The sequence below is a fragment of the Bacteroidota bacterium genome (assembly GCA_005882315.1).
Taxonomy (GTDB): domain Bacteria; phylum Bacteroidota; class Bacteroidia; order Chitinophagales; family Chitinophagaceae; genus VBAR01.
Genome location: VBAR01000008.1, coordinates 1 through 43,850 on the forward strand (window position 1 = coordinate 1; position 43,850 = coordinate 43,850).

Here is a 43,850-nt window from a genome sequence, read left to right on the forward strand (position 1 = left end):
ACACTGTGCTATCTATCCTAATGCAGGCTTTCAGTGAAGCTTGTTGAACTGTTCAGCATCGGGTAAGAAAAAGAGCGGGGACTATCATGTTGTAATGGCTTTTAGCCAATGCGGTTTTACGGTCTTATTCCGCTCTTTGTTCTTTCTGAATCCGTTCTTATATCTGTAACTAAATTTATTGAATTGTAAACATAGGATTGGGTTTGCTGCTATGGTGGCTGACAAATACAGCCTCATCTTTTTGTTCTTTATCAGCAGCGATTCGGCTGACCGAATTCTATTGAGCTTTTGTTCTTAACTTAATCATCAGTAATTTTAGAGACGCTCAAATGAACAAAATAAAAATATCGACAGCTCAGTTTGAAAACAGAAGTGGTGACAAACCCTATAACCTCTCTGTTATTGAAAGACTTTCTCAAAAAGCATCAAGCGAGGGTTCAAACATAATTGCTTTTCATGAATGTTCTATTACTGGTTATACTTTTGCCAGGAATCTTTCAAAAGAACAAATGCTTGATCTGGCAGAATTTATTCCTCATGGAGAAAGTGTTTTAAAGTTAATAGGAATAGCAGGAAAATATAATATTGCAATATTAGCAGGGCTTTTTGAAAAAGACGAAAATGATAATTTATTCAAAGCCTACGTTTGCGTAGATAAAAATGGATTAGTTGCAAAATATAGAAAACTACATCCTTTCATAAATCCATACCTGACACCAGGAAATAATTATTGTGTTTTTGAACTTGATGGATGGAAATGTGGAATTTTAATTTGTTATGACAACAACATTATTGAAAATGTAAGAGCAACAACTCTGTTGGGAGCGGATATTATTTTTATGCCTCACGTAACGATGTGCACGCCTTCAACCCGACCCGGGGCAGGTTTTGTAAATCCTAAACTTTGGACAAATCGTGAAGCTGATCCTACTTCATTACGATTGGAATTTGACGGCATGAAAGGACGAGATTGGTTGATGAAGTGGCTACCCTCAAGAGCCTACGACAATGCCGTTTATGTTATTTTTTCAAATCCAATAGGGATGGATGATGATCAATTAAAAAATGGTTGCTCTATGATCATTGATCCTTTTGGAGACATACTTGCAGAGTGCCGGACATTTGACGACAGTTTTGTAACAGCAACAATTACTCCTGAAAAACTTATTCAAGCTGGTGGACATAGATATATAAAAGCAAGACGACCTGAGTTGTATAGTGACATTATTGGGAAAGCTCATGAATCAGAGCAGAAAGTGGTATGGCTTCATACAGACGAAAAGAAATAAAAACTGCCACCAATATGGGTTTCTGCTATGCTTGCTTCAGAACATAACATCAACTGCATTAACTTTACTCAGCTTCGGTTCGGGCTGACGAATCACGGAATATCAGCACAGTGGAAAGCCCTGAACGTTAGCTGCTATATTATTGACACTTCACAAAATCATATTACCTCTTTTGCTGACTGCCCAAACAGTTTATTGCTGGACTACTTTTTATAAAGCACAGTTCTTACAGTATGACGACAACTACGGGCTTCTTATTCACAGTTTTGTTATTGCATTAGCAACATTAATAATTTTGACAGTCATATGGTTTCGTAAGCGACAATTCATTAAGGACAACAAAGTGCTAACCATCATCTGGACAATAATTGGGTCACCTCTTACATTTATAGTTGCGGCATTCTTTTATGACAAAATTTTCGGGACAACACTTGCATTTTGACAGATACTATGGAAAAAAAACGCAAGACATCATATTTAATAATCAGAATACTGCTAACTCCAACTGTAGTTTCATTATTTATTTTCGGCGTATTGTGTTTGGCTTCTTATCTGGTGACAAAAGAGGGACAACATAATTTTACTGTTGGATTTCCCTATAAATTCTATGAGCAGTTCAGAGTTAGCGGAAGCCACACAAATAATTGGGGCTGGCTTCCTATGAACTTTACTACTGACGTACTACTTATTTGGACACTTTCTGTTGCTGGATATCTTTATTGGTTAAAGAATTTTTACAAACCAAAAGACAAATAGAAGTACAGCAGGTAACAAGGGATTTTGTGCTATGTTGGCTGCAGAAAGCCCGACCGTTATAGGCTACCTGACGAACATTGCGTAACTTACAAGTATTACTGATGACAAAATGAAATTTTCAGCAATAATATTATTCCTAAACTTATTTTTTTCTTGTACGCAAAAGCGGGAAGAAATTCAGGGGAATGAACAGGCACCACTTGACAAACTGAAAGCGGGAAATGAAAAGTTTGTAACTGGCCATCCAATACATCCTCATGAAACATTAGATAGGATCAGGGAGTTAAAAAAAGGGCAAACCCCTTTTGTCGTTATTGTTAGTTGCTCTGATTCACGGGTACCGCCGGAATTAGTATTTGACCAGGGATTTGGTGATGTTTTTTCAATACGAACAGCAGGGAACATAATTGGAGACTATGAATTAGGTAGTATTGAGTATGCAATTGAGCATCTTCATTGCAAATTAATAGTTGTATTGGGTCATGAAAACTGTGGCGCTATCCAGGCATATGCATCGTCTGGAAACGAAGAGCATAACGGTGACCATATTCAAAATTTAGTAAACTATATAGCTTCCGAAGAAGAGGAAAAAAATGTTCCGGATAGCCTAAGATCGAATATTGACATTTTAGTTAAAGCCAATATTGCACATGGGGTTAATTTTTTAAGATCGTCTACTCCTGTTTTAAAACCCCTTGTTGACAAGAACGAGATAACAATTATCGGAGCATATTACGACCTTGATAGTGGAAAGGTTTTATTTGAGAAATGAAAAAAGGATACCAATTTCTCATCGATCCAACGCGAAGACATCAACTAATGAAATTATTAAAAAATAAATGGGCTAAAATACTTTTGGTTAGTGCATGCTTTGCAGCATCTATTATTGGATTTATGATAAAACTACCATCAAGCTTTAGGCAGTTTGACAAAGAATTACATTCCTTATTTTATTTTTTGGCAGCAGCATTTTTAAATATATTATTTACGACCAAAAAAATCGCTGGACACATATTCATATTTGGTAGCCTATACTTGTTTGGGATAGCCATTGAGTATGCACAAGCGTATTCCAATAAGTTATCCCATGTAAGAATGCACGGTCGTTATGACCCAGAGGATGTTCAATCTAATCTGAAAGGTTTAATTGCATTTTCAATTCTCTGGATAGTATGTGTAGCTTTTCTATTTGTTTATAATAAAGTAACATCTAAAGAAGTCGTAAATAAAGGAGAATAGTCATACTCAAGAAAGGGCATCTGTTAACATTGCATTGTTTTGGAATATAACCTCAGCATTATATCTTTACTCAGCAACAGTTCGGGCTGAAGAAACACAGAATATCAGCACAACAGAAAGCCCTGGACGTTAGCTGCAATGTGTTAGGCATAATTTTGCACCAAATTGAACTTTGTGTTGACCTCTCCGGAACAAATAGAATTTCAAAAGATAAGCAGAATCGCAGCGATCTATAATATGATCCCAAATCTGTTCTGGACAGCTTTGTTTCTAATACCAATAACAATATTCTGCTATACTTTCATGACCCCAAAAACTACATACATTCTGTTAGGACTTAGCCTTATTCCAATCTTTCTTCCAAATTCGTTCTTTGACAGGATTCAACTTAGTAGAAGCTCTCATTTTTACAAAAAAATTGGTGTCAGGTATATAAATATTTTCGCCCAAAACGGAAGTATCCTCAATAAATTCTTAAAAAAGAAGTATCCCAATTTTAAAGTGGTTTCCAAGTCAAAGAACTCTATCAAGAAGCAATACTATCAGACTTATTTCTTTGAGAAGTTCCATTTTTCACTGTTCGTATTTTTTACAATTATGACAATATATGCAGGAATCCAGGGTCATTTCTATTGGGTATTAACTTTGATCATATCCAACCTGCTTTATAATGTATATCCAAACCTTTTACAACAATACGTTCGAGTGAAGTTAAAATCTGCCGTGACAGACAATAAGCTTTCGTGAATTTAATATCGGCAAACCAAAATCTGCACTTTTCATTTTTATTTTTATCCTAACTTTCCCCAATGGATAATTATGCAATAGCAGACAAGTTCTCCCTCCTTTCCAAACTGATGGATATTCACGGGGATAATTCTTTTAAGGCCAGGATATATGGCGCCGCCGCATTTAATATTGAAAAACTACCGATGCAACTGGCGGATACGCCCCGTGAAAAAATTTCAGCGATAAAAGGAATTGGAGATAGTACAGCAAAAAAAATTGCTGAAATGCTCGAAACAGGAGAATTGAGTGTGTTGAACGAAATGATCTTGAAAACTCCGCCGGGTGTTATTGAAATGCTGAACATAAAAGGAATTGGTCCAAAAAAAATTCAAACCATCTGGAAAGAGATGGGCATTGAATCGATCGGTGAATTGTTGTATGCATGCAATGAAAATCGTTTAACATTATACAAAGGTTTTGGCGGTAAGACACAACAGAACGTACAGGAAGCAATTGAATTTTATCAAAGCCAGCAGGGACATTTCTTATATGCTGAGGCGGAAGTATTATTTCCCCAGATAAATGGATACCTGCAAAAATTATTTTCTCCCGAAACTGTTCATGTAACCGGGGCATATAGAAGACAGTCCCTGACAATTGAAGAAATGGATTTTGTAGTCCTTCATAATAATGATGAGATCAAACCAAAATTTCAGTCAGCACAACCACCGGAACTACTGGAAGAGAAAGAAGATATCATTTTATACAAACTAAAGAATGGATTAAAGCTGCGCCTGCATACCGGTAAAGGCAAAATGGATGAACGTTTATTTAATACTTCTGCATCAGAAGAGTTCCTTGTTAGTTTTAAAAGATCTTTCCCTGTAATAAAATTCACCGGAAAAGAAACCGGTGATGATGCTGTTTTTACACAAGCTAAAATTCCCGTGATTCCGGCCTTTATGCGGGAAACAGCATCTGTGATTGAAAAAGCAAAAACAAATAAGTTACCGAAGCTGATCCAACCGGAAGATGTAAGATCAATTATTCACAGCCATAGTAAGTGGAGTGATGGAACAAATACGCTGGAAGAAATGGCTGAAGAATGTATCAAACGGGGAATGGAATACCTCGTTATATCCGATCACTCAAAAGCAGCAGCCTATGCAAATGGTTTGACAGAAGAAAGAATAAGAGAACAACATCGGCAGATCGATCAATTGAATGAACAGTATAAGCCATTTAAAATTTTTAAAAGCATTGAGTGTGATATTCTCGGGGATGGTTCAATGGATTATACCAATAATATACTTTCTACTTTTGACCTGGTGATAGCTTCTGTTCACAGCAATCTTAAGATGAATGAAGAAAAAGCGATGATGCGGCTGACGAGAGCAATTGAAAATCCTTACACAACTATTCTCGGGCATATGACAGGAAGATTATTGCTAAGCCGTAACGGCTACCCTGTTGATCACAAAAAGATCATTGACCTCTGTTTAGCTAATCATGTGGTGGTGGAACTGAATGCCCACCCAAGAAGATTAGATATTGACTGGAAGCATATTGATTATGCAATTGAAAAAGGAGTATTGATCTCTATTGACCCGGATGCTCATGCACTGGATGGCTATGATGATATACGCTATGGCGTACTGGCTGCACAAAAAGCAGGGTTGACGAAAGAGCAGAACCTAAGCAGTTTTACTTTAAAGCAGTTTGAAAATTTTCTTGCTGAGAGAAAGAAGAAGAAAAAGATCTAGTCGACAATGGGCAACTCAACATGAAAGGTCGTTCCCTTCCCTACTTCTGTATCAAACCAGATCTTTCCTTTGGCCTGCTCGGCTATTCCTTTACACATAGCAAGCCCCAGCCCTGTGCCTGATGTTTTAGTAGTAAAGTTGGGAACAAATATTTTTGATTGCATTTCTTGCGGTATCCCATCACCATTATCTGAAATGCTGATCCTTACCATCCCGTAATGTCTCATTTCATCTACATTTATTTTACATTCTGATCTTCCCTCGCAGGCTTCTACTGCGTTTGCAAGCAGGTTAGTAAACAAGCGGTTCATTTGCGTACGGTCAGCATATACAATTACTTTTTCTTCCAATGAATTCCAATTAAAAGTTACCTGTGGATTCGATTGATACAGATCTTTCAATGAATTAAGTACTTCATGCAGGTCAAAATTTTCCTCATTAGTATTGCCAATGTTGGCAAATTGGGAAAAGTCAAATGCGATCTTTGAAAGATGATCGATCTGTTCAACCAGTGTTTTAGCCACATTTGTCGAAAGCTCTTTTACATTTGGTTGGTTGCTGTCAATAGCTTTCTGCAGGTACTGAATGCTGAGCTTCATCGGTGTTAGCGGATTTTTAATTTCATGCGCCACCTGTCTTGCCATTTCCCGCCAGGCTCCTTCCCTTTCGCTTTTTGCCAATGCTGTTGCACTTTCGTCGAGTTTACCCACCATCTTATTATATTCTTTCACCAGCTCGCCAATCTCATCATTACGGTTCCAGGGTATTTCTTCATTCTTACCACCCAAACTTACTTCTTTTATCTTATCGCTGATAAGCGCAAATGAACCCGTGATGCGATTGGTAATGAATAATGCAATTACACCTGCAATTAAAAAGATAAATGCATTGAGGTTGATGATCGTAACTAAAAAATTAGAGATATCCTGTTCCAGTTCCGGCTCCAATGCGAAATACGGAATATTAAGGTAAGCATACACTTTCCCATCTTCATCCCGTACCGGCGCATAAATACTCAGGTAGGTCAAATTGCCTATTTTTTCCTCCTGTACATAATGTACCAACCGCATTTTACCTAATTGATAATAAGCAAGCGGATTCATTTTTTTGCTTAACACACCTTTTGAATACACACTTGCTTCAGATGATACCTGGAGATTTCCATCAAGGTTATACACATTCACTTCTATGTCGTGTATATCCGCAACCTCATTCACAAGATCCTGCAACTTATTTAATGAAACGGAATCATGAACTTTGATCACATCATCAAACACACTCTGGTCAGCTTGTTTCTTTTGCATTTCATTTACCATGATTCGCATGGTGCGGCTAAGTTTATCGCTGTTATTGCGCAGGTATCTTTCTTTAAAAAATGAAATAGTTGCAAAACCAATGATCACAAAAGAAAGCAGGCTCACAAATATGACCGTACTATGTATCTGTGAACGTATATTGAACTGGAACTGTTGTTTTATCTTTCCCCATCTTAATCCTGTTTTTACAATAAATGAAATGGCCTGCACTAGCAATACTAAAAACAGGAAGGCACAAAACATATATGAGAATAAAGAAATAGCTTCTATCCATGATTCCTTTTTACGGGCCATTATCACCACTTTATTATTTACAGAACGATGCCACAATTCCTCATAATCCCCATTTGTTTTTTTACTGAACTCAGTTTTGGGGGTTTGCTCTTCTGTAATTGAAATAGGGAACTGGTACTTGCTGGAGGGTGATATCAACCGGCCGTTACTGTAAATAGCAGAAGCATAGATAGGTGAACTCAGCGGATCATATTTTTTATTTTCCTTAAACAGTTCAGGAAATAAAGCATCGCTGCTGAATTTTTTGGGATCTGAAATGATAAACAAATACCCCGCTAACTGGCCGTCTGAATCCTGTATTGTCTTTTTGGTTATATATTTAAACTTGTCGAAGGATGTTTCAAAATATTTTAAATGGAGGGTAGTGGTGGCAACCGCTTGCTGCGTATAAATAAAATCCAGCGATTCATAATCTGTTGCATCAGCATTATAAACAGGTTTTTCTTTTGCATCAAATACATACAAACGGGTGTCGAACCGGTTGAGATAGCCCTTGTAGTTCTCATTTAATATACTATCTCTTATTTTTTTCCCTTTTTCCTCATCCGCAAAACGTTGAAAATTATTTGTCAAAAAATCATCATCAAGATATTGCAATGAGATCCGCATCAGTCTTTCACTGGATGGGTCGGCCTGTAATGCGATCTTTTCAGCATACGATTTTCTTCTTTCCCATTCTACTTTGCTATTCTCACTCAGCATTATAAGTGATACGGATAAAGAGAAAACAAAGATCCAGAACATGATACCTGCAATATTTATCCTGAAACGGGAAAGTAATAAACCCTGTTTTTGTACGATCCATGTATAAGCGAGCAACCAGCCTAGTACCGGCAGGTAAAAAAGCACAGAGGGGCTGCCAAAATTGACGGAGAGATAAACTAAACCGGCGATCGCAATAGCAAAATAAATGATAAGCGTCTGTTGGTTACGAAATAAATGGAAAAGGATACGAAAAAGGATCTGTGTGAGATAATAGTATCCCAGCGATAAACTTGCCAGTACAACAAAACCGATCGCAGAATAAATATCAAGACTGAAAAAATTAGTAACATCAAAGGATATCCTTGAATCAGCAACCATGCTCCTTATAATGGAGGAAATAAAAAAAGTAGAAAATATTAATAATAATAAGGCTGCTATACCGGTAATATTCCTGGCTAATTCCGATTTAAAATAAACAAGATTTTCAACAGTCCTGGTTTTGCTCCATACAAAAACTATAACCCAGCAAAACAACAATGCATTTAGTAATAGATCTCCCAGTGATTTTTGCAATTCAGTAGAGCTATAAATTGCAGGATCGAATAATTCAAATTGCCTGAGATGATAAATACCCGGCGCCATGTACATTACCAGCCTGATGATAATAAACGCCGTTGCTAAAACAGCAATGCCTGCCCATATCCCTTTGTTGTTTGATATCCGCTCAGCTAAAAAATGAAAAAATAATAACAGGAAAAACAAACCCAATATCCTTAAAGCAACAGTAAACCAACTGGTATACGGGATAGCATTGAATGCTTTCTGCGCAATGTAAAAAAGAGGATTCCCTGAAGCAGACTTAACCGGATGTTCGGTTTGTGTTTCGGCAATAACAACTCTTTTTGAGGCTCCTGAGCTATAATAAAATTTGGCGGGTAAATAATCGTTTTCAATAAAGTATTTTGAAGCAATTGCGATCAATGAATACGCAAAAACCTTTCCTCTAAATCCCGGTAAGTGAACCTGCTTTTTTATCTGAATGTAATAGCCATTGAGTAAAAAATAAAAACTCTCATCTTCCGTCTTTGAAAGATCTATGAGTTTTGGAAATGCCAGCTGGTTATTCCAGAATTTTGATTCGTAGTTCCCATATTCGTCTTCATAAAAAAGGTAGATACCCAATTTATCATCGGACAGCTTTTCAATTTCTTTTTTGCTTACATCATACGTCAGCAATCCTCTTACAAGTTGTGTATCTTTTACAAAATCATCAAACTTGTTTCGGTACTTGTCCACATAATCCTGTAACAAACTTGTCTCCCGGCTGAGTGAAGTTTTTTCAGTATATATCTTATTGAAAATAAAAGAAAGGGAAAAGAATAGAAAAGCTGTTAACAGCAACCCGTTAACTGAATAGAGTTTATTTAAAAAGGTATTCTTCACGATGGCTTTTGTAGCTTCATGGCATTCCAGATGGCATCCATTTCCTCCAGCGTCATATCATGTAAATTTTTATTCTGCTTCATGGCTTCTTCTTCCATCTGTGTAAACCTGCTGATAAATTTTTTATTGGTCCGTTCCAGTGCATTTTCGGCGTCTAATTGCAAAAACCGTGCATAATTTATGAGGGAAAATATTACATCCCCAAACTCATCTTCAATTTGTTCCTGTTCACCCGTGTTCATTGCATTCTTTAATTCACCGATCTCCTCCTCTACCTTATCCCAAACCTGGTCTTTATTCTCCCATTCAAAACCCACTTGTTTTGCTTTTTCCTGCAGCCGCATGGCTTTTACCATTGCGGGCAACGATTTGGGTACACCGCCTAACACCGATTTTTTACCTTCCTTTAGCTTTAGCTTTTCCCAGTTTCTTTTAACGTCAGCCTCGTTCTCTACTTTAACATCGCCATAAATATGCGGATGCCGGGAAATGAGTTTGTCACAGATGCCATTGATCACTTCATCCAGTTCAAACTGTTTTTCCTCCTTCCCGATCTTTGCATAGAATACAATATGTAATAGCATGTCGCCTAATTCCTCCTTAATACCTTTCCAGTCATTTTCGGTGATAGCGTCAGCCAGTTCATAAGTTTCCTCGATCGTTAAATGCCGGAGGGATTGTATCGTTTGTTTTTTATCCCAGGGGCATTGTTCCCTGAGTTCATCCATGATTTTTACTAACCGGAGAAATGCATCGCTTATTTGTGGCATATAAATTTTTTATACCTGGTAAAATGACAACAGTAAAAAGCCCAGGAAAAGAATTAGTACGGCTACCAGGCAAAGTATATTAAAGATGATAAATTTCAGAATTGTTTTTCCCCAGCCTTGTTCATAAAAAAATTTCATGGCCCGTATCGTATACACCATCCCTGTCAGCATCAAAATCCCCTGGATAATTCCCAACCATCTCCATTCTGTAAAATCCTTGATCTTATCAATGAAAAAATAAAGAAGCAGAAAAATAAAAGTAAACACATAAAGATGGATGAGAAATACACCATGGTCTGCATAAAAAAATCGTTTTCTCCGGGTATAAAGTAATTTAAGAAATAAAGCATACAAAGGCAGTGAAACAAACAGCAGGTAAGGGAAACTATGCATGAACTTATCCCACAAAGTCAAACCGATCTTTGACTGGTCGCCTTTATACTTGACATTTATTGCAACAGACCTTCTTGTAAGCATACGTTCAAACCAGTTATCTTTCTTTTCTTCCGGCAAGGTCTTTTGTATTGAATCATACTGCTGCACTGAAGTATAGTCGTTGACATCGTTGCCAAAACTAAAATTGACTCCCTCTCCATCGTATCCTTTCGTTTTTACTCTTATTGTGTCTTTTATTTTTGTTTTCTGTGTATTATTTAGTCCTACTAAAGCAAATGCTTCATTTACTTTAACAGAATCCTCTTTTGTTTTAGCGTTGGCCAATGCTTCCTCTTTTGATTTCAACATCGCATCAGTGAAGCCCGGTGTATCAGAAAGTGTATCATCAATATCCTTTGCACTAAAAAGAGAATAGAAGACAAGGAAGAAAACGGCAGAAGTGAAAACGTACATTCTAACCGGGTGCAAGTAGGTTTTTCTCCTACCCTTCATATATTCCTTTGTAAGAAAGCCGGGTTTGAAAAGCAGATCTTTTAACGTCACAAAAAAACTTCCGTCAAAATGGGTAATGTCGTAAAAAAAATGGGTGACCATATGCCAGAAGGTTTCCTTCGGCTCAATATTCTCCTGGCCGCAATGCTGGCAATAATGCCCCTGCACAATGGTGCCGCAGTTCAAACAATCCTTTTCCTTTCGCTGGGGTGAGTGACTCACAATAAAATTTTCTTAAAAATACTTACAAAAATCACAATTCAATGGCTTTGTCCACTGATGGGAATAATATCATTGCTTCTGAACCGTTATGAGTACCCGGGCTTCCGATCAAATACCATATTTTTGTGCTTATAATTTAATTTGTCCAATGAAAAATCTCCTTCTCCTTCCAATACTTTTATTATTTCAATCCGCTTTTTCACAGTTTTATTATAACGATATTATCAGTACAGCCGACGTCACAAAACGATTTAATGATTATGTAGTGAATAAGGTTTCAACCGTAACCGCCACTGCAACCGATGCGTACGGGACGAAGAATAATTTGTTTTACGAGTTACATGAAGTAAAGGAAGATGGTAAGGTTGTAAAAATTTCCAGGCTTGATGAAGCCGGAAAAAAGACCACCGTTTATCGTTTTGGTAATAATGGCCAGTTACTGATGCAGATAGATTCTGCCAGTGGTGTAAAAGATCTAACTATTTACAAGTATGATGCAAATAACAGGATCGTATCCGTAATGAATACAGCCTCTGATGCTGAAAATGAATTCAGCCAGGTAGAAGAACATGTCTGGTTGTATGACGAAACCGGTTCTCCCAAAAAAATGTGGAAGATCATCAATAATAAAGACAGCATTGGTTATGAGTTTGCCCTTGATGAAAAGAAGAAAGTAGCCGATGAACACCTTGTAAGAAACAGAGTATCCTATGACCCTTTATATTACTATTATTATGATGAACTCGGCAGACTTTCAGATATTGCCCGATACAATAAGATAGCAGACCGGATCCTTCCTGATTTTATTTTTACTTATGATGAAAAGAACAGGCTTATACAAAAGCTCGCAACAGTTCCGGGTGCAGTAACCGGGTATGTTACTATCCGTTATGGCTTTAATGAACAAGGTCTGAAAACTAAAGAAGTCTTGTTTAACCGGCTGAAAGAAAAAACCGGGGCTATTGATTTCACTTACACATTCAGTAATTAAGCAACTGTTTTTTTATCTGTCAACATTTTATTCAGTATCAAACTGAAAATAATTACTCCGAAAGCACCGATCGGGTTTAGCCAGAGAAAACCGAGGCTGATCAGTTTTAATTTAGCCGGAATATAAATCGCAAAGATCATAAACTGTGTGATCAATGCTCCGTAAAAAACAGCCGTACCATTTTTTATTCCCTTTAAAAAGAAAGCAACTAAAAATACGCCGAGCACCGGCCCATAAAATATTGAGCCGAGTTCATTTACTGTTTCAATCAAACTATTACCTACATTATAAGAATACATGGCAACCACAATACAGAATATACCCCATGCCAGTGTGTACCATTTAGACATCCGGTAATCCTGTTCATTTGTTGAACCATTCTTTGCAAACCGCTTATGAAAATCCACCATAGTACATGAAGCCAGCGAGTTGATAGCTGCTGCAATACTTCCCCACGATGCAAGAAAGATTATTGCAATTAATAAGCCCACCATTCCCACCGGAAGATTATCAACTACAAAACGCAGAAAAATATAATTGGTATCATTATCATCGCCTCCAACTTCCTTGCTGCTCATCCATGATTTTACTTTTTTACGAATGCTGTCTGATTGCTGCTGCATCCGGTTCAGGTCAACAACCAGTTTATCGGATTCAGGCCTGGAATCAGTGTTTGCAAATAAAACAACAGTCGATTTTTTTTGTAGAGCCAGATCATCATAAGCCTGCTGTGCTTTAATTAAGGAGTCTTTGTAAGATGAGTTTTCCAGTTTTTTTAATTGAGGTTCATTGAAAAATAACGGCGCACTATTAAACTGGTAAAATGTAAATACTAATGCACCTATCAGCAGGATAGCAAACTGCATCGGCACTTTTACAAGACCATTCATCAATAATCCCATACGGCTTTGTGTAAGAGATTTAGCTGTTAAATATCTGCCTACCTGGCTTTGGTCAGTGCCAAAATAAGCGAGGGCAAGAAAGAATCCTCCAATGACGCCGCTCCATATATTGTATTTGTCCCCCCAATCAAATCCATTTCCTTTTTCAAAACCAGTTGTTATCACATTCAGCCTTCCCATTTTTCCACTCACTTCTAATGCATCCGTAAAACCTACTCCTTTTGGTAACATATGGACTACCATATAGGCCGCAAGGAACATTCCGGCAAAAATAATTATGAGCTGCAATTGTTGTGTGTAAGCAACTGCCTTTGCCCCACCGCTAAGTGTATAGATGATGAGCAAGCCTCCCATAAACAAGTTGGTCCAATAAATATTCCATCCGAATAAAGACGAAAGAATGATTGAAGGAGCAAATACACTTATGCCCGTAGATACGCCTCGTTGCAATAAAAATAAAAGTGATGATAATGTTCGTGTTTTCCCATCAAACCGGTTTTCCAAATACTCGTATGCAGTATAAACTTTTAAACGACTGAAGATGGGTACGAAAAATATACAAATGACCACCATCGCCAGCGGGAGGCCAAAATAATATTGAACGAACCGCATTCCATCTGTATAAGCCTGCCCGGGTGCTGCCAAAAATGTAATGGCACTTGCCTGTGTGCCCATTATGCTTAATAATACCAACCCCCAGGGAAGGCTGCGATTGGAAAGAAAATAACCATCGAGATTACGTGATGTACGGCTTTTATATAAACCATAGCCGATAATGACCAGCAGCGTTACAACCAATACGATCCAATCGAGCTGCTTCATGCAAAATATTTTGTGAAGAAATAAAATAGAATAACAAGCACGATAAGAACGCCGATAACAAAAACATACCATTGGCCCCAACTCTTAAATAAAGGGATCTTATCGTTTTCGTCTTGCATTAATTTCTTTTTTGAGCTCGTAACCAGCCCAGAAAAACAATCGCTCCGCCTAATATCACGCCGAGTAAAATACCCAATCTTACTCTTTTTATAAGTGTGCCGAGTATCAGACCTAAAACTACAGCAAAGAGTAAGGTCATCTCCGCCCTTTTTGCCTGTGATTTTTTATCCATAATATCTTTAAATAAATAGCCTCTTTGCAAGTCTCCCCTTCAGGGGAGATTTAGAGGGGCTAAAACGCTTTTTTTCTATTGAGTGCAATCAGGTTTGCGAGCAGCCTGTATGCACCCGGTACACCGGCAGGCAGTTCCCTGAAAAATACAATTCCTGTATAAGTAAAAAATCCTTTGCCATATTTTGTTACCAATAAACTTCCATCATCAGGATTTTCACCGGGATCATTCATTGTAATGAGCTTTTCATATTTACCGCTTGTATCAGTAGCATGATAGATACTACGTTCCTGTTTCCATCCTTTGAAGTCCTCTTCATTTATAAGATTAGGGAATGTAAATGCCGGATGATTTTTATTTATCAATGTTACAGGTGCATTCTCATCGGTTACCCTGTTACGGTTGATAGTAAAAGGATAGGGTCCGATCTTAGCACTTACACTGCTAATGAAATTGCTTGTATTGTATTGTACGATCATATTACCCCCTTGCTCTACATACCTCATCAACTTATCATAATACTTAGCTATCCAGTCATTGGTATTATAGGCTCTTATCCCCGTTATGATCGCATCGAACTTATCCAGGCTATTCTTTGAAATTTCTTTCTCTGTTAGCATATTCACTTCATAACCCATCTGTTCAAGTGCTTCAGGAATTTTATCCCCCGCACCGGGGATATAACCAATTTTTTTGCCGTAAGTTTTTAAAGAAAGATTTACCACATTGATCGCATCTGGATAGAAATATTTTATAGAAGGTATATGATCGTAGTTGATCGAACGGATACCAAGATAATAATCACTGGAATCCCCTTCATGTACAAAACCATAATAAGTAGACTTTTTATCCGGAGGCCAACGGTCAGTAATATCCCCCGTTTTTAAATCAGGATTTTTCAGCTTTGCAACTTTTATCATTGAATCCAGTCTTTGACGGGATTCTTTTGAGTCCTTTGCTTCTTGCACCCGCTTAAAATTATTTACTATAAATGAATATGATTTTGTCTGGTATTTGTTGTATGAAGCCAGGTCATTTTGAAAAAGTATTGTATCTGCCGCATTTAATTCCACCTTCAGTTTTTTATTAATTGCCCTGTTGGCATTGGCCTGGATAGTTATTTCCTTTTCTTCTTTTTGTTCGTCTTTAAATAAAACAAGACCGGGTGAAGTGAGTACAGTCATAGCTGGAATTACAAATACAGGTTGATATAATTCGCCGCGTACAGGATCTGTGAATTTATATTTTACTGATTTTTCATAAACAAACTCTTTTCCATCGATCAATAAACCGAAACGAACTTTATACGCATCATCGGGATTGGCCTGACCGATCTTCATTTGGTTACTTACATTAAAATAACCTTCACTCATTGTTTCTTTCAACCAGTATGGACTTGTAAGTTCTTTGCTATTAGATACAGGAAAAGTTTTTGCAAAACTGAAATTCTTATTCTTATCAAGTGGCTTAGCCATTAATGAATCAAATTTTTCAAACGAAATACTTTTCAACATTACATCAGCACCTAATCGATTATTAAGAAAGAAATTTACCCTGACCGAATCTCCTTGTACAGCAAACTGGTTAGCAGTAGTTGCATCAACAAATAAACCACTGCTTTGTTCTATCAACACTTTTATCTCTTCCATTTTTTTATTGCGCCAATAGCTATCCGTCATTGCATTCAAAGCTGAATATAAATTCACCAAGGCTTTCACCGATTTTTCAGGATGTAAAAAATCAAAAGAAGATGAAATATCGTTTACCATTTTTTCAATAGCCTCTCCACCATTTACTCTTTTCCAGCTTACATCCACATCATCAAATAAATCATTAACTGGAGGCAGGCCGCCTGTTGTCCTGAAAAATTCCAGTGCTTCTCCCCTGTTGGCTGCAGCGCCAAATCCCTGGCTTTTATGATTACTCCTGCTTTCGGCAGCTATTTCACCATAACTTTTACCGAGCAATGGATTATAACCACCCACATCAAATTTGAATTGATCATTACTTGTAAGATTAGTTCCGCCAAAATTGAATGAGTTCCATAAAATTCTTTTGGCCTGCCATGGCTTTACACCATTTTTTAATTGCTCAGGAAAACGATTGGGATCGGCTGCTGCTGCAAAAGCATCATTAGCTAAAATCGCTGATGCAGTATGATGTCCATGTCCACCTTCGCCTGTTGTAGGAAACCGGCATACGATCACATCGGGTTGAAATTTGCGTATCACCCAAACTACATCGCTTAATATTTTTTCTTTATCCCATTTAGCAAAAGTTTCAGCCGGGCCTTTTGAAAAACCGAAATCATATGCACGGGTAAAGAATTGTTCACCCCCATCCATTCTTCGTGCAGACAATAGTTCTTGTGTTCTTATCAAGCCTAATTCAATACCTTGTTCGTCGCCGATAAGATTTTGTCCGCCATCACCTCTTGTCATGGATAAATAACCGGTTCGGTATAATTTGTCTTTTGATAAATAAGCGATCAATCTTGTATTCTCATCATCGGGGTGAGCAGCAACATACAATACACTGCCCAGTACATTTAGTTTTTTTATACCCTGATAGATATCAGCCGAGGTCCATGATTGGGGGCCCTGGGCTATGAGATTATAAGAAATAAGAAGCAAAAGAGTTGTGTGCAGTCGTTTCATTACTAAAATTTAGCAGCTAAAATAATAGAACTCTGTTTCAATTGTCAGCCGTTTAAACAATTTAAAACAGTTTAACTTTCCAGCCAATACTTTTACTGACCTACAAAGAAAACAGCATTACATAACATCAGCTTACCATTTTCCCAGAAACTACGAAATAACACATCATCAGTCATAAAAGTAATAACACCATTGTCCATATCCTTTACGCCAAACAATACCCCATCCTGTATTTTACTTTTCAATCTTGAACCTACATATCCTGCTACCGGGATATCTTTTTTGATAACCCCTACATTCCATCCAGCCGTTTTTAGAAATTCAAACATTATGTCATCCTGTTTTAGGGTATAATAAACTTTAGGATACCCAAATGCCAGCGGATGCGTATTATCCAGTTCTACTTTATAAATAGAGCCAGGCATAGATCCAGAAAGAGCATCCTGGTTGCGTTGCTCATAACTGTTCAGTGCATCATAGGTATCTTTTTTGTCAATAGTATCATCAGATTTCTTTTCCTTTATGCCCCAGTCAAGTTTCGCCAACTGACCTACAGCACCTTCTATTGCAACAAGGTTTCCTCCATTGCTTATCCAATCTTTCAATGGTTCTGCAGTAGCTTTATCACTCAGGAACCGATAATTCCCCGATGTTAATATTATAACCTGGTAATCTGAAAGTTTTATTCTTCCGAAATCATTTGCATTCATCAATGTCAGCGGATAATCCAATCCCTGTTCAAAAAAATGCCATATCTCCCCGGCTGAATTGGAACTTACACCTTCACCGGTAAGCAATGCAACCTTAGGTGCATTCATAAAATGGATATTACTACTACCAAGATCAAATCCTTTATCTACAAAACCGGTAGTGATCGTATTGACTTTAATATTATTTGCATTGCATATCTCGTTTACCAAAGCAGGTAATGTTTTTGCAAGATGCTCATTCCCTTTTTTAATAATAATAAGTGAGCCCCTTTCGAACTGCATACCATTTACTTCAAAAGGCGTTTCGCTATATCTTACCTTAACTCCTTTTTGAAATAACTGGCCCAATGCTTTTGCACTTTGCACACCCTGCCAGCGAATAACATAACCATAAGCATCCGTTACATTGTTCGTAACAGGAGCAGGTTTAGCACCAGCAGAAAAATTCAATTTTGATTTCATCGCATAGGCCGGTAAACCGTAAACATATGGCAACGACCAAGCAGTAATATCATAGGTAGCTGAATCAACCAATTTGCTTTTTGGTTCAAATAATACTTTTACCAATGCACTGCGTGGTTGTTGTACATGTACAACCAGGTCATAATTATCAATTGATGCCGTTTCATCTTTATCGGTAGCATAATTGTAACCGGTCATTGTTCCTTTCGAAGAACCATTGGCTATTTCATACTGAATACCGTTTTTATCAAGCAACTCCATCAGCAAATTCATTCGTTCCCGGTTTGGTTCGGAATATTTAACGAGAAAAGACTTATACTCGCCAACACCTGATGAAACTGCATCATTAAAATATTTTCTGAATTCTTTCACCAGCTTTGCAGCATTGATCGATGAAATTTCAATCGTACTTAATGATGTTGTATGATGATGTGTTGCCCTGTCAAGTAGAGTAAGTGTATCGCCATCGGCTGTAAATGCAGTGGCTCCGCCACCAGGGCCACCAGCCTGTTCGTAAGTCATACCAATGGCACCGTTAAACGTGGGATAAGTATCGCCATAGCTTGGATAAAAAAGATCAAACACTTCTTTTGTAAAATATAACCAGCCATTAGCATCAAAATATTTAGCGTGGTTCTTTCCGAGAGTTACCTGGAAATCCCGTTGCCATTGAGTAATTACTTCATGAAAAGGTTGTGCTGCCGGCGCAAAATAATAGGGATTGTTGATGCCCTGCTCATGAAAATCAACATGCACATAAGGCATCCATTGATTATACACTTTTATGCGGTGCTGACTTTCTACCTGTGTTTGCCATGCCCAATCACGGTTAAGATCAAAATTATAATGATTGGTTCTGCCGCCCGGCCATGGCTCACGATGTTCCCTTGAAGCTAATGCTGGATTTGCGTTTTTACCAACGACAGAGTTAAACCAGTTAACATACCTGTCTCTTCCATCGGGATTGACGCAGGGATCAATTATCACAACTGTATTTTTCAACCATTCCTTGGTTTTAGAATTAGAAGGATCAACTAATGACCATAAAGTCATCATTGCTGCTTCTGACGATGATGTTTCATTTCCATGTACATTATAGCTTAACCATACTATCGCAGGTGCCCCATCTTCTACGGGTGCTGTTTTGTCTTTTGCAAGATTAGCCAGTCTCATATTATTCATTCTTATCTGCTCAAGCCGGCTCATATTTTCTGCTGAAGAAATAAATGTGAGTAGTAAAGGACGCCCTTCATTTGTGGCTCCGTATTGTTCGAGTTTTACATTAGCTGTAGCATTCGCAGCCACCGATTGAAAATAACTTACAATTTTCCAATGCGGTGTGTAACGGGTACCAATTTTATACCCCAAATAATCATCCGGTGATTTTAATTGTGCATTAACTGACACGATCGTAAATACAAAAAACAGAACAAAGCCCAGGCGTTTTCTCATATATAAAATTTACAGGCGGCAATATAAACATTCCGTTCCTTTCATCCATTTCCGGTTGTAAAGAATACTGTTAAACCCGGATTTATGTAACTTGCCCGAAACCCTTTGTTGAATGAGAAAAATTTTATTGCTTTCGATCGCATTTCTTTTTGTATTCGTATCCTGTAACAACAGTAAGAATGTACGATCTTCTTTAGGCAAGATCGATCCCTATAACTATTCAGGCCAGAAAAAAGTTGAATGTGAGAACGGTGCTGTAGCCTCTGCACATCCGCTGGCAAGTAAAGTTGGAATAGAGATTATGAAGCAAGGCGGCAATGCGGTAGACGGAGCTATTGCTACCCAGCTAGCCCTGGCAGTTGTTTATCCCAATGCAGGTAATCTTGGCGGCGGTGGTTTTACAGTTGCAAAATTGAGTGACGGTAAAGAGATCGCTATTGATTATCGTGAAATGGCACCCGGCAAAGGTGGTCGTGACATGTATCTCGATTCTACCGGTAATGCCGATACTAAAAAAAGTATGTATGGACATTTGGCAAGCGGGGTGCCGGGCTCCATTGCAGGCATATTTGAATCGCATAAATATGCAAAACTTTCTTTTGATAAACTAATTGCCCCGGCAATTGAATTGGCCGAAAAAGGATTTGTAATTTCTGAACGTGAAGCAAGATCATTAAACAACCTGCAGAATGATTTGAAACAGCATAATACCGTGATGCCGGTTTTTGTAAAATCAATTCCCTGGAAAGCAGGTGATACTTTAGTTCAAAAAGATTTAGCCAATACATTAAAAAGAATAAGTGAAAAAGGACAGGCAGGTTTTTATGAGGGAGAAACAGCAAAGCTGATCGTTGAAGAAATGAAACGTGGCGGAGGTATTATTTCGCTGGATGATTTAAAAAATTATAAAGCAAAAAGCCGTGAACCGCATGTGTTCAATTATAAAGGTTATAAAATAATCGGTATGCCCATGCCGAGCAGTGGCGGTTTATTACTACACCAGATGATGAAGATGATCGAAGATAAAAATATTGACACGATGGGGTTTCTATCCCTGAATGCTGTTCACCTGATGACTGAAGTGGAACGTCGTGCATTTGCCGATCGTGGACGTTTTATGGGTGATGCGGATTTTTATAAAGTACCTGTGGAACAACTCTCATCAGACAGTTACCTGAAAGAAAGAATGAAAACTTTTAATGACCAAAAAGCAAGTGTAAGCCAGGAGATACAACATGGCATGGTGGCGGGATATGAGAGTGAAGAAACAACACATTTAAGTGTTGCCGATAAAGAAGGTAATGTTGTAGCTATCACTACGACACTTAATAATTCTTACGGAAGCAGAACTGTTGTTGGTGGTGCCGGTTTTTTTATGAATGATGAAATGGATGATTTCAGTGTAAAGCCCGGCGTGCCCAATATGTATGGCGCTATTGGTGGTATTGCAAACTCCATTGAGCCCGGCAAAAGAATGCTCAGTTCCATGACACCGACACTTGTTTTAAAAGATGACAAACCTTATCTCGTTGTGGGTACTCCCGGTGGTACAACAATACCTACTTCTGTTTTTCAAACACTGGTAAATATTCTTGAATTCAATCTTAGCACTGATGACGCAGTGAACAAACCAAAATTTCATCACCAGTGGTTACCGGATACATTGAACCTTGAAAAAGGTTTTCCGGAAGATGTAAAAATGAAATTGCGATCAATGGGACATTACGTTAAAGAACGTGGAGGTATTGGCAGAACAGAAGTGATAAAATTGACTTATACAAATGGTAAAATGAAAATAGAAGCCGTAGCCGATAACAGAGGAGATGATAGTGCAGAAGGCTTCTGATGACAGATACTGGATGCTGGTTACTGGATATTAGCAACTGTATTGGTTTATTCTTGTTTTAATTTAAAATTTAAAAAATGGCAAATGAATTTATAAACGCCTCCGCCAAGCGGATGAGATATTATAAAGAACTGGGAGAAAAAACCTTTGAGCAACTGAACGATGCTGATTTTCATTTTCAACCTTCATCCGAATCAAATAGTATTGCTGTAATGATCCAGCATATGGTTGGCAATATGCTTAGCCGTTTCACTAATTTTTTAACTGAAGATGGAGAAAAAAACTGGCGCAACCGGGATGATGAATTTGAGGTGCATAATTACAGCAAACAGCAATTAATTGATTTATGGAATAAAGGATGGAAATGTTTCCTGGATGTTTTAGAATCGCTGAAGGAGGAGGATTTGATGAAGACAATTACAATCCGCAAAGAACAGCTTAATGTTACAGATGCTATTATCCGCCAACTGGCGCATTATCCTTATCATATCGGGCAAATTGTATACGTCGGTCGCCTCATAAAAAATGAAAGCTGGAAAAATTTATCAATCCCAAAAGGCAATTCACAGGCTTATAATCAATCTTCCGACATAAAAGACCCTGCAAAGAAATACTAAGCCGCTATTTGCTTGCATATATAGAACGCAGTTATTACTTTTGACCCCCTCCTGTCAAAAGCCTCCATTTAAACATTTTTACATGAAAAAATTGATTTTATCTGCCTCCCTATTAATAACTGCTCAAGCCTTTTCACAACAGGTTCAAACATTCATTTTTGGCGGGGTACAGGGCAATACTGCCAAATACCATATTAATGGATACAAACAAAACACATCTTTCAAGATCGGAGGCCAAGCCGGTATTGGTATGAAATTACCAGTCGAAGGAAGACTGAGTTTTGTTCCCCTATTTTTCTACAGTTTGAAAGGATATAAAGTTGAGTTTGATCAAACATCACCTTTCCCGGATTCAACTGCAATAAACAATTCTACAACTATTCATTGTGTAGAGTTATCTGCATTATTACAGCATGATTTTAATACAAGTCCAGATCATTTCTTTTTCCGCCTGGGCCCTTCCCTGGATTTTCAATTAGCCGGTCACGAAGTAATGGAAACAAACAAGAATACCGTTATTGACCGCCCCATGACTTTCGGATTTACTGATTATGGCATCTACTCAGCTAATATGCTTGCTCATTTTGGATATGAAAAAGGGAATAACTTCTTTATTTATGCCCAATACACATTGGGGCTTGCAAGCATCAACAATTTTGACGAAGGTCCACATATCCATCATCGTAATATCGGGCTGTCTGCGGGGTTCTACCTGAAGAAGAAAAAATAATGTTAACATTTTTTTCTTACTGTAAGGGAAGAATACGATTTGACTTTAATAGCATGCCTTCTACCTGAAAAGCATCTTTTGTCCTTCCTATTTTCCATTTATCCCGGGTATTCAAGAGATAACTCCTTTTAGGGTCTTTATTCAGACCAAAAGTTTGTTTTGCCTGACTGATGATTGAACATTGCTTTGGTATCTTATTTGCCTAACCACCACGATTCTCTATTTTTACAAACTAATACCCATTCCTGAAAAAGCTGAGAAAGATACTGTTATGGTTTTTTGGCGTGCTGCTGTTCTTGCTGCTCGCCGTCTGGATTTTTGTCAATACCCAATACGGCCAGAACTATATTGTTGGCAGAGTCACTAAAAAGCTTTCAAAAGAACTAAGTACAGAGGTAAGTATTAAGCATGTTGACTTTTCGCTTTTCAACAGCATGAATCTTCAAGGCGTTATAGTCAGGGACCAAAAAAAGGACACATTGTTGTATGCAGGTACAGCTAACCTAAGAATTACCGATTGGTTCTTTTTTAGAGACAAAATAGAATTGAAATATATCGGGCTTGAAGATGCCATTATCAATTTCAATCGTACTGATTCCGTTTGGAACAGCCAGTTCCTATTTGATTATTTTTCATCCCCGTCATCCGCAAAAAAGAGCAGTGACAGTAACGTCATAGAACTGCAACTGAAAAAAATTGATCTGAAAAACATCAGGTTTGTACAAACTGATAAATGGGTTGGGCATGACCAGACAATTCAATTAAGCAAATTAAGCCTTGATGCAAGAAATATCAATTTCAAAACTAAAAATGTTGATGTCGCTTTATTGGAAATCGAAGATCCCTATTTCAGCCTTTCCGATTATCAAGGACTAAAACCTGCGGGACCTAAAAAAGTAAAAACTGAAACAGTACCGGATTCATCATTAAAATGGAATGCTACCGGATGGGTAGTAAACCTTGATAAACTTATTTTAAAGAACGGTACGTTTAAAAATGATAAGCAAACAGAAAGTCCTCCTCTCTCTTATTTCGATGGCAAGCATATTTTATTCAGTGAAATAAATGGAACACTGACCAATGTAAAATGGAATAAAGACACGATAACCACCACGCTTGACCTGAAAACAAAAGAACGCAGCGGGTTGGAAGTAAAACAAATGATCGCTGATGTAAAATTCACGCCTCAATTAATGGAGTTTGCTAATCTTGATCTGCAGACCAATCGTAGCCGTATCCGCAATTATTACTCCATGCAGTTTAATGATATTGATGATATGGGTTATTTTCTGAGCCGGGTAAAACTTACCGGGGATTTTAATAACACAGAAATTGATTCGGATGATATTGCTTATTTCGCACCGACCATGAGTAGCTGGAAGAAAAATATTTTTTTGACAGGAAAAATAAAAGGTACGATAGAAGACCTGAACGGTAAAAATCTTTTCATCAAAGCAGGCAATAACACATTGCTTAATGGCGATATCATGCTTTCCGGCCTGCCAGATATCAACAAAACTTTTATTGATTTCAATAGTAAAGAATTTAAAACAACTTATGCTGATGCCGTAAAGTTAATTCCTGAAATAAGAAATGTGACCACACCCCGTCTTAGTTCAATTCAGTATATAAATTTTAAAGGGAACTTTACCGGTTTCATAAGAGATTTTGTAACCTATGGTACTACGCAAACAAATCTGGGGACAATTGTTTCCGATATCAATATGAAATTACCGGAAGGTAAACCCCCGATCTATTCCGGCACTATTTCTACAAGTGGTTTTAACCTCGGACAATTTCTCGGGCAAAAAGATATTGGGGTCATTTCAATGAAAGCTGCTATTAAAGGCTCCGGCTTTGATAAAAACATTAATGCAGATATTGATGGCAAGATCTATTCACTTGTTTACAATGGTTACCATTATGAGAAAATTGATGTAAAAGGCAACCTGAATAAACAACTCTTTGAAGGCACGATCAGTTCTAAAGATTCCAATGCAGTATTTAATGCAACGGGTATTATTGATCTTAACAGTAAAAATCCATTCTTCCAACTGGATGCGGAGATAGAGGATATACAGTTTCAAAAATTGCGGATCGCAAACGAGGATTATACTTTTTCCGGTCGTTTAAAATTCGATTTTAAAGGAGATAACATTGACGATTTCCTTGGTACAGCAACAATTACCCATGGTGCTATTTATAAAAATGGCAATAAACTGGCTTTTGATTCTTTTACTTTGAAATCGGAGATCATTAACGGAGAGAAACGACTTTCTATCAACACGGATGAACTTGAAGGGTATGTTTCCGGAAAATTTAATATTAACAGTCTCCCGAATGCGATCACTTTATTCCTGAATAAATATTACCCCGCATTTATTAAACCACCGAGGACTACACCTATCAATCAACGCTTCACATTCGATATTAAAACACACAATGCAAATTCATTGCTGCAAATGTTCATCCCCTCAATAACTGGGTTTAATGAAAGTCATTTTACCGGGCAGTTAAATATGGATGAAAACCTGATCAAGTTGGATGCAGACATCCCATCGTTTACCGCAGGCGGTCTTGTATTCAACAATTCTAAACTCTCTGGTACCGGCGACCGTGAAAAACTTTTTCTGAATGGCAGTGCCGCTTCTATAAAGATCAATGACAGCATCAGCCTGAGAGCAAGCACATTCAGTATTGAAGCAGCAAACGATATTTCTAAAGTTAAAATCGTTACGGAATCAAATAAACAGATCAAAAGCGCAAATATTAATGCAGTTGTTTCCACTTTCGATGATGGGTTCAAAGTTCGTTTTGATTCAACCTATTTTGACGTAAATAAAAAATCCTGGACCATTGAAAGGGATGGCGAACTTGAATTCAGAAGTAATATTGTAACCAATAGTGAGCTGACATTAAGAGAAGGCGAACAAATAATCAAACTCAGTACAGAACCATCATCAGAGGGAACTCACAATGACCTGAAAGTCGTTTTAAAAAATCTAAACCTTGGCGATCTTGCACCTTTTATTTTACCTAAAAACCAGTTATCCGGACTTGCATCGGGTACTATCATAGTAGAAGACCCTGCAAAAAAATTCAATATAACCTCTGATGTCAATTTCGATAAGCTTTGGTTTGACAAAGACTCGATCGGGAACATCGGCACTAATTTTACCTATAATAATAAAACAGGTGAGTTGATAGGTAAAGGAAAGAACGATGATGATATAAGCAAGATCGATTTTGATATGCAATGGCACCTGAACAAAGCCGACAGCATGAAAGAGAATTATGTTTTATTAGGTACGGAAAATTACCCGATAAAGATTCTCGAACGGTTTCTCGGAACATTGTTTACAGATCTGCAAGGCTTTGCTACAGGTAAAATAAAAATAGCTGGCAAAGGAAATAAGATGAACTATACAGGTAAAGCAAAACTGCATGATGCCGGGTTGAAAGTAATTTTTACCCAATGTTTTTACAAGATAGAAGATACAGAGATAGAATTGCGTGAAAATGATATTAATCTCGATGGTATAATATTAAATGACCCGGTAACAGGCAACCCGATTTACCTGAATGGAAATATCAGCCACTCGTATTTCAGGGATATGTTTTTTGATATACGGGTACAAACCCGCAAACCATTTACAGGAACCAAATTAGATAACCGCCCTGTGTTATTGCTCAACACAAACTATGTTGACAACAAACAATTTTATGGTAAAGCGTTTGGCACAGGCTCATTGCAACTTTCCGGTCCGCAAGACGATATGTTCATGCAGATAAGTGCCATTGCATCTGATAAAGACAGCAGTCATGTAACAATTCCACCTTCACGCAGCCGTGAGTCAGGTGAATCAGATTTTTTAGTAGAAAGACAATATGGCCGGGAAATGAGTGATATCGACAATCAAAGTTCATCTTCCAATATGATTTTCGATGCCGATATTACCGCCAATCCTTTTGTAACGATCAAAGTACAGATAGACGATCTTACCAAGGATGAGATCATCGGTCGTGGTGAGGGAACACTGAATATCCGATCAGGTACCTCCGAACCAATGACGATCCGCGGAAGATATAATATCATTGATGGAAAATATGATTACACCTTACAATCTGTTTTCAAAAAACCTTTTGAAATAAAAAAAGGAGTTGGTATCAACAACTTTATCGAGTGGAGCGGCGACCCGTATAAAGCCAGGATCAATTTTGAAGCAACTTATACTGCAGAAAGAGTAAGCTTTGCTCCGTTGGTAACCGGATACGATGTTAATTCTGATCTTAGCTCGTTGCGGGAAGATGTGATCGTTTCCGCAAGGATGTATAATGAACTGTTTGATCCGCGGTTTGATTTCAGTATCGAATTTCCAGACAATAGCCAGGCTAAAAGAGACGCATCATTACTTTTCAATATTTCACAAATAGAAAAAAATCCGAATGAACTGAACCGGCAGGTTACTTTCCTGATCGTATTCAACAGTTTCGCACCGCCGGAAACAGCACAGAGAACAGGTTTGTCAGGAGCAATAAATGAATTGGTCTATAACAGCATTTCAGGATTATTATTTAATGAAGTAAATAATATCATTAACCAGGCCCTTTATAAAATTTTTAAATCGGATAAAGTAAAATTGAATGTAAGTGGCGGGTTGTACAACAGAAATATCCTTGGGCAAACTGGTGGCTCTTCTACGAGTGTAAACCAGGGAAACATAGATGTTAATCTTCCCGTTTCGCTTTTCAAAGACAGGTTGATCGTAAATGCTGGTTTTTCTTCGGATTTTGCTTTTCAATCAAGTGCAACTATTGAAAGCAAAGTGCAGTTACTACCGAATATTTCAATGGACCTTTTAATTAACCCAAGCGGTTCGCTGCGTGCAACAATTTTTTACAGAGAGAACCCGGATTTTCTTTTACAAAATTCAAGAGCAAGAAGACAAGGCGTAGGTCTAACTTATAAACGTGAAGCAAACCGCTTCTGGGATTTGTTTCTTCCTGTTAATAGAAATAAAAAGAAACAACAGCCAGATCCAATAACTATTCCAGCCGCAACAGATGCTGAAAAAAAAGATGATGGGAATTGATGACAACTCTGATGATTGCGGGCTAATTACTATTCTCCTTCCATAATTTCATGTCCAAGTTTATCTCTCTTTGTAGATAAATATTTTTCGTTATGAGGATTGGAATTTATTTCAATTGGAATATTTTCTACAATTTCTAATCCATAACCAATCAAACCAACTCTCTTCTTTGGATTATTACTGATAAGACGGAGTTTGTGAATGCCCAGGTGACGAAGTATTTGTGCACCTACACCATAGTCCCGCTGATCCATTCCAAAACCTAAATGAATATTTGCTTCCACTGTATCCATACCTTGTTCCTGCAGACGGTAAGCTTTTAATTTATTCAGCAAACCAATTCCACGGCCTTCCTGGTTCATGTATAATATCACACCCTTTTCTTCTTTGTCCACCATCTGCATTGCTTTGTGTAATTGTTCACCGCAATCGCAGCGCAACGAACCCAGGATATCGCCGGTAAAGCAACTGCTGTGCACCCGTACCATTATAGGCTCATTTTTTTCCCACTCTCCTTTTATCAATGCTAAATGTTCGTTGGTTGAATTTTTCTCTTTGAAGGCAATGAGTTTAAAATCTCCATATTTCGTTGGCATTTCTACACTAACAATCTCTTCGATCAATGAATCTCTTTTAATTCGGTATTCGATCAGGTCTTTTATACTGATGATCTTAAAATCAAAATGCTTAGCCACTTCTTCCAACTGAGGTAATCTTGCCATACTTCCATCTTCATTCATAATTTCTACCAATACACCAGATGGCTCTAAGCCGGCCAACCGTGCAAGGTCAACCGCAGCTTCTGTATGACCTGCTCTTCTTAACACACCACCTTTTTTTGCCCGAAGTGGAAAAATATGGCCTGGTTTGCCTAAGTCATTAGGATCAGTTTTGGGATCAATAAGTGCTTGTATTGTCTTTGCTCTGTCCTGTGCAGAAATTCCTGTGCCACATCCATGACCTAATAGATCAACAGATACTGTAAATGCAGTCTCATGCAACGCAGTATTATTATTCACCATAAGCTCAAGACCGAGTGCATCGCATCTTTCTTCAAGCAATGAAATGCATATTAAACCGCGACCATGTTTACTCATAAAATTTATTACTTCCGGCGTAGCATGTGATGATGCAACGATAAAGTCACCTTCATTTTCACGGTCTTCATCATCTACAACAATAACGATACGTCCTTGCTTAATATCCTCCAATGCACTTTCGATAGTATGTAACATAACAATAGAATTAAAATGCAAAAATAGCCATTTCAAAAGGTGTATAAGCTGTGAAAAAAAAGTACCCCGGCGGGGCAACTTTTGGGATGTGGATTTTTTTTATGTAATGCCTTATTTTTCAGTCTATATTTGCCAAGAATCCCTATATTTATTCCGGGAATAACTATTTCTTTGCAACAGAAAACTAAACTAACTATGCTTAAGCGAATTACCCAATTCATTACTATTCTGCTGCTTGCTCCATTCTTTCTTGCAGCACAGGAAACAAACAGTGGTATCGGTGGTATTGTAAAAGATGCATCTAATAATGCATTAGTAGGTGCAACTATTACAGCTACACATAACCCGACAGGAACTGTTTACCGTGTTGTATCAAGGGCTGGTGGACGATATGACATCAGTAACATGCAGCCCGGCGGTCCTTACACCATTACTTTCACTTTTGTTGGTTTTTCCGATGAAAAAAGAGACGAAGTTTTTTTGAATCTCGGTGAAAAAAGCCGCTTCGATGTGGCGCTACCTGATAAAACCGGGACATTGACTGAAGTGGTTCTTTCAACACGTCGTTCTGCTACTGGCGGTAAAGGCGGTACAGAAACAGCTATTGGAAGAGATCGTGTTGCAAATATTCCAACCATTAACAGAAGCCTTAATGATTTCTTACGTTTTACTCCGCAGGCAAAAATTACCGGCGATGGTGCAGGTATTTCTTTTGCAGGACAAAACAACCGTTTGAATTCTTTCTTTATCGACGGCGCAATCAATAACGATGTATTTGGTCTGGCAGCATCTGGTACAAATGGTGGCCAGGCAAATATCAGCCCCATATCTCTTGACGCAATCGATCAGTTCCAGGTTGTGCTGGCACCTTATGATGCATCTGTTGGTGGATTTGTTGGAGGCGGTTCAAATGCTGTTACTAAATCGGGTACTAATACTTTAAAAGGAACAGCCTGGTTTTATTATCGTGATGAGACATTGGCAGGTCGTACGCCGGGCAATGTTTTAAAGGCAAACCGTACTAAGCTTACTGACCTGAGCAATAAAACTTATGGCATTAGTTTAGGCGGTGCTTTAGTAAAAAATAAATTATTCTTCTTTGTCATCGGTGAAAGACAACAAGACACCAGGCCACAACCCTTTGAGTTCAGCAGCTACCGGGGCAATACTAACCAGGCAGGAATTGATGGTCTTGTATCTTTCGTACAAGGTACTCACAAGTATGATGTAGGCCCCTATCTGGATATTCCTGAAAGTGTAAGAAGAAATTTTGTACAGATGAAGTTAGACTGGAATATGAATTCAAATAATAAATTCACTTTCAGCTATCGTTTTAACCAGGGTGAAAGATATAATACAACGGCCAGCAACACAACCAACATCAACTTCTACAACAATGGTTATATTTTCCCTAACAAAGCACATACTGTAACCGGGGAGTTAAGAAGCAGCTTCAAAAAAGGAGCTACCAACCGATTGCTTATTACCTACACAAATGTTGCGGATGACAGGAAGCCAATAGGTGATCCCTTTCCAAGGGTAATCATCCGTGATGGTTCAGGTACCATCACTTTTGGAACAGAGAATTTCTCAACAGGTAACTATCTGCTTCAGAAGAACTGGACATTAAATGACTCATATAAGTTTTATGCAGGTAAACATTTAATTTCTATTGGTACGGATAATTTATACAGCGATGCCAATAACCTTTTTATTCGTGATCTTTACGGAACCTATACTTATAACTCATTAAGTGATTTTACCAATAATGCCAAGCCTGCTCGTTACCAGCGTTCCTTCTCGCTGCTGGAGAACAAAACAGATGAGAAAAATTCTCCTTCTGCAGCCGCATTTAAATTTCTGAACCTTGCCTTCTTTGTAAATGACGAGGTAAAAGCGAATGATAAGATGACGATCAATTTTGGTGTAAGATTGGATAAAACAATTTTCCCTACAGATCCATTAGAAGATCCTTTCTTTAATGATACCGCTTTGGTTGCAATATCACAATACTATAATATGTATGGTGCCACTTCAGGTAAGAGAGTACAGGTCCCCTGGTCTGTGTCTCCCCGCTTTGGATTTGTTTACAAAGTTCCTGAAGAAAATTTTACCCTTCGCGGTGGTATAGGCCTTTTTACCGGTCGTATGGGTCTTGTATGGCCAGGCGGTGCATATAATAATACTGGTGCCAGCATAGGCGGTATGGATCCTACTGTTGCTCAAATCAATGCCAGGCCTGATCCTTTTTTCCGTAATGATCCGTTTAACCAGTATAAGCCTGAAGATTTTGGCATAAGCCTGGCCAATTCAAAAGGACAGGTTGATATTATGTCTTCGAAATTTAAACTTCCAAGAATTGTAAGGACAACGTTAGCCGCTGACAAACGTCTGGGTAATGGCTGGACACTTACTGGTGAGATCATGTTTACCAAAAACATTAATGAGATCAATTACCAGAACGTTAATATCCTTCCTCCGACCCTTACTTCGGTTGGCGCAGGACCAAGAACTGTTTATTCTTCAGCCGGCACCGCAGGTCCCAGCGGTACACCGCTTAATATTCCGATGCGCTCAAATGGTGTAAATCCGTATACAGGTGTTTATCTTATTTACAATAATCCTTCAACAAAAAAGGGATTTTCTTATAATACAGCAGTTACTATTGACAAAGCTTTCAAAAATGGATGGGCATTTAACTTCAGCTGGGCATACGGCAATTCAATTGTATATAATGAGCTGACCAGTTCACAGAACAACTCACAATGGCTTTTTATGGAAACTGTGAATGGTAAAAACTATGTTCAACGTTCTATTTCAGATTTCGACCAGGGACATCGTTTTGTAGGTTATGTGAGCAAGAAGTTCAGTTATCTCAATAAGAAAATGGCGACTACTATTACATTTACTTACAACGGCCAGCAAGGAAATGCATTCAGCTATGTATATAATGCCAGCATTGTCGGCGATGCCGGCAGAACAAGTACAAACGACCTGATCTACATTCCTACCCAGGCAGACCTTGCACAAATGACATTTACGGTTAATACTGTAAATGGTGTTGCTTATAGTATTGCGCAGCAAAAAGAATTACTGGAGCAATACATCGTGGGTAACAAATACCTGCGCAAACGTCGTGGTCAGTTTGCTGAAAGAAATGGAGATCGTCAACCATTTGCACATGTTGTTGACATGAGTATCCGCCAGGATTTCAACCTGAAAATGGGTAAGAAAATGTACCTGATCCAGTTTACTTATGATGTTTACAACTTTACCAATATGTTGAGTCATAATTGGGGTCAGACCTATTTCTTATCAAATGATCAGTATGCTTTGATCCGCTTTACAGGATTTACATCTGCTACAAATCTTACTCCTCAATACCAGTTTAGCCCACAAACGGGCAAGCCTTGGGGTGTTAGTACAAGCAATGCTGCCGGTATCAGTGCAAGATTTATCAGCCAGGTTGGCCTTCGCTTAAGTTTCTAAATTTAGATTCATAGTATAAAAAAATAATCCCGCTTTTCAGCGGGATTATTTTTTGTCAGAAGTGACAGTTATTTTTATTTTACTCTATTTGCCCCACCCCCATCTCAGGAAATAAGGAAAAGCTTTTCCCCATGTCATCACATCGTGTCGGCCATCAGGCATTTCCATATAAACAATATCATCCTTAGTGTAACCTTTATTCAAAAGCTCTTTGATGATATCAAGTGTATCATCTACTGAATCAATAACACCATTATTATTTCTGTCTCTTGTTTCATCCATATTCCCGCATTGAAAAAAGAAATCGAGATGGGGCTGATAATTTCCTTTCCTGATCACCTGGTGCATAATGCGATGCTTATTATCATCATACTTCGGATTATCCTGGTCAAGACTGCGCCACCAGAACGAACCACTAAAAACACCTACAAGGGAAAACTCGCCGGGATATTTCCAGGTTATATCCATTGCACTGAGTCCGCCTAAAGAAAACCCAGCAAAAGATTTGCTTGAATATCCATCAGAATTGTATCGCTTTTCTGCCAGAGGCAAGAATTCTTCTAAAATGAAACTCGCATAATTATTTGCCTTTGCACCCCTGCCTAAAAAATCAGTATGATCAATAATTCCGTATTCCATTTTTCTGTCGGCACTACAGTGAATGCCGGCACATATCAGCGGTTTAATTTCATTCTGCAATTCACCAAGGATCAGGTCAAAATCCATCTTTTCGAGATCTTGTCCGTCATTAATGATTAGTAATGATGGTTTCTCTGAAGATTCACTAATGTAGCTGGGTATATAAAAATCAATCTTTACATCCCGGTCTAAGTATTCAGAAAATATTTCCAGGTGTTCTTTTCTTACTGAAAACACTTTAGTTCCTGTCATAGCGACAAAATTACGCAATCAGGTGTTTCGTTCAGGAATAAAATCTACAAACTATTCTTACTGTTTCTTGTTTTTTACACCCCGAAAAAATACATTTGAATAGGGTAAGTTTAACTAATCAAAAATACAATCATGAAAAAAATCGGAATCCTCTTTGGAAAGGAACGTTCTTTCCCAATGGCTTTTGTAGACAGGATAAACAGTAAAAATATTGCTGGTATAAAAGCAGAACCTGTGAGCATTGACAAAGCTATGCAGGGAGAGTTCAGCGGGTACACTGTTATCATTGATCGTATTTCACAGGATGTACCCTTTTACCGAACCTGGTTAAAGAATGCTGCACTAACAGGTACGGCTGTCATTAATAATCCTTTCTGGTGGAGTGCTGATGATAAATACTTCAACAACTGTTTAATGACAAAACTCGATGTGCCTATTCCTAAAACAGCGATCATTCCATCAAGAGAATTACCTACTGATACATCCGATGAATCGTTCAGCAATCTTGCTTACCCGCTTGATTGGGATACTATATTTAAATACACAGGCTTTCCTGCCTACATGAAACCTTTTGCCGGCGGTGGATGGAAAAGTGTTTACAGATTAGACAGCAAGGAAGATTTTTTTGAGAAACATGCGGAGACAGGTCAGTTAGTAATGCTATTACAAGAGGAAATTGTTTTTGAAGAATACTATCGTTGTTATTGTATCGGAAGAAAGCATGTTCGCATCATGCCATATGAACCACGCAATCCACATCATCTTCGTTATGTGGCAGGCTTCTCTCCCAGCCCTGAACGCTACAAGCAAATGGAGCAAATTGTTTTACGCATCTGCAATTATCTCGGCTATGATTTTAATACAGTAGAGCTGGCAGTAAGAGATGGAGTGCCTTATGCAATTGATTTTTGCAACCCTGCACCTGATGCAGAAGTAAAAAGTGTAGGTGAAGAAAATTTTGCATGGGTAGTAGAAACAGCATCTAACTATGCTATCGAAAAAGCATTAGAGAATAAAGAAGGCGGCGATAATCTTACCTGGGGTGAGTATGTAATACGTTCAGCTAATAAAACAAATCTTATTTAATAAATCTAAAATGTAAAATATTAAACGATAAATGTAAAATGAAGTGAGCAAGTGATTTGATTTTCATTTTACATTTCAGATTTTACATTCAGAGTTTTACATTTTATTATGGCTACATTAAACTATAAAACCTTTACCCTTGGTGTTGAAGAAGAATACATGGTGATTGATCCGGTAACAAGAGAACTGAAAAGCCATGAACAGCAGATCGTACAGGAGGGGCAAAAAGTAATTAAGGATAAAGTAAAAGCAGAAATGCACCAGGCGGTAGTAGAAGTAGGTACAGATATATGCGCCGATGCAGACGAAGCATTTCTTGATATAGCCACATTGAGAAAAACGATCAGCGGTATTGCTACCGGGCTCGGTTATTCAATGGGTGCAGCGGGTACGCATCCTTTCAGCCATTGGGAAAGCCAACTGATAACAGAACATGCACGATATAATGAAATAGTAAATGAATTGCAGGAAGCTGCACGCAGCAATCTTATTTTCGGTTTGCATGTGCATGTTGGTATGCAAAACAGGGAAATGGCAAATCATATTGCTAACTCAACAAGATATTTTTTACCACATATTTTTGCACTTAGCACCAACTCACCATTCTGGGAAGGAAGACTGACAGGTTATAAATCTTTCCGTACAAAAGTATTTGATAAATTTCCCCGCACCGGAATACCGGAAGCTTTTGAAAGTATAGAGGCCTATGATAATTATGTAAAACTGCTGATAAAAACAAACTGTATTGATAATGCAAAAAAGATCTGGTGGGATCTGAGGGTACATCCATTTTTCAATACAGTTGAATTCAGAATTTGTGATATACCGATGACAGTCGACGAAACAATTGCGATTGCTTCTTTGTTCCAGGCTATTTGTGCCCGCATCTATATGTTGCGTTCAAAAAACCTGAACTTCATTCAATACTCCCGTGCATTACTCAATGAAAATAAATGGAGAGCCAGCCGTTATGGTATTGATGGAAGGCTGATCGATTTTGGAAAAGAAGAAGAAGTAAATACAAGAGCCTTAATTTATGAACTACTTGAATTTATTGATCCCGTGCTCGATCATCTTGGCTCAAGGCACAGAATTGCTTATGTACATAAGATGATAGAGAACGGAACCGGTGCAGACAGGCAGTTGGCGGTTTATGAGAAATCAAAAAATCTCGTTAGTGTAGTGGATTATATCAAGGATAATTTTCTTACAGGCGTTTAACTGAAAAATATGTTGTCAATACAAAAAGCAAGTGTTGAAGACATACCACTTGTTCGTGAACTCTGTTTCAAAATCTGGCCGCAAACTTATACAGGCATTATTTCGAAAGAACAGATCGATTATATGCTGGAGATGATGTACAGTGAAGAATCCCTAAAAAAACAAATGATTGAGGATAACTGCCGTTTCATTTTTGTTTATGATGATGAGAGACCTGTTGGCTTTGCCTCATTCGGTCCAACAGAGCCAAGTATTTTTAAATTACATAAGATCTATATTTTACCTGATCAGCAAGGAAAAGGAACCGGTAAATTTGTGATCGATCATATTATCAATACGATCAAAGCACAAAATATTTCTGCACTGAGGTTACAGGTAAACAAAAGAAATAAAGCAAAAGACTTTTATGAAAAGATCGGGTTTACCGTTTTATACGAATTTGATTTCCCGATCGGCAACGGGTATGTTATGGACGATTACTTAATGGAGAAAAAACTTAGCTGAATAGTTTATTGATCATTGGGCGTTTTACAATCAAGCAGGCTGCGGGGATCAAGTGGCTCTTCTTTTTTGAACATTCTGAATTCAACTTCGGTTCCCGGTTTATATAAACCTAATGCTTGTCCTGCTTTTAAATTATCTCCCCTTTTTACTAATGGTTTTGTAACACCATAATACCAGAAATAATATTCCTTATAATAAATGACAATTTCGAATCGCTCATCTTCAGTTGGGTTTACATTGGATACCCGGGCATCAATGCAACTACGGATGATCGTATCCATTTTTGTAATCATGATGATCTTCTTTTCAGGCGGGTCCCAGGTAAATGCTTCTTTAGGCTCACGACCCGATCCATTTTCAAAAGGGCATAGCAAATGCAAGCTATCAGTTTGTGAAAAACTATATTGACTTATTAATGTCAACATAATAACAATTAAGATCGATCCACTTTTTTTCATATACAGTTTTAAGATGTATGTACTTTCAATTTTTTTGCCATTTCTGCACTCATACCTTCTGCTGATATTCCATATCCACTAACCAGCACTCCTTTCAATCCTGATTTGGATTCAATCGCATAAACGATAGCCTCATCGGCCGGATCGGTATTGCCTTCAAAACGATAAAACTCTACTATTTCAAAATCCTCAAAATTGAACTTTTGCTCATTGCAGACGATACAATTCTCAGCAAGGTTGAAATCCAATGTGAAGTTTCTTTTTTTTAAATCACTAAGAGCTTCGGTAACGGTATCGTAAGAATACATATTGAATGATTGGAATTCAAAAGTATTTCTATTTGTTTACAAATAGGATGGGTAAAATACCTGCCCGCTTAAACAAGGCTTGGAAATATGTGTAAAACATCTTTGAAAGGGTCAGGACGAAGCCCCTATCATATTATATATATCATTACCTTTGCCGCCGAAAATAAAAACCATAAAAAATGTCAACAGTGTCCAAATCAATTGATTTTAGCCTTCCCAACAAAGTTGCAGATATCAGTCTTGCTGAATGGGGCCGCAAAGAAATACGCCTTGCTGAAGCAGAAATGCCCGGCCTGATGGCTATCCGTGCAGAATACGGACCTTCTCAACCTTTAAAAGGTGCCAGGGTTGCAGGTTGCCTTCACATGACCATTCAAACTGCCGTTTTAATTGAAACATTAACAGCGTTAGGTGCTGAAGTAAAATGGAGCTCATGTAATATTTTCTCTACACAGGATCATGCAGCAGCAGCAATAGCAGCGGCAGGAATAGGTGTATTTGCCTGGAAAGGTCAAAGTCAGGAAGAAGCTGATTGGTGTATCGAACAAACACTATTTTTTGGCGCAGCTGATCGTCCTTTAAATATGATATTGGATGATGGTGGCGATTTAACGAATATGGTGCTGGATACTTATCCTGAACTGGTACAGCATGTAAAAGGCATTTCCGAAGAAACTACAACCGGTGTACACCGTTTATATGAAAGAGTAGCAAAAGGCACTTTACCAATGCCTGCAATTAATGTAAACGATTCTGTTACCAAATCTAAGTTTGATAATAAATATGGTTGTAAAGAATCACTGGTTGATTCTATACGCCGTGCTACTGATGTAATGCTTGCTGGTAAAGTAGCTGTTGTTGGTGGTTATGGTGATGTAGGTAAAGGTTCTGCTGCTTCATTGAAAGGTGCAGGTTGCCGTGTTATCGTTACTGAGATCGATCCTATCTGCGCATTACAGGCTGCTATGGATGGATTCGAAGTAAAGAAAATGATCAATGCAGTTAAAGAAGCAGATATCGTTGTTACTGCAAGTGGTTGCCGTGACCTGATCACCGGTGCACACTTCAAACTAATGAAGGATAAAGCCATTGTTTGTAATATTGGTCACTTCGATATTGAAATTGATATCGCATGGTTGAATCAGAATTATGGTCATACAAAAGATACCATAAAACCACAGGTAGATATTTATAATATAGAAGGTAAAGATGTGATCATTCTTGCTGAAGGAAGATTAGTGAATTTAGGTTGTGCAACAGGTCACCCTTCATTTGTAATGAGTAATTCATTCAGCAATCAAACTCTTGCCCAGATCGAACTCTGGCTAAATCACAAGAATTACGAAAACAATGTTTTCGTTCTTCCAAAACACCTGGATGAAAAAGTTGCAAGATTACACCTGGCTAAAATTGGTGTTGAACTCGAAGAACTGACAGATGCTCAATCTGGCTATTTAGGTATTACTAAGAATGGTCCGTTCAAACCGGAGCATTACAGGTATTAAGATTAAAAATTGATCTCTATAAAAAAGTACTTACTAAACTATAGTAAGTACTTTTTGTTTTTTACAGCTTGAATACAAACCTTTGCAACCCTTATCTAACAAAATGATCTCAGCCTATAATTTTTTAGCAAGCTGGCAGTTGTTTCCTGAAAAAGGAATCTACGAAAATGGAGAAAGACCCAAAAGCGGTATCTATAAAATAGAATCATCCGGTATTCAAAAACAATTGAGCATTAGTCATCATTGGGTTTCACTGGAAAATCTTGCATTTGATTCTGGCTATAAAATCCTTGCAGATGGGGCTTTGAATGAATTTGAAAGAACTGAGCTTGCTGAAAAAGTGCAGGTATTATTTCCCGACAGTATCAGTTTTGAAATTCATTTTTATAAACAAGGACAAATCATTCTGCACATTACTCATGAGATACAACCGAATGGTTATTTAAAAGTCATTCAACAGGGTTTTAAAAAAGATGGCACTTCATTTACCAATACAGAAATTTATCATAAACAATTAAGTGTTCTTCCCTATTCTGCGTCCGTTGCAGGAGCTGTCATAAAGCCGAATGAAGAAGGCATGATAAAACACAAAGCCCTGACGGCAATGGAAGAACAAACCAATATGCAGTTAGACCAGATCCGCAAACAAATCGAGTTATTGGCTTTGCAGGCACAGGAAATTCAAAAAAGAAAAGATCTTTCCCTGATGATCTATGATTCTAAGATCTCTTTTAAACCTAATATCGGACAGACTTATTATGTGTATCAGAAAAAAGATGATACTTATACCCTTTCTTTGGTAGCACCTAGAGAATGGGGTGCCAATGGTCCTTTCAAAAAATTTATATCTGCTGTAAAATTGCTGGCCGATCATACATGGATGGAACTGTAATTATCAAATAGATTCTAACTTTACAGATCTGACACTTCAAATACAATGACAAAACTTTCTGTAAACATCAACAAATTTGCAACGCTTAGAAATTCCAGAGGCGGAAATAATCCTGATGTGGTAAAAGCGGCTATTGATGTACAACGATTCGGTGCTAATGGAGTAACGGTGCATCCGCGGCCGGACGAACGTCATATCCGTTATGATGATGCAAGAGAAATAAAAAAAATAATCACGACAGAGTATAACATTGAAGGAAATCCAAAAGAAAAAAGATTTGTTGAGCTTGTATTGGAAGTAAAACCTACACAAGTAACTCTGGTTCCTGATACAGAAGGACAATTAACATCTGATCATGGCTGGAATACCATTGCGAATAAAAAATATTTGATCGAGATCATTTCAGTTTTTAAAAAAGCAGGAATACGGACTTCTATTTTCTGTGACCCTTTAATAAATATCATTGAAGGGGCAGCAGAAACAGGAACCGACAGAATTGAATTGTATACGGAAGGTTATGCAAAAGAATTTTCAAAAGGAAATAAAGCGAAGGCAATCGAACCTTATATAAATGCCGCAGCAAAAGCAAGAGATCTGCAACTTGGGATCAATGCAGGGCATGATCTTGACCTGGATAACCTGAAATACTTTAATCAAAACATAACCTGGACAGATGAAGTAAGCATTGGGCATGCCTTAATTTGCGATGCCATTTATCTGGGTTTTGAAAATGCAATTCAGCTATATAAACGACAGTTAATTGTTTGAACAAGCTTGGGTGTCGTACATTTACTATCGAAAAAACCTCCATAAATATTTGGAAGTGAGGGGAAATAACGTAGCTTTAACGCCTCTAATCCTACCAAAAACCACAAGTTAATCTTCCACATCTCCTATTTGATTCTGATTTATTAGCAAATCTTAATTAATCCCCCTCCCTTGAAACGCAGGCCCACAAAGGCTTTCAACGTTCTTATTTTATATTTCATCATTAAAACAAAACTTTTCGTATGAGAAAAGATCTACCCTGTTGTAGCCCTGTAACAAAGATCACAGGCACAACAAAAACTTTATCCCTCAGATTGCTGATGGTGATGTATCTGCTTGCAGGTACATTTATTATTTCCAGCGGTCAGTTAGCAGGAACTGCTCCTGTTAATCCACCATTCGGTGGTTTTGCTATCGACGGCAATGTGGTGCGTGCAACCGGAGATGGCGACTGGACAGGTACAGGTGCCCAGGCACCCAATACTTATGTACTTAACCCCACAACCGGAGCTCCGTTGATCGTAATGGCTTATCGCTTATTTGATCGTTACAACGATCAGGATCTGGATGACATCTTTGATGGTGGTAATAAACTTTTCCAAAACCCGAATACCTGGGGATGGAGAAGCCAGAAACCCCCTGCAAAAGATGACATGAACAATGCGGCTGCGTTGTTAACAATGGCTCCAAGTGATGGCCATATCTGGCTTATTATTGCAGGAGACCGGATGTCAACAAACGGTACCAGTTACCTGGACTTTGAATTATACAAGAATACGATCACTAAAACCGGCGGTCCTTTAACCGGTGGTTTTAATTCTACCGGTCCTAATGGTGGTAGAACTATTGGTGATATAAGTATCACATTACAATATACGGCTGGTGGTAGTTTTGCAGCTGTTTCTTTCTTAAAATGGACAAATACAAGCGAAACTACATTTGACTATGTGGATACAATTCCCCCTACCGGTTCTGCATACGCCGCAGCTAACGGAGGAAATATCCCTATACCTTATGGTGCATTTGGACTTAATACATATCAACCTTTACAATTTATAGAAGGTGCAATAGACATTACAAGAATGCTTGGTGCAATATCTGATCCTGCAGATTGCGCAAGATTGCCTTTCAAATCACTTTTTATCAAAACAAAATCTTCTGCTGAAAGAACTGCAGATTTAAAAGATTTTATTGAACCCATTCAGATCAATGCTTGTTTTGATCGTACTAAACCAGTATTTACATCTTGCCCTGCGGGATCGAATTTAGGTTGTAACCCTGTTGGTCTGCCTCTACCTGCTGGTGCTGTAGCTACAGATAATTGCGGTGTTGTTACTGTTTCTTCTTCTGAGGGAGCGGTTGTGGAAAATGGATGTCAAAGAACACAGGTAAGAACATATTTAGCTGAAGATGGTTGTGGTAATACTGAAACATGTACTCAAACATTTACATGGACTGTAGATGTAACGCCTCCGACTATTTCTATAACAGGCGGTAACCTCAACCCAGGTTGTAATCCAGAAGGAGCCATCAACTTTGGTTCTGCTTCTGGTTCTGACAACTGCGCTGGTGCTGTTACGCTTACTTCTACTGCCGGTTCGATCACGACAAGTGGTTGTACCCGCACACAGACCATGACTTGGAACGCTATTGATGGATGTCTGCAATCCTCATCTACTACACGTACTGCTACATGGACTGTGGATACACAAGGACCAGTTATCACTATCACAGGTGGCAACCTGAACCCAGGTTGTAATCCAGGAACTGTCAACTTCGGTTCTGCTTCTGCTAATGATAATTGTTCTGGTGCAAGTGCTGTTACTTCTACTGCCGGTACGATCACTACTACTGGTTGTTCAAGAACACAGACTATGACATGGAATGCAAGTGACGCTTGTAATAATTCTTCATCCACTTCACGCACTGCTACATGGACTGTGGATACACAAGGACCAGTTATCACTATCACAGGTGGCAACCTGAACCCAGGTTGTAACCCAACAAGCATCAACTTCGGTTCTGCTTCTGCTAATGATAATTGTTCTGGTGCAAGTGCTGTTACTTCTACTGCCGGTACGATCACTACTACTGGTTGTACAAGAACACAAACAATGACATGGAATGCAAGTGATGCTTGTAATAATTCTTCATCTACTTCACGTACTGCTACATGGACTGTAGATGTTGATGGACCAGTTATCACTATCACAGGTGGCAACCTGAATCCAGGTTGTAACCCAGCAAGCATCAACTTCGGTTCTGCTTCTGCTAATGATAATTGTGCTGGTGCTGTTCCTGTTACTTCTACTGCCGGGACGATCACTACTACTGGTTGTTCAAGAACACAGACTATGACATGGAATGCAAGTGATGCTTGTAATAATTCTTCATCTACTTCACGTACTGCTACTTGGACTGTGGATACACAAGGACCAGTTATCACTATCACAGGTGGCAACCTGAACCCAGGTTGTAACCCAGCAAGCATCAACTTCGGTTCTGCTTCTGCTAATGATAATTGTGCTGGTGCTGTTCCTGTTACTTCTACTGCCGGTACGATCACTACTACTGGTTGTTCAAGAACTCAAACAATGACATGGAATGCAAGTGACGCTTGTAATAATTCTTCATCCACTTCACGTACTGCTACTTGGACTGTAGATGTTGATGGACCAGTTATCACTATCACTGGTGGCAACCTGAACCCAGGTTGTAACCCAGAAAGCATCAACTTCGGTTCTGCTTCTGCTAATGATAATTGCGCTGGTGCTGTTCCTGTTACTTCTACTGCCGGTACGATCACTACTACTGGTTGTTCAAGAACACAAACAATGACATGGAATGCAAGTGATGCTTGTAATAATTCTTCATCTACTTCACGTACTGCTACTTGGACTGTGGATACACAAGGACCAGTTATCACGATCACAGGTGGCAACCTGAATCCAGGTTGTAACCCAGCAAGCATCAACTTCGGTTCTGCTTCTGCTAATGATAATTGTGCTGGTGCTGTTCCTGTTACTTCTACTGCCGGTACGATCACTACTACTGGTTGTACAAGAACACAAACAATGACATGGAATGCAAGTGATGCTTGTAATAATTCTTCATCCACTTCACGTACTGCTACTTGGACTGTAGATACTGACGGACCAGTTATCACTATCACAGGTGGCAACCTGAATCCAGGTTGTAACCCAGCAAGCATCAACTTCGGTTCTGCTTCTGCTAATGATAATTGTGCTGGTGCTGTTCCTGTTACTTCTACTGCCGGTACGATCACTACTACTGGTTGTTCAAGAACACAGACTATGACATGGAATGCAAGTGATGCTTGTAATAATTCTTCATCTACTTCACGTACTGCTACATGGACTGTGGATACACAAGGACCAGTTATCACTATCACAGGTGGCAACCTGAACCCAGGTTGTAACCCAGAAAGCATCAACTTCGGTTCTGCTTCTGCTAATGATAATTGTGCTGGTGCTGTTCCTGTTAC

27 protein-coding genes are annotated in these 43,850 nt (G+C 38.3%); 17 read left to right on the forward strand and 10 right to left on the reverse strand.

The annotated features are described in order from the left end of the window. Positions 1-329 precede the first annotated feature (329 nt). The 4 genes from E6H07_19655 to E6H07_19670 all read left to right on the forward strand — a co-directional run bounded on the left by E6H07_19655 (position 330) and on the right by E6H07_19670 (position 5,776). Complete coding sequence (locus tag E6H07_19655; GenBank protein TMI61334.1) at positions 330-1,289, forward strand: nitrilase; 960 nt, start codon at positions 330-332, stop codon at positions 1,287-1,289. 865 nt (positions 1,290-2,154) lie between these two features. Continuing rightward, positions 2,155-2,817, forward strand: coding sequence for a carbonic anhydrase (locus tag E6H07_19660; protein ID TMI61335.1), 663 nt, complete (start codon positions 2,155-2,157; stop codon positions 2,815-2,817). A gap of 47 nt (positions 2,818-2,864) precedes the next feature. Further along, positions 2,865-3,284: a hypothetical protein gene (locus tag E6H07_19665; GenBank protein TMI61336.1), complete on the forward strand. Its 420-nt coding sequence runs from the start codon at positions 2,865-2,867 to the stop codon at positions 3,282-3,284. An 809-nt stretch (positions 3,285-4,093) separates the two neighbouring features. Continuing rightward, entirely contained in the window at positions 4,094-5,776 is a 1,683-nt protein-coding gene (locus tag E6H07_19670) for a DNA polymerase/3'-5' exonuclease PolX (GenBank protein ID TMI61337.1), read from the forward strand. On the opposite strand, the gene E6H07_19675 is transcribed toward E6H07_19670, so the two are convergent. The 3 genes from E6H07_19675 to E6H07_19685 are packed head-to-tail and all read right to left on the reverse strand — an operon-like array spanning position 5,773 to position 11,414. Then, entirely contained in the window at positions 5,773-9,534 is a 3,762-nt protein-coding gene (locus E6H07_19675) for a GHKL domain-containing protein (protein TMI61338.1), read from the reverse strand. The two genes, E6H07_19670 and E6H07_19675, sit on opposite strands and share 4 nt — an antisense overlap. Beyond that, on the reverse strand, positions 9,531-10,304 hold the full coding sequence (mazG, locus tag E6H07_19680; GenBank protein TMI61339.1) for a nucleoside triphosphate pyrophosphohydrolase: 774 nt from the start codon (positions 10,302-10,304) through the stop codon (positions 9,531-9,533). Before mazG ends, E6H07_19675 begins: the two co-directional genes overlap by 4 nt. Before the next feature lie 9 nt (positions 10,305-10,313). Further along, a complete protein-coding gene (locus E6H07_19685; GenBank protein ID TMI61340.1) occupies positions 10,314-11,414 on the reverse strand; it encodes a DUF3667 domain-containing protein in 1,101 nt (366 codons plus the stop codon). A 148-nt stretch (positions 11,415-11,562) separates the two neighbouring features. Between E6H07_19685 and E6H07_19690 the strand changes: the two genes are divergently transcribed. Beyond that, a complete protein-coding gene (locus E6H07_19690; protein TMI61341.1) occupies positions 11,563-12,405 on the forward strand; it encodes a hypothetical protein in 843 nt (280 codons plus the stop codon). Here the strand turns inward: E6H07_19690 and E6H07_19695 are convergent. From E6H07_19695 to E6H07_19705, 3 genes are all read right to left on the reverse strand, one after another. After that, a complete protein-coding gene (locus E6H07_19695; protein TMI61342.1) occupies positions 12,402-14,129 on the reverse strand; it encodes a sodium:solute symporter in 1,728 nt (575 codons plus the stop codon). The genes E6H07_19690 and E6H07_19695 overlap by 4 nt on opposite strands. Before the next feature lie 351 nt (positions 14,130-14,480). Further along, positions 14,481-17,078 (reverse strand): PIG-L family deacetylase, encoded by a 2,598-nt coding sequence (locus tag E6H07_19700; protein TMI61343.1) that lies wholly within the window; start codon positions 17,076-17,078, stop codon positions 14,481-14,483. A gap of 92 nt (positions 17,079-17,170) precedes the next feature. After that, positions 17,171-19,702: a zinc carboxypeptidase gene (locus E6H07_19705; GenBank protein ID TMI61344.1), complete on the reverse strand. Its 2,532-nt coding sequence runs from the start codon at positions 19,700-19,702 to the stop codon at positions 17,171-17,173. A gap of 112 nt (positions 19,703-19,814) precedes the next feature. Between E6H07_19705 and ggt the strand changes: the two genes are divergently transcribed. The 4 genes from ggt to E6H07_19725 all read left to right on the forward strand — a co-directional run bounded on the left by ggt (position 19,815) and on the right by E6H07_19725 (position 27,988). Next, positions 19,815-21,548, forward strand: coding sequence for a gamma-glutamyltransferase (gene ggt / locus E6H07_19710; protein TMI61345.1), 1,734 nt, complete (start codon positions 19,815-19,817; stop codon positions 21,546-21,548). 77 nt (positions 21,549-21,625) lie between these two features. Continuing rightward, on the forward strand, positions 21,626-22,165 hold the full coding sequence (locus tag E6H07_19715) for a DUF1572 domain-containing protein (protein TMI61346.1): 540 nt from the start codon (positions 21,626-21,628) through the stop codon (positions 22,163-22,165). A gap of 82 nt (positions 22,166-22,247) precedes the next feature. Beyond that, a complete protein-coding gene (locus tag E6H07_19720) occupies positions 22,248-22,895 on the forward strand; it encodes a PorT family protein (GenBank protein ID TMI61347.1) in 648 nt (215 codons plus the stop codon). A 434-nt stretch (positions 22,896-23,329) separates the two neighbouring features. Then, complete coding sequence (locus E6H07_19725) at positions 23,330-27,988, forward strand: hypothetical protein (protein ID TMI61348.1); 4,659 nt, start codon at positions 23,330-23,332, stop codon at positions 27,986-27,988. Between the two features lie 29 nt (positions 27,989-28,017). Here the strand turns inward: E6H07_19725 and E6H07_19730 are convergent, their stop codons facing one another. Continuing rightward, on the reverse strand, positions 28,018-29,223 hold the full coding sequence (locus E6H07_19730) for a bifunctional 3,4-dihydroxy-2-butanone-4-phosphate synthase/GTP cyclohydrolase II (protein TMI61349.1): 1,206 nt from the start codon (positions 29,221-29,223) through the stop codon (positions 28,018-28,020). Between the two features lie 195 nt (positions 29,224-29,418). Here E6H07_19730 and E6H07_19735 point away from each other — a divergent pair, with 195 nt between their 5' ends. Then, entirely contained in the window at positions 29,419-32,712 is a 3,294-nt protein-coding gene (locus E6H07_19735) for a TonB-dependent receptor (protein TMI61350.1), read from the forward strand. Positions 32,713-32,796: 84 nt separating this feature from the next. Here the strand turns inward: E6H07_19735 and E6H07_19740 are convergent, their stop codons facing one another. After that, entirely contained in the window at positions 32,797-33,603 is an 807-nt protein-coding gene (locus tag E6H07_19740) for an esterase (GenBank protein TMI61351.1), read from the reverse strand. A 132-nt stretch (positions 33,604-33,735) separates the two neighbouring features. Between E6H07_19740 and E6H07_19745 the strand changes: the two genes are divergently transcribed. The 3 genes from E6H07_19745 to E6H07_19755 all read left to right on the forward strand — a co-directional run bounded on the left by E6H07_19745 (position 33,736) and on the right by E6H07_19755 (position 36,414). Continuing rightward, complete coding sequence (locus E6H07_19745; GenBank protein TMI61352.1) at positions 33,736-34,689, forward strand: hypothetical protein; 954 nt, start codon at positions 33,736-33,738, stop codon at positions 34,687-34,689. A 108-nt stretch (positions 34,690-34,797) separates the two neighbouring features. Next, on the forward strand, positions 34,798-35,910 hold the full coding sequence (locus E6H07_19750; GenBank protein ID TMI61353.1) for a carboxylate-amine ligase: 1,113 nt from the start codon (positions 34,798-34,800) through the stop codon (positions 35,908-35,910). Between the two features lie 9 nt (positions 35,911-35,919). Beyond that, positions 35,920-36,414, forward strand: coding sequence for a GNAT family N-acetyltransferase (locus tag E6H07_19755; protein ID TMI61354.1), 495 nt, complete (start codon positions 35,920-35,922; stop codon positions 36,412-36,414). 5 nt (positions 36,415-36,419) lie between these two features. On the opposite strand, the gene E6H07_19760 is transcribed toward E6H07_19755, so the two are convergent. Continuing rightward, complete coding sequence (locus tag E6H07_19760; GenBank protein ID TMI61355.1) at positions 36,420-36,872, reverse strand: hypothetical protein; 453 nt, start codon at positions 36,870-36,872, stop codon at positions 36,420-36,422. 8 nt (positions 36,873-36,880) lie between these two features. Next, positions 36,881-37,180: a hypothetical protein gene (locus E6H07_19765; protein ID TMI61356.1), complete on the reverse strand. Its 300-nt coding sequence runs from the start codon at positions 37,178-37,180 to the stop codon at positions 36,881-36,883. Between the two features lie 179 nt (positions 37,181-37,359). On the opposite strand from E6H07_19765, the gene E6H07_19770 reads away from it, so the two are divergent. From E6H07_19770 to E6H07_19785, 4 genes are all read left to right on the forward strand, one after another. Further along, the gene (locus E6H07_19770) at positions 37,360-38,685 is read left to right on the forward strand and encodes an adenosylhomocysteinase (GenBank protein TMI61357.1); all 1,326 of its coding nucleotides are present in this window, start codon (positions 37,360-37,362) and stop codon (positions 38,683-38,685) included. Between the two features lie 577 nt (positions 38,686-39,262). After that, complete coding sequence (locus tag E6H07_19775; protein ID TMI61360.1) at positions 39,263-39,577, forward strand: DUF2452 domain-containing protein; 315 nt, start codon at positions 39,263-39,265, stop codon at positions 39,575-39,577. Positions 39,578-39,622: 45 nt separating this feature from the next. Next, the gene (locus E6H07_19780; GenBank protein TMI61358.1) at positions 39,623-40,345 is read left to right on the forward strand and encodes a pyridoxine 5'-phosphate synthase; all 723 of its coding nucleotides are present in this window, start codon (positions 39,623-39,625) and stop codon (positions 40,343-40,345) included. A gap of 242 nt (positions 40,346-40,587) precedes the next feature. Then, positions 40,588-43,850: hypothetical protein (locus E6H07_19785; protein ID TMI61359.1), on the forward strand; the 3,263-nt coding region annotated here is incomplete at its 3' end.

What these genes read in the sequence shown, in the direction of transcription:
- E6H07_19655 (TMI61334.1), top strand. Translation starts at nt 330, where the DNA reads ATGAACAAAATAAAAATATCGACAGCTCAGTTTGAAAACAGAAGTGGT.
- E6H07_19660 (TMI61335.1), top strand. Translation starts at nt 2,155, where the DNA reads ATGAAATTTTCAGCAATAATATTATTCCTAAACTTATTTTTTTCTTGT.
- E6H07_19665 (TMI61336.1), top strand. Translation starts at nt 2,865, where the DNA reads ATGAAATTATTAAAAAATAAATGGGCTAAAATACTTTTGGTTAGTGCA.
- E6H07_19670 (TMI61337.1), top strand. Translation starts at nt 4,094, where the DNA reads ATGGATAATTATGCAATAGCAGACAAGTTCTCCCTCCTTTCCAAACTG.
- mazG (TMI61339.1), bottom strand. Translation starts at nt 10,304, where the DNA reads ATGCCACAAATAAGCGATGCATTTCTCCGGTTAGTAAAAATCATGGAT.
- E6H07_19690 (TMI61341.1), top strand. Translation starts at nt 11,563, where the DNA reads ATGAAAAATCTCCTTCTCCTTCCAATACTTTTATTATTTCAATCCGCT.
- E6H07_19695 (TMI61342.1), bottom strand. Translation starts at nt 14,129, where the DNA reads ATGAAGCAGCTCGATTGGATCGTATTGGTTGTAACGCTGCTGGTCATT.
- E6H07_19700 (TMI61343.1), bottom strand. Translation starts at nt 17,078, where the DNA reads ATGAAACGACTGCACACAACTCTTTTGCTTCTTATTTCTTATAATCTC.
- E6H07_19705 (TMI61344.1), bottom strand. Translation starts at nt 19,702, where the DNA reads ATGAGAAAACGCCTGGGCTTTGTTCTGTTTTTTGTATTTACGATCGTG.
- ggt (TMI61345.1), top strand. Translation starts at nt 19,815, where the DNA reads ATGAGAAAAATTTTATTGCTTTCGATCGCATTTCTTTTTGTATTCGTA.
- E6H07_19715 (TMI61346.1), top strand. Translation starts at nt 21,626, where the DNA reads ATGGCAAATGAATTTATAAACGCCTCCGCCAAGCGGATGAGATATTAT.
- E6H07_19720 (TMI61347.1), top strand. Translation starts at nt 22,248, where the DNA reads ATGAAAAAATTGATTTTATCTGCCTCCCTATTAATAACTGCTCAAGCC.
- E6H07_19725 (TMI61348.1), top strand. Translation starts at nt 23,330, where the DNA reads ATGAATCTTCAAGGCGTTATAGTCAGGGACCAAAAAAAGGACACATTG.
- E6H07_19730 (TMI61349.1), bottom strand. Translation starts at nt 29,223, where the DNA reads ATGTTACATACTATCGAAAGTGCATTGGAGGATATTAAGCAAGGACGT.
- E6H07_19735 (TMI61350.1), top strand. Translation starts at nt 29,419, where the DNA reads ATGCTTAAGCGAATTACCCAATTCATTACTATTCTGCTGCTTGCTCCA.
- E6H07_19740 (TMI61351.1), bottom strand. Translation starts at nt 33,603, where the DNA reads ATGACAGGAACTAAAGTGTTTTCAGTAAGAAAAGAACACCTGGAAATA.
- E6H07_19745 (TMI61352.1), top strand. Translation starts at nt 33,736, where the DNA reads ATGAAAAAAATCGGAATCCTCTTTGGAAAGGAACGTTCTTTCCCAATG.
- E6H07_19750 (TMI61353.1), top strand. Translation starts at nt 34,798, where the DNA reads ATGGCTACATTAAACTATAAAACCTTTACCCTTGGTGTTGAAGAAGAA.
- E6H07_19755 (TMI61354.1), top strand. Translation starts at nt 35,920, where the DNA reads ATGTTGTCAATACAAAAAGCAAGTGTTGAAGACATACCACTTGTTCGT.
- E6H07_19760 (TMI61355.1), bottom strand. Translation starts at nt 36,872, where the DNA reads ATGAAAAAAAGTGGATCGATCTTAATTGTTATTATGTTGACATTAATA.
- E6H07_19765 (TMI61356.1), bottom strand. Translation starts at nt 37,180, where the DNA reads ATGTATTCTTACGATACCGTTACCGAAGCTCTTAGTGATTTAAAAAAA.
- E6H07_19770 (TMI61357.1), top strand. Translation starts at nt 37,360, where the DNA reads ATGTCAACAGTGTCCAAATCAATTGATTTTAGCCTTCCCAACAAAGTT.
- E6H07_19775 (TMI61360.1), top strand. Translation starts at nt 39,263, where the DNA reads ATGATAAAACACAAAGCCCTGACGGCAATGGAAGAACAAACCAATATG.
- E6H07_19780 (TMI61358.1), top strand. Translation starts at nt 39,623, where the DNA reads ATGACAAAACTTTCTGTAAACATCAACAAATTTGCAACGCTTAGAAAT.